The 57671-nt window shown below is 36.3% G+C and carries 40 protein-coding genes and 1 tRNA gene (2 of these 41 cut by a window edge); 19 read left to right on the plus strand and 22 right to left on the minus strand.

Annotated elements, in window-relative coordinates:
- Nucleotides 1–302 carry the 5' portion of a CvpA family protein gene (locus ACFSQS_RS13495; protein WP_388019948.1) on the minus strand. 217 nt of this gene lie to the left of the window's left edge, so 302 of the gene's 519 nt are visible here — the first part of the coding sequence; its start codon is at nucleotides 300–302; its stop codon lies beyond the left edge, outside the window.
- A gap of 227 nt (nucleotides 303–529) precedes the next feature.
- On the opposite strand from ACFSQS_RS13495, the gene ACFSQS_RS13500 reads away from it, so the two are divergent.
- Entirely contained in the window at nucleotides 530–886 is a 357-nt protein-coding gene (locus tag ACFSQS_RS13500; RefSeq protein ID WP_388019951.1) for a hypothetical protein, read from the plus strand.
- Between the two features lie 150 nt (nucleotides 887–1036).
- Here the strand turns inward: ACFSQS_RS13500 and ACFSQS_RS13505 are convergent, their stop codons facing one another.
- Nucleotides 1037–1645: a superoxide dismutase gene (locus tag ACFSQS_RS13505; protein WP_388019954.1), complete on the minus strand. Its 609-nt coding sequence runs from the start codon at nucleotides 1643–1645 to the stop codon at nucleotides 1037–1039.
- A gap of 125 nt (nucleotides 1646–1770) precedes the next feature.
- On the opposite strand from ACFSQS_RS13505, the gene ACFSQS_RS13510 reads away from it, so the two are divergent.
- From ACFSQS_RS13510 to ACFSQS_RS13530, 5 genes are all read left to right on the plus strand, one after another.
- Entirely contained in the window at nucleotides 1771–4905 is a 3135-nt protein-coding gene (locus tag ACFSQS_RS13510; RefSeq protein WP_388019957.1) for a UvrD-helicase domain-containing protein, read from the plus strand.
- A gap of 22 nt (nucleotides 4906–4927) precedes the next feature.
- A complete protein-coding gene (kbl, locus tag ACFSQS_RS13515) occupies nucleotides 4928–6121 on the plus strand; it encodes a glycine C-acetyltransferase (protein WP_388019960.1) in 1194 nt (397 codons plus the stop codon).
- Between the two features lie 123 nt (nucleotides 6122–6244).
- Nucleotides 6245–7633, plus strand: coding sequence for an OmpA family protein (locus tag ACFSQS_RS13520; RefSeq protein ID WP_388019963.1), 1389 nt, complete (start codon nucleotides 6245–6247; stop codon nucleotides 7631–7633).
- 91 nt (nucleotides 7634–7724) lie between these two features.
- Complete coding sequence (locus tag ACFSQS_RS13525; RefSeq protein WP_388019966.1) at nucleotides 7725–10481, plus strand: PD-(D/E)XK nuclease family protein; 2757 nt, start codon at nucleotides 7725–7727, stop codon at nucleotides 10479–10481.
- A complete protein-coding gene (locus ACFSQS_RS13530) occupies nucleotides 10482–11330 on the plus strand; it encodes an alpha/beta hydrolase family protein (RefSeq protein ID WP_388019969.1) in 849 nt (282 codons plus the stop codon).
- A 31-nt stretch (nucleotides 11331–11361) separates the two neighbouring features.
- Here ACFSQS_RS13530 and bglX read toward each other — a convergent pair whose 3' ends face one another.
- The 3 genes from bglX to ACFSQS_RS13545 are packed head-to-tail and all read right to left on the minus strand — an operon-like array spanning nucleotide 11362 to nucleotide 15917.
- Nucleotides 11362–13680 carry a beta-glucosidase BglX gene (bglX, locus tag ACFSQS_RS13535; RefSeq protein WP_388019972.1) on the minus strand — a complete coding sequence of 773 codons (2319 nt, stop codon included), beginning with the start codon at nucleotides 13678–13680 and terminating at the stop codon, nucleotides 11362–11364.
- 14 nt (nucleotides 13681–13694) lie between these two features.
- On the minus strand, nucleotides 13695–14546 hold the full coding sequence (locus ACFSQS_RS13540) for an endonuclease/exonuclease/phosphatase family protein (RefSeq protein WP_388019975.1): 852 nt from the start codon (nucleotides 14544–14546) through the stop codon (nucleotides 13695–13697).
- A gap of 6 nt (nucleotides 14547–14552) precedes the next feature.
- Nucleotides 14553–15917: a family 16 glycosylhydrolase gene (locus tag ACFSQS_RS13545; RefSeq protein ID WP_388020182.1), complete on the minus strand. Its 1365-nt coding sequence runs from the start codon at nucleotides 15915–15917 to the stop codon at nucleotides 14553–14555.
- 100 nt (nucleotides 15918–16017) lie between these two features.
- Between ACFSQS_RS13545 and ACFSQS_RS13550 the strand changes: the two genes are divergently transcribed.
- Nucleotides 16018–16896, plus strand: coding sequence for an IS982 family transposase (locus ACFSQS_RS13550; RefSeq protein WP_388019978.1), 879 nt, complete (start codon nucleotides 16018–16020; stop codon nucleotides 16894–16896).
- A gap of 336 nt (nucleotides 16897–17232) precedes the next feature.
- On the opposite strand, the gene ACFSQS_RS13555 is transcribed toward ACFSQS_RS13550, so the two are convergent.
- Nucleotides 17233–17306: transfer RNA gene (locus ACFSQS_RS13555), tRNA-Ala, on the minus strand.
- 272 nt (nucleotides 17307–17578) lie between these two features.
- Between ACFSQS_RS13555 and ACFSQS_RS13560 the strand changes: the two genes are divergently transcribed.
- The 5 genes from ACFSQS_RS13560 (at nucleotide 17579) to ACFSQS_RS13580 (ending at nucleotide 21382) form a co-directional block, all read left to right on the plus strand.
- Nucleotides 17579–18079 carry a GNAT family N-acetyltransferase gene (locus ACFSQS_RS13560; RefSeq protein WP_388019981.1) on the plus strand — a complete coding sequence of 167 codons (501 nt, stop codon included), beginning with the start codon at nucleotides 17579–17581 and terminating at the stop codon, nucleotides 18077–18079.
- Complete coding sequence (locus ACFSQS_RS13565) at nucleotides 18076–19410, plus strand: MATE family efflux transporter (protein WP_388019984.1); 1335 nt, start codon at nucleotides 18076–18078, stop codon at nucleotides 19408–19410. The genes ACFSQS_RS13560 and ACFSQS_RS13565 overlap by 4 nt, the downstream gene beginning before the upstream one ends.
- A 37-nt stretch (nucleotides 19411–19447) precedes the next feature.
- Nucleotides 19448–19624, plus strand: coding sequence for a hypothetical protein (locus ACFSQS_RS13570; RefSeq protein ID WP_388019987.1), 177 nt, complete (start codon nucleotides 19448–19450; stop codon nucleotides 19622–19624).
- Nucleotides 19625–19751: 127 nt separating this feature from the next.
- The gene (locus ACFSQS_RS13575) at nucleotides 19752–20204 is read left to right on the plus strand and encodes a 6-pyruvoyl trahydropterin synthase family protein (protein WP_388019990.1); all 453 of its coding nucleotides are present in this window, start codon (nucleotides 19752–19754) and stop codon (nucleotides 20202–20204) included.
- Nucleotides 20205–20344: 140 nt separating this feature from the next.
- Nucleotides 20345–21382 (plus strand): aldo/keto reductase, encoded by a 1038-nt coding sequence (locus ACFSQS_RS13580; RefSeq protein ID WP_388019993.1) that lies wholly within the window; start codon nucleotides 20345–20347, stop codon nucleotides 21380–21382.
- Nucleotides 21383–21516: 134 nt separating this feature from the next.
- On the opposite strand, the gene ACFSQS_RS13585 is transcribed toward ACFSQS_RS13580, so the two are convergent.
- Genes ACFSQS_RS13585 through ACFSQS_RS13600 form a run of 4 tightly spaced genes read right to left on the minus strand, consistent with a single transcriptional unit; the run spans nucleotide 21517 to nucleotide 25744 of the window.
- A complete protein-coding gene (locus ACFSQS_RS13585) occupies nucleotides 21517–21753 on the minus strand; it encodes a hypothetical protein (RefSeq protein WP_388019996.1) in 237 nt (78 codons plus the stop codon).
- Between the two features lie 34 nt (nucleotides 21754–21787).
- Nucleotides 21788–23572, minus strand: a complete 1785-nt coding sequence (locus tag ACFSQS_RS13590) for a chloride channel protein (protein WP_388019999.1) — start codon at nucleotides 23570–23572, stop codon at nucleotides 21788–21790.
- 47 nt (nucleotides 23573–23619) lie between these two features.
- Entirely contained in the window at nucleotides 23620–25374 is a 1755-nt protein-coding gene (aspS, locus tag ACFSQS_RS13595) for an aspartate--tRNA ligase (protein WP_388020002.1), read from the minus strand.
- A 34-nt stretch (nucleotides 25375–25408) separates the two neighbouring features.
- Nucleotides 25409–25744, minus strand: coding sequence for a hypothetical protein (locus ACFSQS_RS13600; RefSeq protein WP_388020005.1), 336 nt, complete (start codon nucleotides 25742–25744; stop codon nucleotides 25409–25411).
- Here ACFSQS_RS13600 and ACFSQS_RS13605 point away from each other — a divergent pair.
- Nucleotides 25719–28301 (plus strand): TonB-dependent receptor, encoded by a 2583-nt coding sequence (locus ACFSQS_RS13605; RefSeq protein ID WP_388020008.1) that lies wholly within the window; start codon nucleotides 25719–25721, stop codon nucleotides 28299–28301. The genes ACFSQS_RS13600 and ACFSQS_RS13605 overlap by 26 nt on opposite strands.
- A gap of 234 nt (nucleotides 28302–28535) precedes the next feature.
- On the plus strand, nucleotides 28536–31115 hold the full coding sequence (locus tag ACFSQS_RS13610) for a carboxylesterase family protein (RefSeq protein WP_388020011.1): 2580 nt from the start codon (nucleotides 28536–28538) through the stop codon (nucleotides 31113–31115).
- A gap of 405 nt (nucleotides 31116–31520) precedes the next feature.
- Here the strand turns inward: ACFSQS_RS13610 and ACFSQS_RS13615 are convergent, their stop codons facing one another.
- The 3 genes from ACFSQS_RS13615 to ACFSQS_RS13625 form a co-directional block, all read right to left on the minus strand.
- Complete coding sequence (locus ACFSQS_RS13615; protein ID WP_388020014.1) at nucleotides 31521–31817, minus strand: thioredoxin family protein; 297 nt, start codon at nucleotides 31815–31817, stop codon at nucleotides 31521–31523.
- Nucleotides 31818–32013: 196 nt separating this feature from the next.
- The gene (locus ACFSQS_RS13620) at nucleotides 32014–33249 is read right to left on the minus strand and encodes a metallophosphoesterase (RefSeq protein ID WP_388020017.1); all 1236 of its coding nucleotides are present in this window, start codon (nucleotides 33247–33249) and stop codon (nucleotides 32014–32016) included.
- A gap of 71 nt (nucleotides 33250–33320) precedes the next feature.
- Nucleotides 33321–34046, minus strand: a complete 726-nt coding sequence (locus ACFSQS_RS13625) for a copper homeostasis protein CutC (protein WP_388020020.1) — start codon at nucleotides 34044–34046, stop codon at nucleotides 33321–33323.
- Nucleotides 34047–34176: 130 nt separating this feature from the next.
- On the opposite strand from ACFSQS_RS13625, the gene ACFSQS_RS13630 reads away from it, so the two are divergent.
- Nucleotides 34177–35187, plus strand: a complete 1011-nt coding sequence (locus ACFSQS_RS13630; RefSeq protein WP_388020023.1) for an isoaspartyl peptidase/L-asparaginase family protein — start codon at nucleotides 34177–34179, stop codon at nucleotides 35185–35187.
- 99 nt (nucleotides 35188–35286) lie between these two features.
- Here ACFSQS_RS13630 and dgt read toward each other — a convergent pair whose 3' ends face one another.
- Nucleotides 35287–36627 carry a dGTP triphosphohydrolase gene (gene dgt, locus ACFSQS_RS13635; RefSeq protein ID WP_388020026.1) on the minus strand — a complete coding sequence of 447 codons (1341 nt, stop codon included), beginning with the start codon at nucleotides 36625–36627 and terminating at the stop codon, nucleotides 35287–35289.
- A gap of 161 nt (nucleotides 36628–36788) precedes the next feature.
- Between dgt and ACFSQS_RS13640 the strand changes: the two genes are divergently transcribed.
- Together ACFSQS_RS13640 and ACFSQS_RS13645 are read left to right on the plus strand one after the other, a co-directional pair.
- The gene (locus ACFSQS_RS13640; RefSeq protein WP_388020029.1) at nucleotides 36789–37985 is read left to right on the plus strand and encodes a porin; all 1197 of its coding nucleotides are present in this window, start codon (nucleotides 36789–36791) and stop codon (nucleotides 37983–37985) included.
- Nucleotides 37986–38055: 70 nt separating this feature from the next.
- Nucleotides 38056–40401, plus strand: coding sequence for an inorganic phosphate transporter (locus ACFSQS_RS13645; protein WP_388020032.1), 2346 nt, complete (start codon nucleotides 38056–38058; stop codon nucleotides 40399–40401).
- A 157-nt stretch (nucleotides 40402–40558) separates the two neighbouring features.
- On the opposite strand, the gene ACFSQS_RS13650 is transcribed toward ACFSQS_RS13645, so the two are convergent.
- Nucleotides 40559–42298 carry a Na/Pi cotransporter family protein gene (locus ACFSQS_RS13650; RefSeq protein ID WP_388020035.1) on the minus strand — a complete coding sequence of 580 codons (1740 nt, stop codon included), beginning with the start codon at nucleotides 42296–42298 and terminating at the stop codon, nucleotides 40559–40561.
- Between the two features lie 371 nt (nucleotides 42299–42669).
- Here ACFSQS_RS13650 and polA point away from each other — a divergent pair, with 371 nt between their 5' ends.
- On the plus strand, nucleotides 42670–45516 hold the full coding sequence (polA, locus tag ACFSQS_RS13655; protein WP_388020038.1) for a DNA polymerase I: 2847 nt from the start codon (nucleotides 42670–42672) through the stop codon (nucleotides 45514–45516).
- Between the two features lie 610 nt (nucleotides 45517–46126).
- On the opposite strand, the gene ACFSQS_RS13660 is transcribed toward polA, so the two are convergent.
- Both ACFSQS_RS13660 and mfd read right to left on the minus strand, forming a co-directional pair.
- Nucleotides 46127–47455 carry a TlpA family protein disulfide reductase gene (locus tag ACFSQS_RS13660; protein WP_388020041.1) on the minus strand — a complete coding sequence of 443 codons (1329 nt, stop codon included), beginning with the start codon at nucleotides 47453–47455 and terminating at the stop codon, nucleotides 46127–46129.
- 29 nt (nucleotides 47456–47484) lie between these two features.
- A complete protein-coding gene (gene mfd / locus ACFSQS_RS13665) occupies nucleotides 47485–50823 on the minus strand; it encodes a transcription-repair coupling factor (RefSeq protein ID WP_388020044.1) in 3339 nt (1112 codons plus the stop codon).
- A gap of 523 nt (nucleotides 50824–51346) precedes the next feature.
- Here mfd and ACFSQS_RS13670 point away from each other — a divergent pair.
- Nucleotides 51347–52498, plus strand: a complete 1152-nt coding sequence (locus ACFSQS_RS13670) for a DNA polymerase III subunit (protein ID WP_388020047.1) — start codon at nucleotides 51347–51349, stop codon at nucleotides 52496–52498.
- 110 nt (nucleotides 52499–52608) lie between these two features.
- Here ACFSQS_RS13670 and ACFSQS_RS13675 read toward each other — a convergent pair whose 3' ends face one another.
- The 5 genes from ACFSQS_RS13675 to ACFSQS_RS13695 form a co-directional block, all read right to left on the minus strand.
- Nucleotides 52609–53151, minus strand: a complete 543-nt coding sequence (locus tag ACFSQS_RS13675; protein WP_388020050.1) for an OmpH family outer membrane protein — start codon at nucleotides 53149–53151, stop codon at nucleotides 52609–52611.
- 323 nt (nucleotides 53152–53474) lie between these two features.
- Nucleotides 53475–54323 (minus strand): class I SAM-dependent methyltransferase, encoded by an 849-nt coding sequence (locus ACFSQS_RS13680; RefSeq protein WP_388020053.1) that lies wholly within the window; start codon nucleotides 54321–54323, stop codon nucleotides 53475–53477.
- Nucleotides 54324–54501: 178 nt separating this feature from the next.
- Nucleotides 54502–56373 (minus strand): tRNA uridine-5-carboxymethylaminomethyl(34) synthesis enzyme MnmG, encoded by a 1872-nt coding sequence (gene mnmG / locus ACFSQS_RS13685; RefSeq protein WP_388020056.1) that lies wholly within the window; start codon nucleotides 56371–56373, stop codon nucleotides 54502–54504.
- 133 nt (nucleotides 56374–56506) lie between these two features.
- Entirely contained in the window at nucleotides 56507–56917 is a 411-nt protein-coding gene (gene ybeY / locus ACFSQS_RS13690; protein WP_388020059.1) for an rRNA maturation RNase YbeY, read from the minus strand.
- Nucleotides 56910–57671, minus strand: partial view of a hypothetical protein gene (locus ACFSQS_RS13695; RefSeq protein WP_388020062.1) — the 3' portion only. 2631 nt of this gene lie beyond the right edge of the window; only the last 762 of its 3393 coding nucleotides appear in the window; the start codon falls outside the window, past its right edge; it ends in the stop codon at nucleotides 56910–56912. The genes ybeY and ACFSQS_RS13695 overlap by 8 nt, the downstream gene beginning before the upstream one ends.

The raw sequence follows: 57671 nt of genomic DNA on the forward strand, positions 1-57671 counted from the left end.
AATTTATTTACAATACCAAGGGCTGCAAAATCTGCTAATTTGGTTAGTGCTTTTCCGGCTAAAGCAATGGCCAAAACTATAATAACGAAGGTTATCGCAAAAGCGGTAATGTTAATGGTTTTCTCGTTCCAATCTACTTTGGTTTGCAAAAAATCGGCAGCAAAATTACTAAAATGTATGGCACCATAAACCCCAGCTATTAAGGCAACTAAAGATGCTACTTCAACAAAAAAACCTTTAATAAACCCACGAACAAGTCCAAATAAAATTAAAGCCCCTAAAACTATATCTATAGTGCTCATTTTGTTTTTTTTTGTAAATATATGATTTAAATCCCCAGTTGGCGATAAAAATTGGCTACCGCCAAAGCATAGCACTTAAAATTGTTGAAATAAAACACTCTTTTCCCCTTTTGTATTTCAGAATAAAATAAAATCACGATTTGCATAACAATTAAAACTAGAAATTTCTTGAAAGAACAAAGCCATTTGTTAACTTTGAATTTAAAAAAAATACCATTTTTTCACTTATGTCTAGAGACGAAAAATTAAAACAACGCTGGGATTTGGTAGTAAAAAAACTATCCAACCAATTTGCCCAAGGAGACATTTTAGACCTAGATGCTATTATATACTTAATAGGTGTGCAAGAGCTTGGGCAATTAAACAGAACTTACAAAAAAGAGCAAAAACTAGATTTAATGCATATTGCCATCTGCAAATTGCTAACTCCTTACGGCTATTACGAACTCGATTTTGTAGATAACGATGGATGGCCGCATTACAAAACTTTGGAAATCTTACCCCATTTAAAAGCAGGAGAACAAAGTGTTTTAATGAAAGAAGCTATTGTAAACTATTTTTTAGAAACCGAGTATATTGATTGAGTTTTATTTATATCAAATAAAACACTTTTAAATCGAATTAAGGTATAAGACCAAAATAAGAGGCTGTCCGAAAAGATATTACCCAGTGTTACATTGAGAGTAGAAATTGACTTTTTAGACAGCCTCTTTAAATTATTATATGAAATGTTTCTATTTCGCTTCGGCGTAACGGCGCTCTACTTCGTTCCAATTAATAACTTTAAAAAAAGCATCAATATAATCCGGACGACGGTTTTGGTAGTTTAAATAATAGGCATGCTCCCAAACATCCAACCCTAAAATAGGTGTGCCGCCACAGCTAACGCCTGGCATTAATGGGTTATCTTGGTTTGGCGTAGAACAAATTTCTACTTTTCCGCCTTTGTGTACACATAACCAGGCCCAACCAGAGCCAAACTGTGTTGCGGCTGCTTTACTAAAAGCGGCAATAAACTCGTCTTTAGAGCCGTAAGCAGCTTCAATAGCGTCTTTTAAATCGCCCGATAAATAGCCTCTGTCTTCAGGATTCATAACCGTCCAAAACAACGAGTGGTTGTAATATCCGCCACCGTTATTTCTAACAGCACCGTTATTCATATCTAAATTTGCAAGAATATCTTCAATAGATTTTCCATCTAAATCGGTGTTTGCAATAGCATTATTTAAGTTGTTTGTATATCCTTGGTGATGCTTAGAATGGTGTATTTCCATAGTGCGGGCATCTATGTGGGGCTCTAAAGCATCATAATCGTATCCTAATTTCGGTAATTCGAAAGCCATAATTTTTTATTTTTAAAATATTAATATTTATTTTCATTCAAATTTACGGATAAAACGCTTCAATAAAAAATAATAAATCGTTATGAATGTATTGATTGTTTCTATATTGTATCTAAATTTGTGCTATGCAGCCTAATTCTCCTTTTACTGTTTACAATGCTTCTGCGGGCAGCGGAAAAACCTATACGTTGGTAAAGGCCTATTTAAAAATCCTTTTTAGCTCGAACAACCCCTATCTTTTTAAGCGCATTTTGGCCATTACCTTTACCAATAAAGCGGTTGCAGAAATGAAAGACCGCATTATAGAAGTGCTTAAAACGTTTTCTAACAAGGCCGTTTTAAAAACTACAAATAGTATGTTTAATGATATTTGTGAAGAATTGGAAATAGAACCTAAAAAACTCCACGAAAAAGCAGAAAAACTACTAAATACTATTATACATAATTATGCAGCGTTTGATATTAGCACTATTGATGGTTTTACACATAAATTGATACGCACCTTTGCGCACGATTTAAAATTGCCTTTGAATTTTGAAGTTGAATTGGACCAAGATTCCCTTTTAAATGAAGCGGTTGACAGCTTAATATCGAAAGCAGGAACCGATGGTGCACTAACCAAAATTTTGGTGGATTTTGCCATTGAAAAAGCCGATGACGATAAAAGTTGGGATGTGTCTTTCGATTTTAACAAGATTGCAAAATTGTTGGTTAACGAAAACGACATGCCGTTTATTGAAACCTTAAAACACAAAACTTTAAACGATTTTAAAGCCCTTAAATCGCATTTAAAAAAAGAGATTTTAGCTTTTGAAACCACTATCGTTAAAGATGCACAGGGTGTTTTAGAGTTAATTGAAGAGGCTGGTTTGGAATTTAATGATTTTTCGAGCAGTTATTTGCCTAAGCATTTTAACAAATTAGCTAATAAAAATTTCAATGTGTCTTTTGGAACAAAATGGCAAGAAGATATTGAAACCCAAACATTATATCCTAAAAAAGTTTCTGATGATGTAGCCTCAATAATTAACCAAATTCAACCCCAATTAGCCAAAGCTTTTAACCATACCAAACAAGCGGTTTTTCATCTTAAATTCTTAAAGGCATTTTACAAAAACGTTACGCCACTTTCGGTTTTAAATGCTATAAATAACGAATTAAATACTTTAAAAGTTGAGCAGAATAAAATGCTTATTTCAGAATTCAATGCCATTATCAGCAAAGAAATAAAAAACCAACCTACCCCTTTTATATACGAGCGTATTGGCGAAAAATTCAAGCATTATTTTATCGATGAGTTTCAAGACACCTCGGTTATGCAATGGGAAAATTTAATCCCGCTTTTAGAAAATTCGCTATCTGCCGAAAACGGAAGCACCATGTTGGTGGGCGATGCCAAACAAGCCATTTACCGTTGGCGCGGTGGCAAAGCCGAACAGTTTATAGATTTGTTTAACGAGAAAAAACACCCTTTCCAGATTAAACAAAATGTAAAAACACTCCAGGAGAATTACCGCAGTTTTAAAGAAATAGTTGATTTTAACAACGGTTTTTTTAAGTTTTTATCGCAACAAGTTTTTTCGGCTATTGATTACAAAACGCTTTACGAAAACGCACAGCAAAACATTACCAACAAAGAAGCAGGTTATGTTGCGCTTTCGTTTTTAGAGATTGAAAAAGAGGATGATAGAAACGAGCTGTTTTCAGAACACACCTTAAACACCATTAATAATTGCTTAAAAAACGGTTATGATCTGGAGGATATTTGTGTTTTGGTACGCAAGAAAAAAGAGGGTGTTGCTGTGGCTAATTTTTTGAGCCAGCATAACATTCCTATTGTATCTTCTGAAACGCTTTTGCTAAACAATTCGCCCGAAGTTAACTTTATAAATAATGTGTTGGCGCTTTTAATTCAGCCTAAAAACAACGAAATAAAAATTGCAGTTTTAAATTATTTAACCACAATTTTTAATATTGAAAACAAGCACGAATTTTTTTCAAACCATATTCAACTTTCAATTTCAGAATTATTAAAAAGTTTTGAGCAATTTAATATTCAAATAAATAGTGAAAATGTATTGCAGCTTCCGCTTTACGATTTGGCTGAAACCATTGTGAGAACCTTTAATTTAGTAAAAACATCAAACGCTTACATTCAGTTTTATTTGGATGTGGTTTTAGATTTTTCGCAAAAAAAAGGATCGGATATTTCGGCATTTTTACAGCATTTCGATAAGAAAAAAGAAAGCTTGAGTATTGTATCGCCCAAGGGGCAAAATGCGGTTCAAATCATGACCATCCACAAATCTAAAGGTTTAGAGTTTCCGGTGGTTATTTTCCCGTTTGCCGATTTAGATATTTACCGAGAGCTGGAACCCAAAGAATGGTTTGCAATAGATAAAGAACAATACAAAGGCTTTTCGCATACTTTACTAAATTACAATAAAGATTTCGAGTTTTATAGTAACGAAGGTTTACGTATTTTTAACACCCATAAATCTGAGCAAGAATTAGACAATATCAATCTGCTTTATGTAACCTTAACAAGGGCTGTGGAGCAATTGCATGTTATTTCAAATAAAGATATATCAGCAAAAGGCGAGGTAAAAACCAATCGATATTCGGGTTTGTTTATTGAATATTTAAAACATATAAATGAATGGGAAGATTCTAAATTAAAGTATAGTTTCGGAAATCCTAAAAGAACTATTGAAAAAGAAATAATAAAAAAGGAAACTAAAATCCAGCAGCAATTTATTTCTACAGCAAAAGAAACCCATAACATAAAAGTAGTAACCAAATCTGGTTTACTTTGGGACACCACACAAAAAGAGGCCATTGAAAAAGGGAATCTTATTCACAATATCATGTCTAAAATTAATACCAAAGCCGATATTGATACTGCTGTTAACGATTTTATCGATTCCGCTTCAATAAACCCAGAACAAGCCAATATTTTAAAAACAACTGTAAACCAGATCGTTAGCCATTCAAAACTTCAAGATTATTTTACCTTAAATCATAGCATTTATAATGAACGCGATATTATTACAAAATCGGGCATCATTTTACGTCCGGATCGCGTAGTTTTAAATGCTAATAACGAAGCTGCTATAATAGATTACAAAACAGGTTTTGAAGATAAAAAGCACTTCCAACAATTACAGCTTTATCAAGACGTTTTAGAAGAGATGCACTTAAAAGTAAACAAAAAAATCCTTGTTTATATAAATGAAGATATTCAAATAAAAGAAATATAACTTTATAAAAAATTACAGAACTATGTACGGCAATATAAAACAACATTTACAAAAAGAGATTCAAGACATTAAGGACCAAGGGCTTTACAAAGAAGAGCGTATTATAACCTCGGCCCAGGGTGCCGAAATAACTTTAAATACGGGCGAAACGGTTTTAAATTTTTGCGCCAATAATTACTTGGGATTGTCGTCGCATCCCGAGGTGATTCAAGCTGCAAAAGACGTTATGGACACCCATGGATTTGGGATGAGCTCGGTACGCTTTATTTGTGGCACTCAAGACATTCACAAAACATTGGAACAGAAAATAGCCAATTTCTACAGAACCGAAGACACTATTTTATATGCCGCAGCTTTTGATGCCAACGGTGGGGTTTTCGAGCCTTTATTAGGAAAAGAAGACGCCATCATTTCAGATTCCTTAAATCATGCCTCTATAATTGATGGTGTTCGTTTGTGCAAAGCAGCGCGATATCGATACCAAAATAACAATATGGCCGATTTAGAAAAACAATTAATCGAAGCCAGTAAAAACGGGGCGCGTTTTAAAATTATAGTAACCGATGGCGTGTTTTCTATGGATGGATTGGTCGCACCACTCGATAATATTTGCGATTTGGCCGATAAGTACGATGCTTTGGTTATGATTGATGAGTGCCATGCCACAGGATTTATAGGCAAAACAGGCCGCGGAACACTGGAAGAAAAAAACGTTATGGATCGCATAGATATTATTACAGGAACCTTAGGGAAAGCTCTAGGTGGCGCTATGGGAGGATACACCACTGGGAAAAAAGAAATTATAGATATGTTGCGCCAACGCTCAAGGCCTTATTTGTTTTCAAACTCCTTAGCACCGGCCATTGTTGGTGCATCCATAAAGGTTTTTGATATGCTTGCAAACAATACCCAGCTAAGAGATAAGTTAGAATGGAACACCAATTATTTTAAAAAAGGCATTAAAGCAGCAGGTTTAGATGTTATAGATGGAGATTCTGCTATTGTTCCTGTTATGCTTTACGATGCAAAATTGTCGCAAACCATGGCAAATATGCTTTTAGAAGAAGGTATTTACGTTATCGGGTTCTTTTTTCCCGTTGTACCGAGAGGCAAAGCAAGAATTCGCGTACAGCTATCGGCAGCCCATACTAAAACACATTTAGACATGGCCATAGCAGCGTTTACCAAAGTTGGTAAAACCCTTAATATTATCTAAAACCGCTCCGAACTATCGATGAATAAAAGGGTAATACAATATTTTTATATATTTGTCTTTGTTAATAACAATTAACAACTTACTTTTGCTTACAATTAACACTTAAAAATTAAACTTTTGAATATGAAAAATCTTAGCAGATTATTGTTCGCTATGTTGCTTGTACTTGGTTATAGCAACGTTAATGCGCAAGACGAAAACAACCGATGGCAAATTAACATTGGTGTAAACGCGGTTGACGCCTACCCAAATGGCGATGGCGGTCTTTTTAGTGAAACTATTTTTGACGAATATTTCAACGTTGAAGACCACTGGAACATCTTACCTTCTTTATCATCTATCTCGGTATCTAAGTTTTTAGGCGATGGCTTCTCTTTTGGAGTAACAGGATCTTTAAACAAAATTAGCAAATGGGGAGATAAAAGTAAGGATCCAGATGTTACAAACGATGTGGACGACTTATCTTACTACGGCTTAGACGGTACCATTAAGTACAGCTTAGCTAACTTAGTTAACTCTAAAACACTAGAGCCTTACTTAGGTGTTGGTGGTGGTTACACTTGGATTGACGAAGTTGGTGCTGGTACACTAAACGGCACTTTAGGCCTTAACGTTTGGTTTAACGAAAACGTTGGCTTAACACTTCAAACAGCTTACAAACATGCCTTTGAAGATTATTTAACTACACACTTCCAGCACACTGCCGGAATCTCTATTAAATTTGGCGGAACCGATACCGATGGTGATGGCATTTACGACAAAGACGATGCCTGTCCGGATGTTGCAGGTTTAGAGGCGTTTAACGGTTGCCCTGATACAGATGGCGATGGTATTGAAGATTCTAAAGACGATTGCCCTAACGAAGCTGGTTTAGCAGAACTTAACGGATGCCCTGATACAGATGGCGACGGTGTTGCCGATAAAGATGACAACTGCCCAACAGTAGCTGGTTTAAAAGCCTTAGCGGGTTGTCCTGATGCTGATGGAGACGGTATAGCTGATGGAGACGATAAATGTCCTAACGAAGCTGGTCCTGCTGCAAACAATGGTTGCCCTTGGCCAGATACTGATGGCGATGGTGTTTTAGATAAAGACGATAACTGTCCAGAGGTTAAAGGTACTGTAGCCAACAACGGTTGTCCAGAAGTATCTGAAGAAGTACAAAAGCAACTTAACGAGTATGCTAAAACTATCTTGTTTGATACGGGTAAATCTACCATCAAAAAACAATCTGCAGAAGTTTTAGGTGATATTATTAAAATCTTAAACGAGTATCCTAACTCTAAATTTACTGTAGAAGGACACACTGATAGTGTTGGTAGCGAAAAACTAAACCAAAGACTATCTGATTCTAGAGCCAACTCTGTAAAAGAGTACTTAGTAAATAATGGTATCGATGCATTTAGACTTTCTGCTCTTGGTTACGGAGAATCTAAACCAATCGATTCTAACAAAACCAGAAAAGGTAGAGCTAACAACAGACGTGTAGAAATTAACTTAGCTAAAAACTAATTATACGGTTTTTAAAAAATAATTTTTATAGAAAAACGCTTCGGGTTATCCGAAGCGTTTTTTATTTTTATGTCATACCAACTTAACTTTAATGACGACTTTTATTTTTGATGTTTTAAAAGACTTGCAAAACAAGAACCACGATTTCTCTAAACTAACCTTTGTGCTGCCTAGTAAAAGAGCGGGGTTGTTTTTAAAGCACCAGCTGCATAAAGTAACCAACCAAACCATTTTTTCTCCTCAAATTGTTAGTATTGAAGAATTTACAGAAACGCTGTCGCAACTTAAACCCATTTTAAATACAGAGCTTTTGTTCGAGTTTTACAATAGCTACACAGCATTAACCAAAAAAGAAAATCAAGATGCTTTTGAGGTGTTCTCAAAATGGGCACAACTATTACTACAGGATTTTAACGAAATTGACAGGTACCTCATTCCGCAAGAAAACATATTTAATTATTTAAGCGATATACAAGAGTTAAACCATTGGTATTTAGATGAAAATAAATCCGACTTTGTTAAAAACTACCTATCGTTTTGGAGCAAACTTTACACTTATTACACGCATTTTACTAAACAACTTTTAAATAAAAATGTTGGTTATCAAGGATTAATTTACAGAGAAGCAGTAAAAAATTTAGAATCTTACATTCAAAGCAATAACGATAAACAATATGTATTTCTAGGTTTTAATGCACTAAACACCGCCGAGGAAACCATTATAAAAAAACTGCTTGAACATAATTTGGCAAAAATTTATTGGGACATCGACCAAGTTTTTTTTAACAACCCAAAACACGATGCCGCACTGTTTACAAGGCAGCATCAAACCCGCTGGAAATATTTCGAAAACAATCCGTTTTATTGGATTACCAACAATTATTCAAAAGAAAAGAATATTTCTATTTATGGCGTTCCAAAAAACATCGGACAATCTAAATACATCGGAACCCTTTTAAGCAATTTAAGCCAAAACAACCCGTCGTTACAAAACACAGCCGTTGTTTTAGGCGATGAAAATTTATTGATTCCCGTTTTAAATTCGCTGCCATCAACTATCGAAGCTTTAAATATTACCATGGGTTTTCCGTTAAAATCCATTCCGTTGGCATCACTTTTCGAGAGCTTGTTTAAACTTCATAAAAATCAATCGAAATCATTCTATTTTAAAGATGTTATAAACATTATATCACATCAATTTATAAGACCAATATTCTATTATGATAATACAGATTACGCTTCCAAAATAATTGAAACCATTGAGGCCAATAACATCATTTATTTAACTTCCGATAGGCTAAAACAAATGGCTGATAAAGCCGAAACCATAATTAATATACTGTTTGCCAATTGGGAAACCTCGATTGATTCGGCTTTAAAAAATTGCGAGCAATTAATCTTGACTATTAGAAATTATTTATCTGAAAACAAAGCCTCAAATTTATTATCCTTAGAATATTTATTTCGATTTAATGAACTGTTTAACGAATTGTCTCGATTAAATACCGAGTATAATCACATTAAAGATATTTCAGCTTTATATAGCATTTATAAAGAATTGTTAAGTTCCGAAACGCTAGATTTTCAAGGCGAACCCTTACAGGGCTTACAAATTATGGGTATGCTGGAATCTCGGGTTCTGGATTTTGAAACCGTTATCATTTCCTCGGTAAACGAAGGCCTTTTGCCCTCTGGAAAAAGCAACAATTCCTTTATTCCGTTCGATGTTAAATTAGAAAACAACCTGCCTACTTATAAAGAAAAAGATGCGGTTTACACCTATCACTTTTACAGGCTTTTGCAACGCGCCAAAAACATCTATATTATATACAATACCGAAGCCGATGTGCTTACCGGTGGCGAAAAAAGCAGGTTTATTACGCAGTTGCAGTTAGAAGATATTCATAAAATAAACCACCAAATTATTGCGCCCCATGTGCCAGTAATACAACCGGAATTAAACCAAATAAACAAAACGCCCCAGTTATTAAATCAAATTATTCATGTGGCAAAACAAGGGTTTTCGCCTTCTTCACTAACCAACTACATAAGGAATCCTATTGATTTTTATTATCAGAAAATATTAAAAATTGCAGCACACAACGATGCCGAAGAAACCGTTGCGGCAAACACCTTAGGAACCGTTGTACACAACACGCTTGAAGATTTTTACAAACCATTTATTGGTGAGTTTTTAACGGTTGAAAACATAACAAATTTAAAGCCTAAAATTAATGAAACGGTAAGCCATCATTTTAAAAACGAATATAAAGAAGGTGATATTACCAAAGGTAAAAATCTTATTGTTTTTGAAATAGCAAAACGTTACGTATCCAACTTTTTGGATTTGGAAATACAGGATTTAAAAGCTGGAAACCAAATAAAAATGATTGCCGTTGAAGCCGAAAACAACGTGTTAATCGATATTCCCGAACTTAATTTTCCTATAAATTTAACAGGAAAAGTAGATCGGGTTGATGAGTACAATGGTGTAACCAGAATTATTGATTACAAAACGGGGCAGGTAAGCCAAAACAGCGTAGAAATTGTAGATTGGGAAGCCATTACTACCGATTACGATAAATACAGCAAAAGCTTCCAAGTGCTTACCTATGCACTTATGATGCACCAATCCAATCAAATTAAGCTTCCTGTTGAAGCTGGTATTATTTCATTTAAAAACTTAAATTCTGGGTTTTTAAAATTTGCAAAAAAAGACAGTTCGAGAAGTAGAACCAAAAAATCGTTAATCACTCAAGAAACTATTTCTTCATTTGAAACCGAACTAAAAAAGCTCGTATTAGAAATTTGTAGTTTAGATATACCTTTCACTGAAAAAGAAATATAAATGATTATTGAAAAAAACATAGTTGTTAAAGGCAAACACGAAAAACCCATTTTAACCGATTTGTTTTTTAAAGACGATAGCGCTAAAAAACCTATACTAATATTTTGCCATGGATACAAAGGTTTTAAGGATTGGGGCGCTTGGGATTTAATGGCTAAAGCATTTGCCGAGGCTGGTTTTTACTTTGTGAAATTTAATTTTTCGCACAATGGCGGCACCGTAAAACAACCAATCGATTTTCCTGATTTGGAGGCTTTTGGAAATAATAATTTCACCAAGGAATTAGACGATCTGGAATCTGTTATCGATTGGGTATGCTCGAATTCTGAGCTAAAAAAGAATGCCGATATAAGCAACATAACATTAATGGGGCACAGTAGAGCTGGTGGCATTGTAACTATAAAAGCTGAAGAAGATAGCAGAATAAAAAACGTAATTAGTTTAGCTGGTGTTTGCGATTTTGGGAAAAGAACATCAACAATTGGTAATTTAGAACAATGGAAAAAAGACGGTGTAAAATATGTTATAAACGGACGAACAAAACAACAAATGCCGCATTATTATCAATTCTATGAAGATTTTATTGCCAATGAAAACAGGCTAACCATAAAGCGCGCCGTTTCAAACTTAAAAATACCGTATTTAATTATTCATGGCGATAGCGATACCAGTGTTTTTATGGAAGAAGCAACTCAGCTTCATAGTTGGAACCCGAACAGTCAACTTGAGATTATTAAAGATGCCAACCATGTTTTTGGAGCACAGCATCCTTGGGAAAAACCAACGCTTCCCAAGCATTTAAAAGCCGTTATAACTAAGATTACAGATTTTCTATCGCATCAAAAATAATTGTTGCCTTATTGCCGTTTAAAGTGTTTACTTATTCAACAACACTGAAACTTTTCTTTAAAGTCGTTGTAGAATCGCCTCCAACCCAAACATTAAATTTACCGGGTTCTACTTCCCAGGTATTGTTTGCCGTGTAAAATTGAAGTGTTTTTTCGTTTATAGTAAAACTGACCGTTTTGGTTTCGCCAGGGTTTAGCATTATTTTTTCAAATCCTTTTAACTCTTTTACTGGCCTCACAAAACTACCAACCAAATCCCGAATATAAAGTTGTACGACTTCCTCACCTGCTCTATCACCGGTATTGGTTACATTAACAGATACTTTTATGTCGCCGCTAGCTTTTATTTCATTTTTATCCAATTGCAAATCACCATAACTAAAAGTGGTATAGCTCAAACCAAAACCAAAGGGGTATAAAGCCTTTTTCGGAGCATCTCTGTAACCTGAAAATGTAACATGTTTATTGCTGTATGGCCTTCCGGTATTTTTTTGGTTGTAATACAAAGGCTCCTGACCAACGTTATGCGGAAATGATACCGGTAATTTTCCCGACGGATTATAATCTCCAAAAACAACATCGGCAATGGCATTTCCAGATTCAGAACCCAAATGCCAACACTCTAAAATGGTTGGTGCAATTTCAGAAGCGCGGCTTAAATCCATGGGTCTGCCGTTCATTAAAACAATTACAATGTTTTTATTCACTTTATAAACGGCTTCCAATAATTCATTTTGAAGTCCTAAAAACCCAATATTGGTTTGACTGCGGCCTTCGCCTGTTTGATACGCATTTTCGCCTATTACCAATAAAACAACATCAGATTTTTTGGCAACCTCAACGGCTTTTGCAATTCCGGAGTCGTCTGTGGTATTAAATTTTAAAGGCAGTAAAAACTGATTCGCCCCGGGCTCAATGGTTGGGATCGTTAAATCAACGCCTTTTGCATAATGTATTTTAGTGTTTTTGCCAACGGCATTTTTAACACCTTCCAATAATGAAACTGCCGAATTATATTCGCCTTTAGCGCGCCAGTTTCCCAAAGGCGAATCTTTATCATCGGCCAAGGGACCAATAACCGCGATGCTTTTAAGTTGTTTTGAAAGTGGCAATAAACCCTTTTCATTCTTAAGCAATACAATAGATTTTTTTGCAACATCGCGAGCTACGGCTAAATTTTCTTTAGAGTAAACGTTATCTTTTTCGCGTTGCTCGTTGCAGTATTTATAGGGGTCATCAAAAAGTCCCAATTCAAATTTAAGCCTTAAAACCCGTCTTACCGCATCATCAATTTGATGGATTGAAATCTTTTTTTCGTTAAGCAAGGTTTCCAAATGCGCTTCGTAAGCATACGATTCCATGTCCATATCACTTCCTGCATTCAAAGCTATTTCGGCAGCGTGTTTTTTGTCTTCAGCATAACCGTGTGCCCTCATTTCACCAATAGAACCCCAATCTGAAACCACTAATCCATTCCAGTTCCATTCCCCTTTCAAAATATCGCGTTGTAAAATTTTATGTCCTGTGGCCGGAATACCATCAATATCGTTAAAGGCATTCATAAAAGTTGCCGCACCAGCTTCGGCGGCAGCCTTAAAAGGTGGTAAAATGGTGTTGTGCAGTTCGTTTGTACCAACATTAACGGTGTTATAATCCCGACCGGCCTCACCAAAGCCATAGCCTGCAAAGTGTTTAGCGCAGGCTGCAATGGTATAAATATGGGACAAATCATCGCCTTGAAACCCTTCAATACGCGCCACACCAACAACTGCATTTAAATACGGGTCTTCGCCGGCGCCTTCCATAACGCGCCCCCAACGGGCATCTCTGGACACATCAATCATGGGGGCGAAGGTCCAATTTAAACCTGAAGCTGCGCTTTCTTTGGCTGCAATGGCTGCCGATTGTTTTATAATATTTAAATCCCAACTCGCTGTTTCACCTAACGGAATGGGGAAAATGGTTTTATATCCGTGAATTACATCATAAGCAAAAATCAATGGGATTTTAAGCCTTGAATGCTCCATAACTATTTTTTGGGTTTCCCGAATGCTCGCTACAGAAGTTATATTTAACATCGAGCCCACCTCACCCTTTTTAAGCTTTTCAAGTTTATGCTGATCGCCTTTTGTTGATGAGGGTCCGGTAGCATTCCATTTCCCGCTATATTGCACTAACTGCCCGATTTTTTCATTAATCTGCATGAGTGCCAAAACCGAATCTACCTTTATTTCAATACTTTCATTTAAAGTTGAATGCTTGGGTTTTGTTGTTTCGTTTTTACAGCTAAGCACGGTAAAAATTAGACTTGAAATAATGATAAGCTTAAAAGGAAGGATTGCTATTTTCATGTTTTAATACGGTTCTATTTTAATGTTAATTCTACGAATACGGGAAAATGATCCGATGGGTATTTTAAATCTATGGAACTAGATAAAACACCGTATTTTTCGACTTCAATTTTTGTGGATTTTGACAACATAATGTAATCTATACGTCGTGTAACAGGCTCGTTGAACTTAAATACATTGAATGTTCCTTTTGATCCAAAAACAAGTTTTGCTTTATCTTTTGAATCGTTAAGGGTTTGCTTAAGGTTTGTGATGAGCTCACTATTGGGTTCTACATTAAAATCGCCCATAACAATTACTGGAAAATCATTGGTATTTAAAGTCTTTATTTTTTTAAGAATAAGTTGCATGCCTTGTAACTGTGCTTCTTTTCCAACATGGTCTAAATGCGTATTGAACACCCATATTTTTTGATTGTTTTCGAGTACAGTGAAAAGCCCGTAAGTACAAATTCTAGGATAGGCGGCATCCCAACCCATTGAAATTTCACTTGGAGTTTCGGATAACCAAAAGGTATTTTCTTCTTCAACTTTTAGTTTTTTTGCGTTGTAAAATATAGCTGAAAACTCACCTTTATTATAGCCATCGCGACCAATGCCAATGGTTTTGTAGTCTTTTAGAACTTCTTTTAAATCAGTCATTTGATTGGGTCGTGCCTCTTGCACGCCCAAAATATCGGGGCTGTAAAACTGTACTTGCGAACTTAAAAACCCTTTTCGGTTTGCCCAGGCGTTCTCACCATCGGAAGCGACATCCAAACGGATGTTGTAAGTTATTACATTTAGCTTTTGGCTTCTACTTTGTTTTTCATTTTTACAACTTGAAAAACTCATAAATAAAACTAATATTAGTAGTATGTGCTTCATTGTTTTTTATTCTTTTTGTTGAAAAACCCTAACGTAATCAACTACCATTTGCTGCGGAAAAACGGAATTGTCAATCCCCTTATGTCCACCAAGCATACCACCAACAGACACATTCATTATCAAATAAAATTCTTGATCGAACGGCCATTCTGCTATGGTTTTATGCTCGTTTTTTATATGATTGTAAACGGTATCGTTTAAAATAAAGTCCATTTTTTCGGGTGTCCATTCTAAAGCAAACACATGGAACTTATCGTAAGGTTTTTCAATAAAAATCTTTTTCCCTTTTTCCGTGCCTTTCATGTGGTTAAAGGCTTTGGTGTGAATGGTTCCGAAAATAGAGTCTGGGTTAAAACCAACATGTTCCATAATATCTATCTCACCACATTCTGGCCAGCCCACTTCTTTTCTGTTTTCGCCCAACATCCATAATGCGGGCCACAAACCAACGCCCCTTGGTAACTTTGCTCTAACTTCAATACGTCCATATTTCCATGAAGCCAAGCCATCGGTTTTTAATCTTGCCGAAGTGTATTGCGCGGTATCAATTTCTGCGATATATTGTACCCAACTTTTGTTTTTAAACTCGTTGGTTTTGTATTTTGCGTTTGCTATTTTTTCTTTATGAGCTTCCATTATTAACGCCCCATTTTCGACCCTAACATTTTTCAAACTATCTGTAAAGTATTGCTTTTCTCGGTTACTTATAAAACCGTAATCGTAAGCCCATTTTGTAGAATCTGGTTTTCCTTGGTAGTTAAACTCGTCGCTCCAAACCAATTTATAGCCACTTTTTGTTGGGCTTTTTTCGCTTCTTTGAAAAACAAGTTCTGGTTCATCTGTAGTAATGTAATCAAAATCGTTTGCTAAAAACCAATCGATATCTTCAGTTGTATTGGCTGTCCATGTGTTTAATATTAAACCTTTTTCTTTGGCACTTGTTATCCATTCTGGCTTCACTTTGTATTTATAAACCAAATAGTCTAATCCTGTTATACCATCTTCTTTTAATCGCTTTGGGGGTTTCGAGCCATCTAAATATTGTGTTTTGGCATTGGGGTCCAGCTCTTTTATTCTTTGCAAAATGGCATAACTAAAACTGATGTAAGACAAAATATAATTTTCGGCTTTTAGTTTTTTTACCAATTTCAAGACGTTTTCGGCCATTAAGGTATTTCGGCCTTCGGTTTTTGATGGTTTTATTTCGCATACCAATCCTGTGGAATCGTTGTTTTGCATTCCGGCAATTATATAATCTCTTAAGGTGGGCAAGGTTTCGCCGTTTGAGAGTTTAAATTCTGATAATTGTGCGTAAGTAGATTTTTCTACCTCTAAACCATGATAATTGGCATCGTGTGTTACAATTAATATATTATCTGAACCCGTTGTGCATTATGATTTAAAGATAAAAGTTGTTCATTGACTTACGAATAAGTCGTATATTTATTTGGATATCAAACAATTAAATACGATGAACAACTTTAAAGCAAATTACGACAAAATTTTAAAAGTATTGAAGATAATTACAGATAAAGAACAGTTTTTAAGACAAAATCGACGGCCAAAACTCAAAGACATCGAGCTGATCGCTATAAATTTAACATCTGATTATATGAGCATAGATAGCGAATGCCAGCTGTTTAGAGTGCTTCCCGATGTTTTAAAACTCAAAATAGAACGCTCTGTCTATAATAGAAGAAAGCGAAAATTGTTTTCCGCTATTGAATTTTTAATAAATCAACTCTGTGAAAGACTTATTGAATTTGAAAATTACTTTGTTCTAGACAGCATGCCTTTGGAGGTCGTTAAATTATCGAGAAGCAATGGCAGTAAAATCTGTAGAGAGGATTTTTACAGTTCCCCGGACAGGGGCTTCTGCGCGAGCCAGAACATGCACTATTACGGCTATAAAATTCACGCCGTTTGTTCCGTTGAAGGTGTTTTTAAAAGCTTTGAAATAAGCAAGGCCTCTGTGCATGACATCCACTATTTGAATGATGTAAAAAGCCAATTCAGCGATTGTGTCATTTTGGGCGACAAAGGCTATTTAAGTGCGGATTATCAATTGGATCTGTTCGAGAGCAAAAAAATCAAGCTAGAAGTTCCCATGCGGAAAAACCAGCGCAACTACAGGAAGCAAGCTTACGTTTTTAGAAAGAAAAGAAAACGAATTGAAACTCTATTTTCCCAACTATGCGATCAGTTTATGATTCGCAGGAATTATGCTAAATCCTTTCAGGGTTTTAAAACCAGAATACTGTCAAAATTAACAGCATTGACCGTTATTCAATACATCAATAAATTTATATTTGATAGAAATATCAATAAATTAAAAATTAGCATTGTTTAAATGCACAACGGGTAATATATTATCTTTAAGTATTTAACCAATTTCGTGTCCCTTTTAACGCTATAGCCTTTAACACTTCTTCATTATAGCTTATATTAGGCTATTTCTTAGATTGCTAATTCTAAAATTCACGATTCTTGAGCTATAATTTATTAGTTTATAGATCAAAATTTAATGATTAAAAGTCTGAGAGAATTGAATTTTACTGGCCTTAATTGGAATAAATAAATTTCATATCAAAATGAAAATAAAAAATTAAATTCATTTATACGTGCAAACTGGGCGCAAACAAAAAAGCTCCAAAAGACAAAATCTTCTGAAGCTTGGCATTATTAGTGGAGAAGATCGGATTCGAACCGACGACCTCTTGACTGCCAGTCAAGCGCTCTAGCCAACTGAGCTACATCCCCGAAATTTTCTTTGTATTAAATAAAGGCAGAATGCCTTTTTAACATTTTTCAAAATTACATTTTTTTATCAATTTTTCTAATTTTGTTCCTATTAAATACAATAAAATTTTTTTCGCAGTTTTTTTTTTGAAGTAAGGTTAGCGTATGTGGGGCTCGAAACCCTTGTGAACCGTTAAAGCTAATGGTATTGATTTTTTCTAGCATTTACAATCTTATAATAACAAAGTAAAAGTTTAAATTTGAAAAAAACTTCAAAAACCATAACATGATTAATGATTTGCAAGGCCGAATTTGAAGATATAGATAGAATCTTAGAAGTTACCAAAGCTTGCGCAAGCTACATGATAAACAAGGGCATCTATCAATGGAACGCTAATTATCCCAACAAAACCGTATTAAAAAATGATGTTTTAAAAGGAGAGTTATTTGTTATTAAAAAGAATAAAATAGTAGTTGGCTGCATTGTTGTATCGTATTTTATGGATAAAGAATATAAAGCCGTTTCATGGTTAACCGAAAACAATCGTAATATTTACATCCATCGTTTAGCCATTCACCCTAAATATCAAGGCCAAGGATATGCGCAAAAATTAATGGATTTTGCCGAAAATTTCGCCAAAAATAACAACTGTGCATCAATAAGGCTAGATACTTTTTCTCAAAACCAAAGAAACCAGAAATTTTACGAACTTCGCGGCTATAAAAAATTGGGCAATATTTTTTTTCCAAAACAAAGCCATCACCCTTTTTATTGTTACGAATTAATACTGTGAGCACAAACATAAGCTTAAAACGCATAAACAAATTGGCGGTTCCGGCCTTAATTGCCGGTGTATCAGAGCCTATATTATCGTTAACCGATGCCGCTATTGTTGGAAATGTGGCGTTTAATGCCACCGAGTCTTTGGCAGCGGTAGGTATTGTAACCACTTTTTTATCGATGCTAATTTGGGTTTTGGGGCAGACCCGTAGTGCTATCTCATCAATCGTTTCGCAATACGTTGGCGCCAATAATCTCGATAAAATTAAAAGCCTGCCAGCTCAGGCTATGTTTATTATTACATCACTAAGTGTTTTAATAATAATTGGCACTTACCCTTTTGCTAACCAAATTTTTAAGCTTTATAATGCCTCTGGCTTAATTTTAGAATATAGCGTAGATTATTACAGGATTCGTGTTTTTGGGTTTCCATTTACGCTTTTTACCATAGCTGTTTTTGGTGCTTTTCGAGGTTTACAAAACACCTATTACCCCATGCTTATCGCTATTATTGGCACCTTTACCAATATTGCCCTAGACTTGGTACTGGTTTACGGAATAGATGGCCTTATTGTGCCCATGCACATTAAAGGTGCTGCTTATGCTAGTGTAATTGCACAACTGCTCATGGCTGTTTTTGCCGCCTATTATTTACTTAAAAAAACTCCGATTCCCTTAAAATTAAGCTTTCCTTTTAACAAAGAAATCAATCGTTTTATATTAATGATTGTTAATCTTTTTATCCGTACCATTGCTTTAAATGTTACCCTTTATTATGCTAGTGCATTTGCTACTAGCTACGGCGCAACCTATATTGCGGCATATACTATTGCTATTAATTTATGGTTTCTTGGGGCTTTTATTGTCGATGGTTATTCTAGCGCAGGAAATATTTTATCGGGTAAATTATACGGCGGAAAAGAATACAAATTACTTATTAAACTAAGCAACAAATTAATAAAATACGGCATTGTTATTGGCATATTAGTTGCTTTTGTTGGAGGTGTTTTTTATTATCCATTAGGAAATGTTTTTACAAACGACCCCGAGGTTTTAAATCAGTTTTACAGCATATTTTGGATTGTTTTAGCCATGCAACCCCTATGCACACTTGCTTTTATTTTCGATGGTATTTTTAAAGGCCTGGGTAAAATGAAGGTGTTGCGCAACGTACTTTTAATAGCAACCTTTTTGGTATTTATCCCTATATTGTTCTGGTTAGACAAGCTCGATTATAAACTGTACGCCATATTTACAGCCATAACATTTTGGATTGTTGCCCGGGGTTTTCCCTTAATCATCATTTTCAGAAAAATATTTATCCCATTATCAAAAAACAGCTAACTTTGGCTGCTTGCAAAATAGAGCTAAAACAATTACTATGAGTTTATTAATTGCCATACTAAACCAAATAGATATCAAAGAAAAAATAAATAACGCCCCAAACTCTAATTACGAAATCGGTGTATTTATTGGCTCCATGTTACCTTTTGCAACATTGGTGCTAATTGCCTATGTAATATTTAGGCACAATAAAAAACGAATTGATAAAAAGTAACCCGCTATTACCACAAGTAATTCCCAAGCTTTAATAGCCAATTATTACATGCTAAAGGCCAATAAGGGTTTACTTTGCAACTAACAAAAAGAAGATAGTATCTTTACACAGCAAACAACAACACACCATGAGCAACATTCGCATAACAAAACAATTCACTTTCGAAACCGGTCATGCCCTTTACGGTTACGACGGCAAATGTAAAAACGTACACGGCCACAGCTATAAACTATCGGTAACCGTATTTGGAAAACCCATTACAGATGCCAATAATGTTAAATTTGGAATGGTAATCGATTTTAGCGATTTAAAAAAAATTGTAAAAGAAGAAATTGTAAACGTTTTCGACCATGCCACCGTTTTCAACAAAAACACACCCCATGTCGAGCTAGCCAAAGAGCTCGAAAACCGTGGTCACAACGTGCTTTTGGTAAACTATCAGCCCACTAGCGAGATGATGGTTATAGACTTTGCAAACAAAATAAAAAAACGCCTGCCAAACCACATCGCACTGCACGCCTTAAAACTCCAAGAAACCGACACCTCGTTTGCAGAATGGTATGCCTCAGATAACAATTAGGACGTTCCCTTTTAGCTGGGCTTTTGGGCAGCATAAAAATAGCTTCTATCCTAACGCCTAAAAAACCTTTAAAAACCTTAATAGCTTTTAAAGGTTTTTTATCTTTACATTTAGTTGTAAACCATACTAAGTTGTTATTCATGAAATACACAAAACTACCCAACACCCATATTAAAATCAGTAAAATATGCCTAGGCACCATGACTTGGGGAAACCAAAACACACAAGCAGAAGGCTTTGCACAAATGAGTTATGCGCTGGACCAAGGGGTGAATTTTTGGGATACCGCCGAATTGTACGCCGTTCCAGCAAGCCCAGAAACTTATGGGAGTACCGAAACCATTATTGGCAATTGGTTTGCAAAAACAGGCCAACGCGACAAAGTTGTTTTAGCCTCAAAAATAGCTGGAAATGGCGATTATACGGCACATATTCGTACCAATGGGTTTGCTCCCGAAGCGCTTAAAGAAGCAGTAAATAACAGTTTAAGGCGTTTACAGACAGATTATTTAGATTTGTATCAATTGCATTGGCCCGAACGCGATACCAACTATTTTGGCATCAGAGATTATAAGCATAATACGGAAAATGCATGGAAGGATAATTTTAACCAAGTGCTCCACACCCTAGATGGCCTAATTAAAGCAGGTAAAATTCGTTACATAGGTATTTCAAACGAAAAAGCTTGGGGAACCATGCGTTTTTTAGAAGAATCTAAAATAAATAACTTGCCCCGAATGGCCACCATACAAAACCCGTATTCTTTATTAAACAGAACTTTTGAGGGTGATTTAGCCGAAGTTTCCATACGCGAAAATATTGGGTTATTGGCCTATTCGCCCATGGCATTTGGTGTGCTTTCGGGCAAATACATAAAGGAAACCGCAGCAGACAATGCACGATTAAAACTGTTCCCGAGATTTTCACGCTATTCAAATGCACAAGCTACAGAAGCAACAAAACGCTATTTAAAAATCGCCGAGGCTAATAATTTAACTTTAGCTCAAATGAGTTTAGCCTTTGTTACACAGCAGCCTTTTGTAACCAGCAATATTATTGGAGCAACCAATTTAAAACAACTTAAAGAAAATATTGATAGTATCCATGTTGTTTTAAGCGACGAGGTATTAGCGCAAATTAACGAAGTGCACGAAACGATTCCTAATCCATCACCTTAATTTTCATTAGGTTTTTACTATTATTTATACTGCCTTCTTATGTAAAGGTAAACTAGTAAAATATCTAATAACCCGTTTTGCGTTTTGTAAAAATTCTGTGATTTCTGGAAAGTTTAGGTAATTGGCATCAAATATCAATATTTATTTTGATGTTGGCTGTCGCGCATTTTATCTAAATTTTCTTTGGTAAGCATATAGTCTTTTACGTTTTTATCTTTCCATCGGTAGTAAGAAAACAACGGAAACACTATTAAAAACAAACCCATTACACCAAAACCAATAAGTTTTTGGCTATATTCTTCATCGAGTACAAAGCCTAAAACAATGCTGGTTAACGCTGCTATGGCTAATATTATAATAAGGTATTTCATTTTTTGTCAAATATTTACAGGCCTATTCTATATTTTATGTAAAATTAATTAATTGTTGCCTGTAGGCCGTTAATAGTTTGGATTTTGAGATATAACCATAATATTTCCCTTCTTTAATTACGGGCAAGTTCCATGCGCCACTGCTTTTAAATTTATCCATAATAACGTGCATTGAATCTTTGTTATAATCAATAATACCGGCATCGGCATGCATTAGGCTAGATGCATTTACTTTGTTGTAGAGATTGGTGTCGAACATCATGTGCCTAATATCGTCTAACCTTATAACGCCTAAAAACTCGTGTTGGTCGTTAACCACCGGAAAATGGTTGCGAGAGGATTTTGCAACGGCGGTTTTTAGTATATCGCCTAATTTCATATCGGGTTTTAAAATAATAAAGTTGGTTTCAATTACTTTATCAATATCTAAAACCATTAAAACATTTTGGTCTTTGTTGTGGGTTATAAGCTCGCCGCGTTCTGCAAGTTTTAAGGTGTAAATGGAGTGGGATATATAATATTTTGTAATGGCGAACGATGTGGCAGATACAATCATTAAAGGCACAAAAAGCTCGTAACCTCCAGTAATTTCTGCAATAAGGAAGATAGCGGTTAATGGGGCGTGTAAAACACCGGCCATTAAACCAGTCATGCCAATTAAGGTAAAATTAGATTCGGACACCTGAAAACCAAAGCCAATATTGTTAATTATTTTTGCAAAAGCATTGCCCAAAATACTTCCCATTACCAATGTGGGTATAAACACACCGCCAACTCCACCAGCACCAAAAGTGGTGGTCATGGCTATGGCTTTAAATATGCCAATACCTAAAAGCAAAGCAATAACAACCCAAATGTTAGACAGATCGAAATTAAAAGGGGTTTTGCCAATGGCAGCTATGTGGTCGCCTTTTAAAAGATTATTCATAATACCATAACCTTCACCGTACAGTGGTGGTATAAAATAAAGCATCGTGCCTATGGCTAATCCACCAATCAACAACCGAATTGCACGACTTTCAAACTGCTTAAAAAAGTTGGTTATTGCAAAAAACACTTTTGAAAAATAAACCGAAGCCAATGCGGTTACCAGACCTAAAATGGCGTAAAACGGAATGTCGTTAACCTCGAAAGTATCTGTTAATTCAAAACGAAGCAATACATCTGTTCCCAAAAACAAATACGATGTTACAACGGCAGAAACCGAAGCCAACAACAACGGAACCAATGAAACAAAAGCAATATCTAAGCTAAAAATTTCTATAGCAAAAATAATGGCGGCAATTGGTGCTTTAAACATAGATGCCATGGCACCAGCTGCTGCACAGCCAATTAATAGCATTCTTGTTTTGGTGTTCATGTGAAATAAACGTGCCGCGTTAGAGCCCAGAGCCGAACCAACACTTACTGCAGGCCCTTGCAAACCTACCGAACCTCCAAAGCCTACGGTTAAAGGTGCTGTAATTAAAGCTGCATAAATATTATATCGAGGGATGATACCGTTTAATTTGGAAATGGCATGCAAGGTTGTTGAAATACCATGCCCAATATGTTTTTTAAGCCAAATTTGTTTAATAAGATAAACTAATAACAGCCCGATTATAGGGAAAATAAAATAAAGTGAATTTTGGTAATTATTAAAAAAATCCAATTCGAAAAGCAGTTGGATGTAATGTACCAAGTTTTTTAACAAAACCGTTCCCATTCCTGCTAAAAAACCAACTAAAATACTGAGTATGTAAACAAATTGGCGTTCGGAAACATGCTTGTATTTCCAGATTAAAAATTTGCGTAATATGTTTTTAGAGGTTTTGCGCATGTTATAAAACTACTAAAAAATCCTGCGATTTGCAGGATTTTAATGGCTTATGATTTTATATTGAGTTTTAAGCTCAATTCTTCGAGTTGTTTCTCGTCTAATGGTGCTGGTGCATCAATCATAACATCGCGTCCCGAATTGTTTTTTGGGAAGGCGATAAAATCCCTAATGGTTTCTTGTCCGCCTAAAATAGCAACCAATCTATCTAAACCAAAAGCTATACCGCCGTGTGGTGGTGCACCATACTCGAAAGCATCCATTAAAAAGCCAAATTGCGCTTTGGCCTCTTCTTCTGTAAACCCTAAATGTTTAAGCATAATGGCTTGTGTGGCTTTATCGTGAATTCTTATAGAACCGCCGCCAATTTCATTTCCATTTAATACCAAATCGTAGGCATTGGCTTTTACTTCACCTGGTTTAGAATCTAATAATTCGATTTGCCCGGGTTTTGGTGATGTAAATGGGTGGTGCATGGCGTGGTATCGACCTGTTTCTTCGTCTAATTCTAATAACGGAAAATCGATTACCCATAACGGTGCAAAAACCTTAGGGTCTCTTAAGCCTAAACGTTCTGCCATTTCCATACGTAAAGCACTAAGTTGTGCACGTACTCTGTTGGTTTCGCCTGAAAGCACACAAATTAAATCGCCTGCTTTAGCACCTGTTATTTCTGCCCATTTTGCTAAATCGTCTTGATTGTAAAATTTATCGACAGATGATTTATATGTGCCATCATCATTACAACGGCAATACACCATGCCTAAAGCACCAACTTGCGGGCGTTTTACCCAGTTTATAAGCTTATCGATTTCTTTTCTGCTGTAACTATTTCCTCCGGGAACGGCTATGCCCACAACTAATTCGGCATTATTAAAAACACCAAAATCTTTGTGTTGCGCAACTTTGTTTAACTCGCCAAATTCCATCCCAAAACGAATGTCTGGTTTGTCGTTTCCGTATAAACGCATCGCATCATCGTAACGCATACGCGGAAACTTTTCAACCTCAACATTGTTAACTTCTTTAAGTAAATGACGTGTTAATCCTTCAAAAGCATTTAAAATATCTTCTTGCTCTACAAACGCCATTTCGCAGTCTATTTGTGTGAATTCTGGTTGTCTGTCGGCTCGTAAATCTTCATCCCTAAAACATTTTACAATCTGAAAATATTTATCCATGCCGCCAACCATGAGCAGTTGCTTAAAGGTTTGTGGCGATTGTGGCAATGCGTAAAACTGGCCTTCGTTCATTCTACTTGGCACCACAAAATCGCGGGCACCCTCTGGGGTAGATTTTATTAAATACGGGGTTTCTACCTCGATAAAACCTTCTTCCGATAAGTAATTTCGAACCTCTTGCGCAACTTTCGCCCTAAAAATCAAACTGTTTTTTACAGGGTTACGGCGAATATCCAGATAGCGATATTTCATTCTTATATCTTCACCGCCATCGGTTTTATCTTCAATAGTAAATGGTGGTAATTTGGCCTCGTTTAGCACAGTTAATTCTGAAACCAAAATCTCAATGTCGCCGGTTGGCATATTCGGGTTTTTCGAAGCACGCTCGATTACCGTTCCTTTAACTTGAATTACAAATTCGCGACCTAAATTTTGAGCTTGCTCTATTAAAGCCTTAGAACTGCGCTGCTCATCGAAAACCAATTGGGTAATACCGTAGCGGTCTCTTAAATCTACCCATACAATAAACCCCTTATCTCGAGATTTTTGAACCCAACCAGATAGGGTAACTTCTGTATTTATGTGCGAGGCGTTTAATTCGCCACAATTATAACTTCTGTACATACTTATAAAATTGAAGTGCAAATTTAGTTAAATACTATGGAGTGCAAATATTTTCATGGTTTTTTTCCTTGGTTTCTGCTGCTGCAAAATAATACTTGCCATTTGGCTTTTTAAAAAGTTTTATTCTTGGAATGGCTTTGAAAAAAAAAACAATAGTTGGCAATTTGTTTTGAAAAAATATTGGCAATATGCGCTTTTTCTTATAAATACTGTATCGGATCGCAAAATTTCGTCGATTAGCTGTCGTTTCATTCGGTAATATGTATATATTCGCAGCAATTAAATTGAAAATTATAATAATAATGATGAGCAAATTATTTTCTTTTAAACCTTTGGCTTTACTAATGTTCTTAGGGGTGTCTAATCTCATATTGGGCCAGACGGTTTCAGGTGTTGTAACAGACGACACATCGCAACCCATACCGGGAGTCTCGGTAATTGTTAAAGGTTCTACAACTGGAACAACAACAGATTTTGACGGAAATTATTCATTAAGCGTAAACCAGGGTGAAACTCTTGTTTTTTCTTATATTGGTTACGAAACCAAAGAGGTTGTAGTATCGGGAAGCCTATTAAATATTACCTTAAAATCTGGAGTGGCACTCGATGCAGTTGTATTGGTAGGCAATAGAGCCAAACCAAGAACCATACTAGATTCTCCTGTACCCATTGATAATATTGGGGTAAGTGAATTAAAAAACACAGGACAACCCACTGTAGATAAAATGCTAACTTATAAGGTGCCCTCTTTTAATTCATCAACTCAAACAATCTCAGATGCCACGGCACATTTTGATCCGGCCGATTTAAGAGGCCTGGGCCCAAGCAGAACTTTGGTTTTGGTAAACGGAAAAAGAAAAAACCAAAGTGCCTTAGTGTATATAAACGATACACCGGGCAAAGGTGAAGTAGGTGTCGATTTAAAAAGCATACCTGCAGCAGCTATTGAAAGAATTGAAGTTTTAAGAGATGGGGCTTCTGCACAATACGGATCTGATGCGATAGCGGGTGTAATTAACATGGTCTTAAAAAAAGGCGTAGAATATACCACGGTTAATGCAAAAGCCGGAGTTACCACAGAAGGCGATGGCTTTAATTACGGAATAGATTTAAATACAGCCTTAACAGGAGAAAATGGAGCGTATTTAAACCTAACCTTTGGGTATTATGAACAAGACAAAACAAATAGATCGGGAACTCCTGGGGCAGATGCTCTATTTGGTGTGCCCGCCAACGACCCAACTTTTGGCTCTTGGTTAGCAGAAAATCCGGATTTGGGAATGACTGTTGGCCAGCCAGAATTAAAGAAAACCGATGTGTTTTTTAATGCAGGCTTACCTTTTAAAAGTGGCAACGGCGAGTTTTATACATTTGGAGGCTTGTCTTACCGAAAAGGCAAAAGCTTTGCCTTGTACAGAGCACCATATTGGGTGCAAGATCCTTTTAATTTATTACACGAAGCTGGAACAACTTATCAAGGATTTCAGCCAAATTTTGAAACAGACGTTAGAGACAACAACGTTACGGCAGGAGCCAAATGGGAATTACTTGGCTTTAATGTAGATTTAAGTGGTACTTATGGTAGAAACGCTGTAGATTATAATGTAACCAATAGTTTAAACCCCTCATTAGGTGCCAGTAGCCCAACCTCTTTTGATGTGGGCGCTTATTCCTTTAGCAACACCTTAGCAAATTTCGATGTTTCTAGAAATTTTGGCACATTAAGCGTTGCTTTTGGCGCCGAGGTTAAAGGCGAACGTTTTACTGCCAAAGCAGGCGAATCTGCATCTTATGTAGGTGGTGGCGCTCAATCTTTCCCAGGGTTGCAACCCAGTAACGAGGTAACCGCTACAAGAGATAATTATGGCGTTTATGCCGATCTGGAATGGGAGCCAACAGAGGCACTTTTAATTGGCGGTGCAGTACGTTACGAAGATTTTAGTGATTTTGGAGATAACACATCCTGGAAAGTAAATGCAAGATATTCGCTTGGGAAAAGCGGTGCCTTAAGAGGTTCTTACAGTACAGGGTTTAGAGCACCATCGTTACATCAAATATATTTAAGTAATATACAAACATTGGTTTCTGGAGGAACCATTTCAAATCAAGGTACTTTTAACAATGTAGATCCTGTAATTAGAGCTGGTTTGGGCGTACCACAATTAACGGCTGAAACCTCCAAGAATATTTCTGCGGGTATTACTTATAAGTTTGAAAACAACTTTACAGCTTCGGTAGATTTTTATAACGTAAAAGTAAACGACCGTGTTTTATTTACTGGAGAAATAGGTTTTGATGGCGATAACGCCTCAACAAACCCTGTAGAACAAGTATTAATAGATAATTCTATTACAAGTTTAAAGTTCTTTACCAATGCCGTAAATACCGAAACTTCAGGAGTAGATGTGGTTCTTAATTACGGAAATATAGAATTGGGTAACGGTAAATTAGATGCCACCTTAGCAGCCAATTTTAACGACACCAAAATTAAAGGAAAAATAGGAACGCCTGCCTTGTTAGAAGCCAACGGATACGATATTTTTAACAGAAAAGAGCAATCTAGAATTATATCGGCAAGACCAAAGTCTAAAATCTTGTTAGGTTTGGATTATGAACTTAATAAGTGGAACTTTATAGTTAATAACACCTATTTTGGCGAGGTTACATGGCAACATGCTACCACACCTACAAACGATCAAACCTTTGCTGGTAAAGTAATTACAGATTTAGTAATTAATTATGAATTTAGCGATAAATTCTCGGCAAATGTATCGGCAAGTAACTTGCTTAATGTTTATCCAGACGAGGTTGATACCAAAGGCGATGTGGTAACCGATTTAGGAGGCCGTTTTAGGTACCCATGGGAAGTAAATCAATTTGGGTTTAACGGTACTACGCTAAATGCCGGTGTAACATTTAAATTCTAATAAAATTAACAGCAGTTTTGGTTGTTAAACAAATTTAAAAGCTTAGTGGATTTATTTTACTAAGCTTTTTTGTGTGCATTATAATCGTATTACTTAAAAAAAAAATCAATTTAAGCAATACCAATGCATCTATTTAAAGTCCAGTAATTGTTGTTGTTCCGAGTAATTCGGGAGAAAAATGTTTTTTGATGAAACGAAATACGTAATTTTATAAAAAAATAAAATCTATTTACAATGCATTTATTAAAGCTTAAATTAAAAACAGTTAGTTTGCTCTTAATGCTTCTCTCGTTAAGTGCAACAGCACAAGAGCGAACGGGCAATATTGTAGAATACTTCGGAAAAGAAAAAGTTAACGACATAAAAGAAGGTAAACTATTGCACGTCTTTAAAACAGGATTGGCTTTAAAATTTCAGAATTTCAAGTTTAACTCCTCATCATTTCCAAAAGACCAAGTTTTTGGTCGGTTTTTAATGCAGCCCAATTACGAACCCGAAAACAACGATGTTTTTGATATTGATTTTACAGGAAAACAACTTACCTGGAAAACCATTACAACAGACAGCACAAATAGTTTTAACAACAGGAACTTAAGGTCCAGTTACGTGTATTTAACTTACCGGTCAGATACCGAAAAAACAGTACTATTTGAAGCCTCGGGGCATTCGCTGGTTTTAATAAATGGATTGCCGCACGAAGGCGACCATTACGATTTTGGATGGAATTTAATACCGTTAAAATTAAAAAAAGGATTAAATAAATTCGTGTTGAAAGTAGGGCGTTTTCCAAGGATTAGAGCAAGATTAATTGCTCCGCAAACACCCGTGCAGTTTACCACCCGAGATTTAACCTTGCCCGATCTTTTAATTGAAGAAGACAAAACCTATTTGGGCGCTATCAGAATAATAAATACATCTGAAAATTGGCTTGAAAACCACGCGGTAACTTCAGAAATCAACGGGGTATCGCTAGCGCACCAAATTCCTAATATTCCGCCATTAAGCGTTCAAAAAGTGCCTTTTAAAATAGCTTCAGTTTCAGATGAAAAACAATTAAAAAAAACCAATTTAAAATTAAGTTTGAATGCCAAAAACGGCACATTAATTAATGCAAATACCATTCAAATTGAAATAAAATCTAAGCATACCCACCATAAACGTACTTTTAAAAGTAATGTGGATGGCAGTATTCAATATTACAGCGTAGCCCCTTCAAGTAATAAAAACCTAGAACATGGCGCCTTGTTTTTATCGGTACACGGGGCGTCTGTTGAGGCTGTAAATCAAGCCAATGCTTATACAAAGAAAGATTGGGGCAATTTAATCGCGCCAACCAATCGCCGCCCGTTTGGTTTTGCGTGGGAAGATTGGGGACGTTTAGATGCGCTCGAGGTTTTAGCAGATGCCAAAAGTATTTACAAGCCCAACAGTAAAAAAATATATTTAACAGGGCATTCTATGGGTGGCCACGGCACTTGGTATTTGGGGGCAACCTACCCCGACAAGTTTGCTGCAATTGCGCCATGTGCAGGTTATCCAGATTTGCTTCTGTATAGAAATGGGTTTACAAAAAGAATGTTAAATATGACCCAAGCACAATTAAAACGCGCAGGAATTAGCCCAAAAATACTGGAACGCCTCAGTGCAGAACGCGTGCCAACGGCCATGGAAAACATAATCTACAGGGCAGGTACACCAAGCAGGACCTTGCAGCTTATTCGCAACTACTTGCACCACGGGGTTTATGTATTGCACGGCGAGATTGATAATGTGGTACCAACCGCCATTGCACGAGACATGCGCGAACGTTTGGGGAAATTCCATCCCGATTTTACCTATTACGAGTACCCAGAAGGCACACATTGGTACGGCAACCACAGTGTAGATTGGGATCCTATTTTTAACTTTTTCAAGCAGCGCAGTATTAAAAAGGCTTCCGGTATAAAAAAATATGAATTCTTTACCGGTTCGCCAGGGGTTTCTGCCAGCTCTCATTTTATAACCATTCATCAGCAAGAGCAACCTTTTGTAACCAGTTCTTTTAAGTTTTCAAAAGCAGATGGCTATAAATTACAAACCGATAATGTGGCGGTAATTGAAGTTGATTTTTCAGCATTAAAGGATGATAATTCTAGTATTGAAATTGATGGGAATTCAATAAAAATCCAAAATGATAAAAGCGTATTTTTTAAGAAGGTGAATGAGGCGTGGCAAATTACCAAAGCACCTAGTTTAAAAGAAAAAGGACCACATAGAAACGGTGGTTTTAAAGATGCTTTTAGAAATAACGTGGTGTTTGTGTACGCAACAAATGGCACGCCAACAGAAAACGAATGGTATTACAACAGGGCGCGTTTTGATGCCGAAACCTTTTGGTACCGCGCCAATGGCCATATTGAAATGGTGAAGGATGTCGATTTCTCATTAAAAAAATATGCCGACAGAAATGTTGTGATTTACGGCAATGCCGATAATAACACGGCGTGGAACAAACTTTTGAAGGATTGCCCAATACAAGTGAAGGATTACGGTGTAAATTTTAACGGAAAATTACTTTTTGGAAACCAATGGGGCATGTACTTTATAGTGCCAAGAAAAGATAGCGACATAGCCAGTGTAGGCGTAGTTACCGCAACAGGCAGCAAAGGCATGAAAGCGGCGTATATGAACCACTATTTGGTAAACGGCACCACATTTCCTGATGTGTTGCTTTTTGATGACGAGGTGTTGCAAAATGGTATGCCGGCCGTAAAAAGCGCAGGTTTTTTTGGCAACAATTGGTCTGTTGAAACGGGCGATTTTGAGTGGAGGTAAAACTGAAATAGACCAGTTAGGTTTTAACCCCAAAGAATCGGGAACTTATAGTTCTGGAAAATAAAGAAACTCCAGGGTTTCAATTCAGGAAATCTGAAGTTCTGCTGGGTGCATCCAGAATTAACGCCTTATAAATATTATCGATAAAAAAACCCAAGATTTAATTTATTTTAAAACCTTGGGTTTTATTTTTTAAGATGGTAGTGCTTTTTTTCTTTCCAAAAACAACTCTCTAGCCTATTAACCGGCTCTTTGGTAATTAATGCTTTGTGGTATTTTTTAACAATGGCTTGGGGATATTAGGAACTTTCTGGACAGAACAACAAAATACTTTACATAATAAATAAGTTAAATTAGTACTTGAGCCGCGAAAAGTGCGACATACACGCAATTACAAAAAACTTATTAAACGTATTGCTGGATAATACCAATAAGCGTATTGGCATCTTGCTCTCCGCTTTGGCGCCATTTCATTTCGCCATCTTTATAGATAATTAGTGTTGGCAAGCCTTTTACCCGCAAAGCTTCGGCTAATTCTTGATTTTTTTCCACATCGATTTTAATCACTTTTGCCTTATCGCCCAAGGCCGCGGCAACGTCTCTAAGTACGGGGTGCATGGCAGTAGATTGCTCGTTCCATTCTGTAAAAAAATCTAACAGAACAGGTATGTCCACATCGATAAGTTCTCCAAATTTTGACATATCTTAATGTTTTAAATCAATACAAAGCATTACAAACCTACAATTTTTTATTCAGTTTAAAAATCAACTCTTTAAACCAAGCTTAAAATTCTTCATTATAAATATAATCAATTTTGCTACAATTACAATATGTACTTGATTTTAAAGGTGTTTTCAGCTTCTTTTATAACAGTTACGGCCTCTCAGATCTAAAAAATCAGGCATTTGCCGCCCCTTTTTCAAGTTCTATAACCGTAATTTCTGGCCAAATACCAACACGACCTGGAAATGCGTGATAACCAAAGCCCCTGTTAACATTTATAAACCTACCAAATTCGTTATACAATCCTGCCCATTGTTTATAGACGTACTGCGACGGGCTCCATTTAAAAACCCCAGGGATTTCAATACCCATTTGCAAACCATGGGTGTGCCCACTTAATGTTAAATGGTAATTAAAATTGTCGTTTTTAACTTGATATTCCCAATGCGACGGATCGTGGGTCATTAAAATCTTGAAATCTTCTTTTTCAAGACCTTTGGATGCTTTTTTCAAATCTCCAGATTGGTTAAAGCCTTTCCCCCAATTTTCTACTCCAACAATGGCAATTCGCTGTCCGTCTTTTTCTAAAACCCGATTTTCGTTCAACAATAAATCGAATCCTATTTTTGGGTGTACCTCTTTTATGGCCTGGAAATTGTTTTTCTTTTCTGCTGTAGCTTTCCACTTGGTATAATCGCCATAATCGTGGTTTCCCAAAACCGAAAACTTACCTAACGGTGCTTGCAACTTTTTAAACATTTCTATCCAATCGTCCATTTCGGTAGCTTTATTGTTTACAATATCGCCTGTAAATAAAATAACATCCGATTTTTGTTCGTTAATCATATCTATACCGTACTGCACTTTTTCCTTGCTTGTAAAGCTACCTGCATGAATATCGGAAATCTGTGTAATGGTTAAGCCATTAAAAGCATCTGGCAAATCTTTAAAAGTTAATTTATATTTTAAAACCTTATAATTATAGCGGCCTTTAACAATGCCATACAAAAATGATGCAAAAGGAATGGCTGCCAACCCTAAGGCAAGTTTAGATACAAATTCGCGCCTACCGTTAAGTGGTTTGGTTTCTCCGTTTGAAAAAACCGAAATCATTTTTTGAATAACCCGCACCACATCTTCGCCAAACATAACAGCAAGCATAACCAATTTAGGTATTAAAAACGTGAGCAACAACCCAAATGCAAGCTGAAACGCCTTGGTTTGCCCTGCGCTTCGTGGGGTTGATAAAATGGTGTATAAAAAATTGCCGTAAACAACAACAGCCAAAATTATCCAAACCCATTTAATGTATTTGTTTTTTGTTATTGTTTTTAACGCTTGAAAAGCATAAAACTCAATAAAAACAAATAAAAGAGATGCTATTAAAAGTGTAATGATCCAACGCGACATACCATGAGTTTAAAAGTATTGCAAAGATAGTTGTAAAACAAGCGGAGAACTTTTAACAACATGTTAAATTTCTACTGTTTTATGGCCTTTACGATTTTCGATATTTTTTCAGGGTCTGAAAACGCAACAATGCGCTCATCAAAAAAAGCATGGCTATTCATAGAAATTTTCGGTGCAGCAATAACCTGTTTTAGTGTTGAGGCAGAACAATGTATCTCATTAAAACCCGCATTTTTAAATTCAATAACATTTTCAGCATTAATACCACCACCGGGAAGTATTGTTAGTTTGTTTTTAGCTTTTTCGTTCAGCTGTTTTAGTAATTCTATGCCTTTTAGCGCGCTGGTTTGCTGTCCGGAAGTTAGCACTCTATCTGCTCCCAAATCAGTAAGTTCATCAATCGCTTTTAAAGGGTTTTTAACCCAATCGAATGCGCGGTGAAATGTAAATGGTAAAGGTTTAGCGAGTTGAATTAAAGCTTGTGTTCGCTCCATATCTATGGTATTGTCTTCATTTAAAACCCCTGAAACAATACCGCTACAACCCATAGCTTTGCATTGTAAAATATCGTTTTTCATAATATCAAATTCGTCCTCGGAATAGGTAAAATTTCCGCTTCGCGGACGAATTAAGACAAATACGGGTATTTTAAGCGTATCGGTTGCTTTTTTTAATAGTCCAAAACTTGGTGTTATTCCTCCAATGGCAAGTTCAGAACATAACTCAATACGGTTGGCTCCAGCATTTTCGGCATGAATTGCAGAGCGATACGAATTGGCACAAATTTCCAGTAACATTTTTAGTATATTAGAAGCCAAAATTAAGCAAAAAATCTAAGTAATATTTTCGCTTTATGCATTGTTTACTATTTTAATGATAAAGAATTCATGAATCTAAAGATTTCGCGGAAATAAAAAAATCATTTTAATGAAAAGAAGAAACTTTATTAAAAATGCCTCATTAACGGGCGTAGGTGTTGCCGTAGGAAGCTCGTTATTAAGCTGTAACGAAAACAAAAAAGAAAAACCTAAAGCGCTTACGGCAAACACAAAAGCTTCGCTACCCCTGGTAATTGCCACTTGGAATGTACCTAACGCTACAGCAAAAGCTTGGGAGGTCTTGCAAAAAGGAGGCTCGGTTTTAGATGCTGTTGAACAAGGCGTAAGGGTTGAAGAAGCCGATGTAAAAAACCAATCTGTTGGCAAAGGTGGCAGACCCGATAGAGATGGCAACGTTACGCTTGATGCTTGCATAATGAATAAAGAAGGTGATTGCGGTGCCGTAGTTTATATGCAAAACATTACACACGCTATTACTGTGGCCAGACAAGTAATGGAAAATACGCCGCACGTTATGCTAGCCGGAAAGGGTGCCGAACAATTTGCTGTAGAAAATGGCATGAAACGCGAAAACCTACTTACCGAGAAATCTAAAAAAGAATGGGAAGCGTGGCTTGTTGAGAAAGAATATAAACCCATTATAAATATAGAAAACCACGACACCATTGGCATGCTTGCCATTGATAAAAACGGCGATATTTCCGGAGCTTGTACAACCAGTGGGCTGGCTTATAAAATGGCTGGTCGTGTAGGCGATTCGCCAATAATCGGTTCGGGTTTGTTTGTAGATAACCAAGTTGGTGCTGCTGTTGCTACTGGCTTGGGCGAAGAGGTTGTGAAAACAGTAGGCAGCTTTTTGGTGGTAGAATTAATGCGCCAAGGGAAATCGCCTCAACAAGCCTGCGAAGAAGCTATTAACAGAATTGTAAGCAAACCAAATAGCAATTATAAAAATTTTCAGGTGGGCTATATTGCTGTTAATAAACAAGGTAAAACGGGGTCGTATTCTATACATGAATGGTTTAGCATGACGAAGTATCAAGATGGAAAAAACGAGAATTATCAATCGGATTTTTACTTGAAGAAAGACAAAGGCTAAAAGTTAATTGCCATATTAATAAAAACAAATAAACACTTAGTTTAAGAGTTTAATTAATCTTTTTTTAAAGTTATTGGTGCTAAACCACTATGCAATAAGCTAGAATTCTATACCTTTTATTTTTTTATATTCAAGAATGGCTTTGCTGTCTGATAGTAACGATACGTGGCAACACACCCGCATTAAACGCTGGTACAAAGTTGGCTTGTTGGTTTCAATGACTTTTGGTAAACTTTTTAAGATAAGTTTGTTGTAATTAGAAGCCGTGTTGTTAAACATGTTGTTTACAGCACTTGTGTAGGTGCTTAACAAGGTGCTTATAACGCCGTAACCTGCAATTTCCTTATCGATAACTTCGGTAGATTGGTATATGTTTTCTACGCTTATTTTGATAATGTCTTTTATTTGGGCGCTGTATTGGCTTTTATCTAACAGGGCGCAGCTAAAACTACCATTTAAAATAGCGTTTTCGTTTGCCATAAACACATCGACGGCCTCGTTAATTAACGACCCAATGGCGAGTGCACGAAGATAACCCACACGGTCTTCTTTGGTTGAAAGCGCATAATAGTTTTCTGGTTTAATGGTGTTTCTTATAATTTTCGACAGGTATTCCAGCGCAAACTCTTCTTGTATCAATCCAAGGTTAATGCCATCTTCAAAATCGATAATGGTGTAACAAATATCATCGGCTGCTTCAACCAAAAACGCTAACGGATGCCGCGAAAAGCTCATGTGCTTTTCGCTTCTTTTTAATAATCCCAGTTCTTTTGCAACATCTGTAAACGCTTCTTTTTCACTTTGAAAAAATCCGTATTTTTTATCGGCAATATAGTTTGTTGGTTTTGTGGGCAACGACTCTTTTGGGTATTTTGTAAAGGCGCCAAGTGTGGCATAACTTAAGCGCAAACCACCTGGTCGTCCTGCTCTGTTTTGGGTTAAAATTTTAAATCCGTTGGCATTGCCTTCAAAGTCGCATAAATCTTGGTACTCTTTATCGGTTAATTGATTTTTGAATTTTTGCCCTTCTCCAGTTTTAAAAAACTCACCAATGGCTTTTTCGCCCGAGTGCCCAAACGGTGGGTTGCCAATATCGTGGGCCAATGCTGCCGCTGCAACTATGGCTCCAAAATCGTTTGCTTGATGTCCATAAACGTTTTGTAAATGCGGATGCTTTTCCAATAGTTTTTGCCCTACGCGCCTACCCAAAGTACGGCCAACAACACTAACCTCTAAACTATGGGTTAATCGGGTGTGCACAAAATCGGTTTTAGACAACGGAATAACTTGGGTTTTGTCTTGAAGACTTCTAAACTCTGATGAAAATATGATGCGATCGTAGTCAACTTCAAAGCCCAAACGTGTTTCGTCCTGCTCTTTCCTGATGCGTTTATTGGTATCGCCTGCGCGTTTTAAAGATAGTAGTTGTTCCCAGTTCATTTTAAAAATTATGAGCAAGCAAGATAAGTAAAATCGATAAAAACAGACTTAAAAACGCCGCATCATTATAATTGGCTTTTTAATTGTTTATTTAATCATTAGGAAACATTAAGTTAACATTGGTTTTGGTTATTTGCACCGACAAAAACCAATAGACAATAATGAAACTTAAATTTATAGGGCTTGCAATAGTTTTTTTTGCAATACTGTCTTCTCATTCTCAAGAAATAAAATCTCCTAAATTCGGGAAAGGTCTTTTTAACTTAGTAGGTCAAGATAGCTCTTGGACCATGAAAATTGGGGCACGAATGCAGTTTCTGGCTACTTCTAATTGGGAAGATGGCGAAAGTAACGCATCTAATTTTTTAATACGCCGTGCACGTTTAAAATTTGACGGTTATGCCCTAAGCCCAAAACTTAAGTACAAATTAGAGTTGGGTTTATCTAACCGCGATATTTCGGGTGCTTCTCCATTTACAAGCAATGCGCCTCGGTATATTTTACATGCTGTAGTTAAATGGAATTTTGCTCCGGGTTTCGAGCTTTGGTTTGGGCAAACCAAACTCCCTGGAAATAGAGAGCGTATTATCTCTTCGGGGAATCTTCAACAAGTTGGCAGGTCGCTTTTAAACAGCCGCTTTACCATCGATAGGGATTTGGGCTTTCAATTAATACATTCATTTAACTTATCAGACAAATTTGTTGTAAAAGAAATATTTTCTCTTGCACAGGGCGAAGGCCGAAATATTACTACCGGAAACCTTGGCGGGCATCAATACACCGGCCGTATTGAGTTACTACCCTTTGGAAATTTTACAGGTAAAGGCGATTACTCGGGAGCCGATTTAATAAAAGAGCAAACACCAAAATTGGCTTTGGGACTAAGTTACGACCACAACAATAATGCAGTAAAAAACAGAAGCAATCAGGGGGCTTATATGGCTATTGATGATGGCGATGGTTTTTTTGAAACCAATATAAATACCCTATTTATAGATGCCATGTTTAAGTACAAAGGCTTCTCTTTTATGGCCGAATATGCCAACAGGGACGCCAAAGACCCGTTTGCCAAAAACTCCGATGGCACATTAACCGGCGATAAGGTACAGGTTGGCAAAGGCATAAATCTTCAAACCGGGGTTTTGTGCAAAAACAATTGGGAGGTTTCTGGACGTTACACCCATGTAGAATTAAACCAAAGTATTACGGGTAAAAATCCGGAAAGCCAATATACCTTTGGCGTTTCAAAATATATAGTTGGCCATAAATTAAAAGTACAGACCGATATAAGCCATTTAGAAGTTAAAGGCGGAAATAACGAATTAATGTGGCGATTACAATTCGATATTCATTTTTAAAAAGATAACAATTAGGTAACATTACAAAACCAAAGACTAAAGATATTTGCAAACTAATTTAAACTAAATTATGGAAAACATATACTTGTACATGATTATAGCCTTGGCGCTTTTGGCCATTGCCGATTTGGTGGTAGGCGTGAGCAACGATGCTGTAAACTTTTTAAATTCTGCCATAGGATCGAAGGCTATTTCGTTTAGAACCATTATGATTGTTGCCAGCGTTGGTGTTGCTGTTGGCGCCGTTTTTTCTAGCGGTATGATGGAAGTGGCAAGAAAAGGCATATTTAATCCTGGAGAATTTATGTTTAGTGAAATCATGATTATTTTCATGGCCGTCATGATAACAGATATTCTTTTATTGGATTTTTTCAATTCTGTTGGAATGCCAACCTCAACAACCGTATCCATAGTATTTGAGCTATTGGGAGCTGCGGTTGCCATGGCTTTAATAAAAATTGGCGCCGATGGGGGCAGTTTTATCGATCTTATTAATTACATTAACACATCAAAAGCTTCCCAGATTATATTTGGCATTCTGCTCTCGGTAGTCGTCGCATTTAGTATTGGGGCTTTTGTGCAATGGGTTGCCAGACTATTGTTATCTTATAATTTTGAAAAGAAAGCTGCTTGGGTTGGCGCCTTGTTTGGTGGCATTGCTTTAACGGCAATTACCTACTTTATTTTCATGAAAGGCCTTAAAGGTACATCGTACGCTAAAGAATCGTTTGAGATTCTTAATGGCGAAACCCTAACTACTTTTTTAGAGCACCAGGTTTTAGCTATAGTAGCCTCAAGTTTGGTTTTTTGGTTCTTGCTATCTTATGGGGTTATTGTTTTTTTAAAAACCAATATTTACAAACTTATCATTATAGTGGGCACATTTGCCCTGGCTTTGGCTTTTGCAGGTAACGATTTGGTAAATTTTATTGGAGTTCCGGTAGCAGCTTACAATGCCTTTACCGTGTGGACAACCTCTGGAATTGCTGCCGGTAATTTTCCAATGGATATATTGGCCGAAAAAGTACCAACAAACAACTGGTTGCTCTTTGGTGCGGGAATGGTTATGGTATTAACTTTATGGTTTTCCACTAAAGCCAAAAAAGTGGTACAAACCTCGTTAGACCTATCGAGCCAAGGCGAAACCCAAGAACGTTTTCAACCCAATTTTTTATCGCGCGGATTTGTACGGTTTGCCATGTTAATGTCTCAAATGTCATCGTACATGCTTCCCAAATCATGGCAAGATAAAATAGATGTGCAATTTAAAGTCCCAACGGTAAAAGTATCCAAGGACAAGGCAAAAGACCTTCCTGCATTCGATTTGGTAAGGGCCGCCGTTAACCTAATGGTTGCTGCCGTATTAATTTCAATTGCAACGTCTTACAAATTACCGCTTTCTACAACTTATGTAACCTTTATGGTTGCCATGGGCACCTCTTTAGCAGATCGGGCATGGGGCGCAGAAAGTGCCGTATATCGTGTTGCAGGTGTGCTAAACGTAATTGGTGGTTGGTTTTTTACCGCTTTTAGTGCCTTTAGTGCTGCGGCTTTAGTGGCTTACCTTTTAAATTTAAACGTAAAAGTGATGTTCCCTATTTTATTGTTAATAGCCATTGCCCTGTTAATAAGAAGTACCATAGCACATAACAATAAAAATAAAGAAGTAGCTGCCGAGGACAGCCTAAAAGGAACGGGTAGCAGATCTGTTCAAGGTGTTATACTTGAAAGCGCAGACAACATAGCCAATGTTGTAAAACGCGGTAATAGAATTTACAGTAACGCCATAAAAGGATTGAGCAAACAAGATTTAACCTTGCTTAAAAAGAACAAAAAACAGGTGGCAAAACTATCTGATGAAGTAGATAACCTACGCGATAACATTTTCTATTTCATTAAAAACCTAGACGAAACCAGCTTAAGAGCCAGCAGTTTTTATATTAATATTTTAGGCTATTTAGAAGATATTGTTCAGTCTTTAGGCTACATCTCTAAAGTAAGCCATAAACACATTAACAACAACCATAAAAAGCTTAAGTTTAGCCAGATTAGGGAACTCAAGGAAATTGACGATTCTTTAGAAAGCTTATTTACCGAGACCAAAGAAGCCTTTAACTCGCATTCTTTCGAGCAAATAGAGAACATTATAGCACGTAAAAAAGAAGTGTTCGATTTGGTAACCGATAAAATTGTTAAGCAAGTAGCTAGAACGCGAACAGAAGAATCGAGCCCGAAAAACACAAGCCTATATTTTAGCTTGTTAATAGAAACCAAAGATTTATTAACAGCTACCATGAACCTTTTAGAGGAATACCACAACTCGCACGATGCCTCTGTAGAACCTGCAACCATTAATATTATAGAAGACCCTGTAAAAGAAGCCTTAAACATAGTAGATAAAAAAGATAATATTTAACGCCTACAAGGTTTTAAAAGCTATTAAAAGGATTACAATCAAAGTTGTTTGGCTACAAAATAAACCACTTCGATTTGAGGTGGTTTTTTTATCGCAGCACTAGTTGTTTTAAATAAGACATGTTGGGCTAATCTTCGTTTTCTGCAATAGTACCGTTTCAGCCATAAAGAAGTTGGGCAACGTAAATAAGTTTTTTTATCATATCGTTTACATTGCCGTAATCATTAAACAAAGACGAAGCCATTTCTGGAGTAATTAAGTTTTTCCTTATTAATTTATCAATAGATTCATTGCTTTGCCTTACGTTAGCCGTGGCTTGTTTTTTTAAGTGTTTTAGTTTTTGGGCATGCTTGTGGGTCGAGCCGTTTTCTGTTCTAAACAAATAAATAAGCCTTAAAACCTTGGTTAGCTTTTTTCTGTAGCTGTTGTATTCTTCTTGCAAATAAATATTATCTAAATTTAATGCCTGTCTCAAGTTTTTGTTTAACTCTTTGGCTTCTTTAATTATCTCTACCATTTTTCTGTTGGCAATTCTAATATCGGTAATGGTTTTGGTTTGCTTGTTGTTAAGTTTTAAACTCCCTTGTGCCGTTGAGGCGTATTTAATAATTTGGCCATAAATGGATTTTACCTTAGAATAGTATAAATCGTCAATATCGGTTTTAAAATCTGTTTGAGATTTTTCTACTATGGCTTTTACTTTTTCATTGGATTTTATGTCTTCTCTATGAATATTCAAAGCATGGGCAACAATTTCAAAAACACTGTTTTTAAAAAGGTATTTAGATTCGTTTATCAATGCCGAAATAGCAGTTCCAGGAAATTCAAGCACTGCGGGATTAAGATATTTTGGCTCATCTACATCTTTGTCCTTATCCAGTTTTCCTTTAACTATTTTTAATAGAAACCGTTCTAGTTTTTTTATAAACGGAAGCATTATAATAACCCCAAGAACATTGAATATGGTATGGAACAGGGCTAACTTTAAAGTGAAATCTGTTTTACCAATATGTATAATTTCTGATAATTTATCTACAAAATTAGCTAAAGGATGAATTAAAACCAAGGCAACAATACCCGTTACAAGGTTAAAAATTAAATGCGCCCCTGCCAGTCGTTTACCAGCAATATTAGAGCCCAAGGAGCCCAAAACAGCAGTAATGGTTGTACCTACATTAGAGCCTATGGCAAGCGCCAGCGCATTTTGGTATTCTATTTGTCCAGCCGCCAAAGCCGTTAAAACCAATACCAACGTAGCTGCACTAGATTGCAATATAATAGTTATTAAAATGCCAATGCCGGTGTACAGGATTACGCCATAAAATCCAGGTACGGCGTATTGAGTTAAATCTATATGTTGGCTAAAAACATCGAAACCCTCTTTCATAAAATAAATGCCCAAAAAGAAAAAGCCCAAGCCAGCAAGAATATTGCCAATGCCCTTAAGTGTTTCTTTTTTTTGAAAGGTAAAGATTACCCCAAAAACAAGCATGGGCATTGCCAAGGCAGAAATTTTTATTTTTAGTCCGAAACCTGCCACCAACCACGCTGTGGCCGTACTACCAATATTAGCGCCAAAAATTAGCCCAAGGCCTTGAGCCAAAGTAATTAAACCTGCACTAATAAAAGAAATGGTAACTACCGAAACCAAAGAGCTGGATTGTATTAAAGCCGTTACAAAAGCTCCTACAGAAATACTTTTGTACAATTTATTGGTTGCTTTTTTTAAGAGGTTTTGCAGAGGGCCTTTGGTAAAAACCTTAAAACCTTCCTCCAACATAATCATACCAAACAGCAAAATGGCAACACCGGCAGATATGGTCTCGAAATTAGGGTTTAAATAAAGTAAAATCCCTAAAATGATTAAAAGCACAACAAAAATCGTTTTTTTAATCATGGCAATACATATTATAAAATTCGGTTTTCATGAGCTAGCCTAACTACAGTCGGTTTTTTTTAAGATTTTGTTAAATTAACAGTTTATAAATTTAAAAGCAAAAAAAGGTGGTTTAGTAACCAAGCATCAGCTAATATCAAAATGGCTCCAAAAAGGCACACAAACATTATGTCTTGGGCTTAAACAGCTTTATGGCTTCTAATACTTACCAATGGTTTTACCAGTAAAGTTTTTAAATCTAAAACACACATAATAAACTTTAAGCAACATTTTATTATCGTAATATTGCAATATTACGATTACTCAAAACCCAAATTCGTAAATCAAAAATAGTTTCGTAGTTTTATCATCTTCAAAAAAAAACAATCAAAATGTCAGACCAAAAACGTCTTTTTCTTGTCGATGCCTATGCCTTGATTTTTCGCGGGTATTATGCTTTTATAAAAAATCCGCGAATCAATTCCAAAGGCGAAGACACTTCGGCCATTATGGGTTTTATGAACTCCCTTTTGGATGTAATTAAACGCGAACGCCCCGACCATTTGGCCGTTTGTTTTGACAAAGGCGGTAGCGCAGACCGTGTAGAAATGTTTGAAGCCTACAAAGCCAACAGGGATGAAACGCCCGAAGGTATAAAAACAGCAGTTCCGTACATTTACGAGATTTTAAAAGCCATGCACATTCCCATTATGGTTAAAGAAGGTTACGAGGCAGATGATGTTATTGGAACCCTGTCCCGCCAAGCGGAAAAAGAAGGCTACCAAACCTTTATGGTAACGCCCGATAAGGATTTTGCACAATTGGTGACCGAAAATATTTTTATGTACCGCCCTGTATTTGGTGGTGGTTACGAAACTTGGGGCATCCCCGAAGTGCAGAAAAAATTTGAAGTAACAAACCCTATGCAAGTCATTGATTTTTTGGGAATGATGGGCGATTCCAGCGACAATATTCCCGGGTTGCCAGGCGTTGGCGAAAAAACGGCCAAAAAATTTATTAAAGAATTTGGCAGTATGGAAGGTTTATTGGCCAATACCGATAAGCTTAAGGGCAAGATGAAAGAAAAAGTGGAGGCCAATGGCGAACTGGGATTGCTCTCTAAACAATTGGCAACCATTATGTTAGATGTTCCGGTAACGTTTAATGCCAAAGATTTTGAGCTGGATCACCCCGATGTTGAGAAGGTTAAAGAAATATTTCAGGAATTGGAGTTTAGGAGATTGACCGATAATTTTTTAAAAACGTTTTCATCTGAAACGGAAACTGCTCAGTCTTCACCCGAAAAAGCTTCAGAAAAAACGGAAACAAAAGGCACACCAAAACAAGTTAAATCTGCTGGAGCTGGTCAATTTTCTCTATTTGGAGCAGAAGACAATTCCGCGGAAGCACCAACAAACAACACCCGAAAAACCTCGGAAACATCGTCGCATTTTTACCAAAGTGTCGCCTCGGGAATGGCAATAAAACTGTTTATTAAAAATTTAATGAACCAAACTTCGGTGTGTTTTGATACCGAAACCACAGGCTTAAACCCGTTGACGGCAGAATTGGTGGGCATTGCATTTTCCTGGGAAGTGGGCAAAGGTTTTTACATGCCGTTCCCGGAAAACAAGGATGAAGCGCAAGAACTTATTGAACAACTTCGGCCATTTTTTGAAAGTGAATCGATTGAAAAAATCGGTCAGAATTTAAAATACGACATTAAGGTTTTGGCAAAATACAATGTAAGTGTAAATGGCAAATTGTTTGATACCATGTTGGCGCATTACCTGATTAACCCGGATATGCGGCACAATATGGACGTGCTGGCCGAAACCTATTTGAATTACACGCCCATTTCGATAACCGAACTGATTGGTAAAAAAGGCAAAAACCAACTGTCGATGCGCGAGGTGCCGCTGGAAAAACAAACCGAATACGCCGTTGAAGATGCCGATATTACCCTGCAATTAAAAGAGCATTTTGAAAAAGAATTGGGCGAAGCCAACACACAAAGGCTATTTAACGAGATTGAAATTCGGCTACTACGCGTTTTGGCTGCCATGGAATTAGAGGGCATTAATTTGGATAAAGACTTTTTACATTCGCTATCGGAGCAATTAAATACGGATATAAAAGATTTAGAAACAAAAATTTATACCGAAGCTGGCGAGGAATTTAACATTGCATCGCCCAAACAATTGGGTGTTATTTTATTTGAAAAACTAAAGTTGGTTGATAAACCCAAAAAAACCAAAACGGGGCAATATGCTACGGGCGAAGATATTTTATCCTATCTCGCCAAAGACCACGACATTATTCGGAATATTTTAGAGTATCGTGGATTGGCAAAATTAAAAAGCACTTATGTGGATGCCTTACCGCTTCAAATAGAACCAACAACGGGAAGGGTGCACACCGATTATATGCAAACCGTTGCAGCAACGGGGCGTTTAAGTAGTAATAACCCTAATTTACAGAACATTCCTATTCGTACCGAACGCGGGCGACAGGTACGAAAAGCGTTTATTCCCCGTGATGAAAATTACACCTTGTTGGCTGCCGATTATTCTCAAATAGAACTGCGCATTATTGCGGCTTTGAGCAAAGAAGAAAACATGATTGAGGCCTTTAAAAACGGTGAGGATATTCATGCTTCAACAGCTTCAAAAGTGTTTAATGTGCCTTTGGGCGAAGTTACCCGTGAGCAACGAAGCAACGCCAAAACTGTAAACTTTGGTATTATTTATGGCGTTTCAGCTTTTGGACTGAGCAATCAAACCGATTTATCACGAAGCGAATCCAAAGCATTGATTGACACCTATTATGCCACCTATCCGAAACTGCGAAGTTATGTTCACGAGCAAATCGATTTTGCCCGCGATAACGGTTATGTGCAAACCGTTTTGGGGCGTCGCCGTTATTTAAAAGATATTAATTCCAGAAATGCGGTGGTTCGTGGCGCTGCCGAACGAAATGCCGTAAATGCGCCCATTCAAGGTAGTGCCGCCGACATTATTAAAATTGCCATGATTAATATTTATAACAAACTACAAGAAGGCGATTACAAAACCAAAATGTTACTGCAAGTCCATGACGAATTGGTTTTTGATGTTTATAAACCCGAACTTGAAACCATGAAAACCTTGATTAAAACCGAAATGGAAAACGCTTATAAATTGGAAATTCCGTTGGTAGTAGATTTAGATATAGGCAACAATTGGTTGGAGGCGCATTAATTAATAGCGTTCAACGTATTAAAAATATATTTTTATTGTGAAAAAAACAGGACAATTAGTGTGTTTGGTTTTGGTTTTAAACATTCTAACTCGTTATTCTGCTTATGATTTCTAATGATAAAATTACTCGATTTTTTTATACCGTAGATTATTTTTGTAAGTATAAAACTAAATTCTCAACCAAAACACAATGCCCAATAATTCTATAAAATGAAGAACAGAAAATATAAAATAAACGATAGCGAAGTTATCACTACTTTGGTCTTGGTTTGCCGCTGTTTAAAGCATTTTTACATCAACCAGAAACCCTGAGTGCCGTTCTAGTTTATTGATACTTTATCTTATAACTTGTTAGTGAAATTACAAAGTAAGTTTGTACTGCAAGGGTTATCTCTATATTTATCTGTTGTTTAGGGATATGTTCTGGTATTTCCTTTTTGTATTTTACCGCAATAAGTGCGTACCATTACAAAAGAAAAAAAACAATTCAAGGTTAAACTTTATTACCAAACTAATTTTTGGTTTAGTGGCTAATGCCTTCTACCCAACCAAACCAAATATTAATAGATTAAAAAAATTGGATAAGTTTTATCGAACTCAGGTTAATTAATTATTCCGTTTCAAACAAACCTTTTAAAACCTCAAGATCTTCTGGCTTTGCAATAATGTTTTTGGCTTTGTTTAATACAAAATAGGTTGGTGTTGCTGTTACAGCATAACTGTTGCCAATGGGGTTGTCCCATTTGTCTTGGCCGTAAATATGTATAAAATCGGGGAAATCGTAAGTGAGGTCTTTCCATCTATAAGGCTCTTCTTCTAGTCCTATGGCAATAACTTGTAATGCTCCTGTTTCTTGGGTTTTTAAAAAGTTTTGCAATTGTGGTATTTCGTCTAAACAGTGCGAGCAGGTACTGCTCCAAAACAGGATAATGTAATTTTGGGCTGTATCTAATTCGCTCAATTTTTTTGTGGTAACAGTGTTGTTTTCTGTAATTTCAAAAGAAAAATCTGGTGCTTTACTTCCTATGGATAGGCTTTTAAAAAGTAACAATCCATCAATCAATTCTTGGTCATTTAGTGTTTTTGCTATCTCTATCAAATAGCTTTCTGCGATATAGTTGGCTACATTCTCGAATCCTAAATCTGCCATTTGTTGCCACAAATCTACTAACAAGACGCGTTTTATTTTATCTGGGGCCTGCTTCATGGCGTTGCAAAATACATCGATGTTGTTTTTGTAATTGGTAACTTCATCTGTATTATCAGATGACATCCCAAAGACGTAATTTAGCATCCGTTCGTCAAAAAAATTAGAGCTTTGCAAAATTTTGTTGTTAAAATCCAGATTATCGAAATAATGGGCTTTTAAATTGCTTACATAGGTTTTTACGTCCTGAAAAGTATCGGGAATATAGGGACGGTTTGCTTTAATAAATTCTAGTGCTATGGTTGCTTTGGCTAAGGTCTCAAAACTAGATTGTGCTTCGCGCTGGGTATTAAAAATAGACTTTAAAGCCAGTGTATCTTTACTTTCTTCTCTGTAAAATTTACCGATGCTATGGGTTATCATAGACATGCTATTGGTGTAAGATTCAAGTAATTTGTTTTCAGTCGAAGATTTAAAATCGATACCGGTTTCAGAATTAAACGTAAACTCTATATCTTCCTTTCCGTTGTAAATAAGATCGAAATTATAATCTTCTTGCGGAATGGCATACACAATTCTGTACATGCCTTTGCTTACTGTAGAATCTAATTTAAATTCTAGGATGCCTTCTTTAATTTCTGCGTTTGTAATATATTCTGAAACCGTGGGAGTTACTTTGTATAACAAGGCTATATTATAATCTTGAGCTGGTGTAAAGGTGCCTTTAATAGTGTGTTGCCCAAAAAAGATGGTTGGCAGTAAAACCGCTAAGGCAACAAGTTCTTTTAACATGATTTTAATTTATTTTAATAAAACAATAATCAAGCCATAATAGGTTTTAAAAGTGCCAAGGCTTGTTTTACGGTTTTAACGGCATTAAAAGTAAGCAATAACCTAAGACCATTTCGGGTTTGCTTTTCTTTAATCTTGCAAATGCCCGGGTTTGCTTGCACAAATTTAAGCACTTTTGTAAAACTTTCGCTTTGGTAAAACTTACTTTGCTGATCGGTTATAAAATACCCCACAAATTTACCTTGTTTCATGATAACTTTTTCGAATCCTAATGTTGTGGCCATCCACTTTATTTGGACACTACTCAATAAATCAGTTACTTGTGTTGGCAATTCCCCAAATCGGTCTATGAGGTCTAACTCAAATTTTTGTAATTCTGCTTCGGTTTTTAAGTTGTTTAATTGGGTGTACAGGTTTAGTCGTTCTGCAATATTATTTACGTAATCGTCTGGAAAAAGCAATTCGAAATCGGTATCAATGGTTACCTCTTTTACATAAGCTTTATCGGTTTCATCTTCATCATACAAATCTTTAAACTCGTTTTCTTTAAGTTCTTCAATGGCTTCATTTAGTATTTTTTGATAGGTATCGAAACCTATTTCGTTTATAAAACCGCTTTGTTCGCCACCCAATAAATCTCCGGCTCCACGAATTTCTAAATCTTTCATGGCGATATTAAAACCACTGCCCAACTCTGTAAATTGCTCTAAAGCGGTGATACGTTTTCTGGCATCATCGGTCATTGCAGAATATTCAGGGGTTATAAAATAGCAAAAGGCTTTTTTGTTGCTTCTACCCACGCGACCACGCATTTGGTGCAAATCGCTCAACCCGAAATTATTGGCGTTATTTATAAAAATGGTGTTGGCATTTGGCACATCCAATCCACTTTCAACAATGGTGGTACTTACCAAAACATCGAAAGCACCATCCATAAATTGAAGCATGAGTTCTTCAAGTTTTTTACCTTCCATTTGCCCATGGCCAATGCCAATTTTTGCATCGGGTACTAAACGCTGTAACATGCCGGCAACTTCTTTTATGTTTTCTATGCGATTATGAATGAAAAATATTTGCCCGCCACGTTGAATCTCGTAACTTACTGCATCGCGAATGGTTTCTTCGTTAAAACGGATAACATGGCTTTCAATGGGGTAACGGTTTGGCGGTGGTGTAGTAATTACCGATAAATCGCGTGCCGCCATTAAACTGAATTGTAAGGTACGCGGAATTGGTGTTGCGGTTAGCGTTAGCACATCTACATTGTCTTTTAAAGTCTTTAGTTTTTCTTTTACTGAAACTCCAAATTTTTGCTCTTCATCGACAATCAACAATCCTAAATCTTTAAACTTTACGTTTTTGTTGACTAATTGATGTGTACCAATAATAATATCGACATTTCCTTTTTCTAAGCCCTCTAAAGTTTCGCGCTTTTCTTTAGCGGTTCTAAATCGATTTACATAATCTACCGTTACAGGAAAATTCTTTAAACGCTGCTTAAAGGTTCTGGAATGTTGGTAAGCCAAAATGGTAGTTGGCACCAAAACGGCCACTTGTTTGCCATTATCTACGGCTTTAAAGGCTGCACGAATGGCCACTTCGGTTTTACCAAAACCCACATCGCCACAAACCAGTCGGTCCATGGGGCGTTCGCTTTCCATATCCGCTTTAATATCTGCGGTTGCCGTACTTTGGTCTGGTGTGTCTTCATAAATAAAAGAGGCTTCCAACTCGTGTTGCATGTAACTGTCTGGATTGTACCGGTAACCTTTTTGGGTTTTACGCTTTGCGTACAATTTTATTAAGTTGAAAGCCACATGTTTTACCCGAGCTTTTGTTTTTTGTTTAAGGGTTTTCCAAGCTTTACTACCAAGTTTGTAAATTTTGGGAGGTTTGCCGTCTTTACCGTTAAACTTGGTAATTTTATGTAACGAATGGATACTTAAATACAGCACATCGCGCTCGCCGTAAACCAATTTTATGGCTTCTTGTTTTTTGCCTTCAACATCAATTTTTTGGAGTCCGCCAAAACGCCCAATACCGTGGTCTATATGGGTTACATAATCGCCAATATCTAAATTTGTAAGTTCCTTTAAAGTAATGGCCTGCTTTTTGGCGTAACCACTTTTTAGATGAAACTTATGGTAACGCTCAAAAATTTGATGATCGGTATAACACACCATTTTGTTATCATGATCTACAAAACCTTGATGCAACGATAAAATGATGGTTTGATATTGCTTGACATCGAGATTGGAATCGTCGAAAATATCATGGAACCGTTTTGCTTGCTGCTCGCTAATGCAAGCAATATAATTGGTGTAACCCTTTTCGTGATTGGTATTTAAGTCTTCTATTAAAAGGTTGAATTGTTTATTAAACGCGGGTTGCGGTGTGGTGTTGAAAACGATTTGGTTTACGCCATTACGAGAATCATGCGACGTTTCACTAACAACGACATTATTTTTAAAAACAGACGTTGTTCCAAACTCAATAATCGAAAAATCGAGTAATTGCTTTTTTAACAATTCAGAATTACTAAATAACTCATCTGGTTGGGCATGTTTTAATTCGGAGTCGAGTAATTTGAAAGCCTCTTCGGCTTTTTCATAAAAATCGTCTATTCGAGCAAAGAACAGATTTGCATTTTTAAAACAAACCACTGTTTTTTGAGCGATATATTTTAAGAAACTTTGGCGGTTTTCGTTTAATAATTTCTTGGCAACATTGGGGATGATATTAATTTTTTTTATCTGCTCTAAAGAAAGCTGGGTTTCTACATCGAAGGTTCTGATGCTATCTACCTCATCGCCAAAAAATTCGATACGATAAGGTTCATCGTGCGAAAACGAAAACACATCCACAATACCGCCGCGTACCGAAAACTCTCCGGGTTCGGTTACAAAATCAACACGCTTAAATTGGTACTCGAACAGTACTTCGTTTACAAAATCGATGCTTATTTTATCGTTTACCGATACTTTTAAGGTGTTGCGTTCCAACTCTTTTCGGGTAACCACTTTCTCGAAAAGCGCATCGGGATAGGTAACAATTATGGCTGGTTTTTTTTGCGAATTTATACGGTTTAAAACCTCGGCACGAAGCAGTACGTTAGCATTATCGGTTTCATCAATTTGGTAAGGCCTGCGGTAGCTGCCCGGGTAAAACAGCACATCTTTTGGGTTGCACAATTGCTCTAAATCGTTAAGGTAGTGTGCGGCTTCTTCTTTATCGTTAAAAACAATTAGAAAAGGTTTTTCGGCATGTTTAAAAAGACTTGAAATGACAAATGAAAAAGACGACCCAACGAGTCCTTTTAAATGTGTTTTGTTTTGAGTTTGGGCAATAGCGTTTTGCAGATTTTGCATTTGCAAAGTCTGTAGATAGGTTTGCGAGAGATTGGATGGACTCACCTAATTATTAAATTTTAAGATTGCAAATATACGGTTTACAATTATTTCAATTACGATTTTGTAATAAATCGTTACTGTTTGCTTTTTTATGTTTTTTTGAATTTAGAGCATCACTTGGCTTTGTTAGAAAAAATGTCGAACTTCGTTTAACGATTGAATATCGATAATTTATAACAATCGATATTCAAATTCAATTAAACGAATCGCTCCATAAATAAAAAAACATCAAATTTAAAACCATAATATTGCAAGTAAGTTCGTTAGGGATTGCAGCGGCTTCCTTTTTAAAGACAAAAAAGAATTGGTTTTGGCCAAACTGAAATTTAACAGATTGCCACGTCCTTCGTCCTCGCAATGACGCTTTAAAAAGATATAGCGGAAAGCCCGACCCGATAGGGTAACGCCCAAATACAATGAGATGGGATTTTACATTCTTTTTGGTGCTTAACTTCTAATAAAATTCAGTTACTTTTGTTTTATGCTTTTTAAGGATATTTTAGGACAAGAACATATTAAAAAACATTTAACGCAAAGTGTGGATAATGGCCGGATACCCCATGCCCAACTATTTGTTGGCAACGAAGGTTCTGGCACTTTGCCCATGGCCATTGCTTATGCGCGTTACATTTTATGTGCTAATTCTGGTGGCGATAATACTTCGGGAAACGCTGCTTGTAACTTAAAATTCAATCATTTTTCGCATCCCGATTTACACTTTGCTTTTCCGGTAACCACCAGCGATAAGGTAAAAAGCAAACCGGTATCTAGTTTTTATTTGGATGAGTGGCGCCAATTGCTAAAGGAACAGCCTTACGGCAATTTGTTTGATTGGTACAAACTGCTTGGTGTTGATAATAAACAGGGGCAAATTGGGGTTGATGAAGCGCATGATATTGTAAAATCGCTTACGCTGAAATCTTATGAAGGCGGTTACAAAGTAATGCTGATTTGGATGGCCGAAAAAATGCATACCGCATGTGCCAACAAACTTTTAAAGCTTATTGAAGAGCCGCCAAATAAAACGGTATTTATTTTAATTGCCGAAGATGAAGAGCAGCTAATAAGCACCATTAAATCGCGTTGCCAAGTTTTGCATTTTCCGCCATTGGCCGAAGACGTAATAAAAAACGCCTTGGTAAAGCAGTACAACATTGATGCTAATGAAGCTACAAAAATTGCCCACCAATCTAACGGGAATTATAATAAGGCTTGCGATTTGGTATATCAGGATTCTGAGGACATACAATTTGAAACCTGGTTTATTTTCTGGATTCGCAGTGCTTTTAAAGCCAAAGGCAACAAAGCGGCCATACACGATTTAATTTCTTGGAGTGCCGATATTGCCAAAACAGGGCGCGAAACCCAAAAGCAATTCCTTAATTTTTGTTTGGATTTTTTTAGACAAGCATTATTGCTAAACTACAACGCTACCAATCTTGTTTTTTTAGAGCCTAAGACCGAAAAATTCAAACTCGAGAATTTTGCCCCTTTTGTACACGGTAATAATATTATGGAAATAAGCAACGAGCTGCAAGATGCCATTTACCATATTGAGCGCAACGGTAATGCTAAAATTATTTTAACCGATTTATCGATTAAATTAACGCGTTTGCTTCATAAAAAAGAATAATAAACTGCTCATTAGGATAAAAAGACAAATCCAAAAATACTTGAAACAAAAAACGCTTTCAGAAATTATCCTAAAAGCGTTTAACTATTTGTTTATTAGTGTTTTATGGCTTATTCTTTTTTGTCGGTTTCTTTAGCCGCTTCTTTATCGGTGCCGTTTAAAGCTTCTAAAATGGTTTGTGTTAAATCGTTATCGTCGGTGCTGTACATAACGGTTGATGCGGCATCTGTAGTTCCTAAAATGTAGGTATATCCGTTTTTCTTGCCGTAATCTTTTACAAAATCTTTTACTTTAACAATTACAGAATCTATTTCGGTTTGAAAAGATTGGCTTAACAATTGTTGCTCAAATTGCATTTGCTGTTGTAATTGTTGTTGCTTTTGCTGCAAACCGCTCATTAATTCATGTTGTTTTTTTTGAGATGCCCGTTGCGCTTTCTTTTGGGTTTCTTGTACTTCTAACTGAAATGCCTTACCTATACTATCGGCTCTTTTCTTAAAAGCTTCTTCTTGAATTTGGAATTTTGCTTCAAGATCTATTTTCTCCTGGAAATCGTTTATAAGCGTTCCGTTATTTACATATCCTATTTTTGCTTGTTTTTCACAAGAGGATAAAACAATCATTGCCAATACTACGTAAACTATATTTTTCATCTGTTTTTTTGTTTAATGTTTTTTTGTTTGATGTTACATTCATATAATCATTTCAAGTGCATGGAAAATTAAATTAAGAATGTTTTATCTGTTTGGTTATTCTGTTTTTAGGTTTCGCACAAATGTAATAAAGTATGTGATAATTTAAAGCGGAATTATTTTGAATTTAACTTATAACAAAATATTATTGATAATTTTTTTGAAATAATTTTTATCTATTAAAAACAAAAGCGTATTAAGCGAATTAAGGCGCTTTTATAAATTAGCCTATCATAGAGTTGTTTGGTTAACTAAAAGCTTAAATGCAATAGCGAAAACAAATTTTAATTGTTTTTTATGATATAAATTAATGAAGATGCTTCTTTTGTACCAAGAGATTTTAAATTTGAAAGCAAACCTATCCAAAAGCCATTAATAAAATTCATTTTTCCGGATTTGTATTTTTCTGAAAGCAGACTTACATAAAACGCATCAAACCACATGGGTTTAATTTTAACAACTTTGAAGGCTTGCTTTAAAACTAATTTTGAAACAGATGCTTTGTTAAAATGCCAAAGATGCCTGGGCACATCGTAAGCGGCCCAAAATTGTTTGTAATGTGTGGCATCGTAACTTTTATAATTGGGTACAGCAATAATTAAATTGCCATTTGGTTTTAATAATTTTTTTAATATCGAAATCTGTTCTTCTAAATTTGGAAGGTGTTCTAAAACGTGCCAAAGTGTAATAACATCAAAGCTGTTTGGTTGAAACTTTAAAAGTTGATCTGTTTTAAAAACAGCGTTATTGTTTTTTTTATTGGCAATATCTCGGGCCTGTTCGTTAGGTTCAATTCCAAAAATCTTCCAATTGTTTTGCTTTGCGGTTTGTAAAAAATCGCCAGTTCCGCATCCAACATCTAAAAGGTTTTTTTCTTTTGAAGCGAACGAGTTAATTAATTTTAATTTCTTTTTAAGTGAAAATTGCCGAACTAAATGGTATGCTTTTTCAAATAGGTTGCGTTGCGAATCTGTATGCGAAATATAATCTTCACTTTTGTAATAATCGGGTAATTTACCTAAAGATGGTTGTGGTGAAGTTTCTAAGAATCCGTATTCTGAATTTTGTATTAATTCGAATTCCTCTCCTGAAACAGAATGATCTTTTACTTTTAAATAGGTAGTTTTTGCCACTAATTCACGAATGTTTTAGCAAGTTGTTTTCTAAAAATAAATCGCACAATAACGATTTTGTTTTGTTTTCAAAAGCGTATTCCTGCCTCCGCAGGAATGACAAAAAAACGAATGTTCCACGTGGAACGTTTCTATTTTTTATAAATACAATAAATAGGCTTTTTAATTTAATATGAGCCTAACGCCCCATGTAAACCAATAGAACCGAAATATCATTTGGTGACACACCGCTAATTCTAGAGGCTTGCGACACCGTTGTGGGCTGTATTTTTTTAAGCTTTTCGCGCGCTTCGAAACTCATGGATTTAATTTGCGAATAATCGAAATTTTCAGGGATTTTTACATATTCCAACCTGCTCAATTTGTCGGCATTATTTTTTTCTTTAGCAATATATCCTGAATATTTTACCTGTATTTCTGTTTGCTCAATCACTTCTCTGTCCAAATTGTTTTCTTTAATATAAGCCTCGACACTTTCAATTTTTCTAACATCATCCATATCAATATTAGGGCGGGCAAACACTTTAAAAAGTTTTCCTGATTGTTTAACAGGTGACGATTTTTTTGATTCCAATATCGGATTTATTTCCTCTGGCTTGACGCTTTGTGTTTCAAAAAAGCTAACAAATTTTTCTGCCGCTTCATGTTTTTGCTCCATGCGCTTTAGGCGTTTTTCAGAAGCTAAGCCTAGGCGAAAACCTTTAGGTGTTAATCTTTTATCTGCATTATCTTGACGCAACAAGGTTCTGTATTCGGCCCTCGATGTAAACATACGATACGGTTCTTCGGTACCTTTTGTTATCAAATCGTCTATTAAAACACCAATGTAGGCTTCATCTCTTTTTAGGGTAAAAGGATCTTTTTCCTTAACTTTTAAGCTGGCATTTATACCCGCCATCAATCCTTGTGAGGCCGCTTCTTCATACCCGGTTGTACCGTTAATCTGTCCTGCAAAATACAAGCCCTGTACAAGCTTAGTTTCTAAAGTATGTTTTAATTGTGTGGGTGGAAAATAATCGTATTCTATAGCATAACCTGGTCTGAAAAACTTAACATTTTCAAAACCGACAACAGAGCGTAATGCTTTAAATTGCACGTCTTCTGGCAGCGAAGTTGAGAAGCCATTCACATATACCTCACAGGTATTCCAACCTTCTGGCTCAATAAATAATTGATGCCTGTCTTTATCTGCAAAACGATTGATTTTATCTTCGATAGACGGACAATAACGCGGCCCCAAGCTTTTTATTCTACCATTAAACATGGGCGATCTATCAAAACCTTCACGAAGCATATCATGTACCAACTCACTTGTATAAGTCATGTGGCAAGAGCGCTGTTTTTCCAAGGGTTTTGTAATGTCTAAATACGAAAATTTTTCTGGATTGACGTCCCCGGGCTGTTCTGTCATTTTAGAAAAATCTAAAGAACGACCATCCACTCTTGGTGGTGTACCGGTTTTCATTCTGCCAGATTCAAAACCTAAATCAACCAATTGTTCCGTGATTCCGGTTGCGGCTTTCTCGCCTGCTCTTCCTCCTCCAAAATTCTTGTCGCCAATATGAATTAATCCGTTTAAAAAAGTACCGTTTGTAAGCACAACGGTTTTGCCTTTTATCTCTAATCCAAGCGACGTTTTTATTCCAACAATTTTATGATTCTTAACCAACAAGCCAGAAACCATTTCTTGATAAAAATCAAGATTTGGTGTGCCTTCTAAAAGTAATCTCCAATCTTCGGCAAAACGCATTCTATCGCTCTGCACTCTAGGGCTCCACATAGCAGGCCCTTTGGACTTGTTAAGCATTTTAAACTGAATGGCCGAAGTATCGGAAACGATACCGCTATAGCCCCCAAGCGCATCAATCTCACGAACAATTTGGCCTTTTGCAATACCGCCCATAGCAGGGTTGCAAGACATTTGCGCAATGTTTTGTAAGTTCATGGTAACAAGCAGTGTTTTGCTTCCCATATTGGCGGCGGCGGCGGCGGCTTCACTCCCTGCGTGGCCAGCACCAACTACTATAACATCATAAAGGTCGTTAAACATCCTATTGTTTTTTTGCTTTGAATGATACACATTTCAGCAAGCTCAATGTGTTATTTGTTTTGTAAATTTAAAACGTTCCACGTGGAACACCTTAATAATTTTGGTTTGCAAATATACGCTGAATTCTTAAATATTAAACCATTTGCATTAAGTAGTGGTTTTCTTTGTTGCGCATTTCATTGGCGTCCTCATCGGTTTTATCTTTGTAGCCACAGTAATGTAAAATACCGTGGATTATTACGCGATGTAATTCTTCTTCAAAAGGAGTATTAAAATCTTTAGCATTATCAGCTACCCGTTCAACGGAAATAAAAATATCGCCTTGTATAATTTTTCCGACTGAATAATCAAAGCTAATTATATCGGTTAAAGTATCGTGATTGAGGAATTCTACGTTAAGTTTATGAAGATAGGCATCATCGCAAAACACATAATTTATATCATCTTCTTTAAACCCTTCTGCGGAAATGGTTTGTGAAATCCATGAGGAAACGGCCTCTTCGTTTTCCAATAAAAAATCGGTTTCGTAATTAAAACTAATCATTTGTTTTTTTAAAGTACTCTTGAACTTTCTTTCTGTAAATTTGACGCAAAGGTAAGCTTTGTCTGTTCAATATTTCGGTAGTATTAAAATATTGTTTAGCCGATGGGATTTGATTGTTTGTATTATTGTCGAAATTATTTTTATTGGTTTCAGATTCTCGTTTATTGTCTTCGCCTTGCTGAAATGTAGCGTTCTCCATTTTTAATAATTGGTGTTTTAGTTCCATCATTTTTTGGAGGGTTTGATTTGTAAATCCTTTGTTTAATAAATCCAATTCCACTTCTTCCATTTTTTTTAATAAGGCCGCTCCATTTCCTTTATTACCTTTTCCTTCTTTTGCTAAACGCTCCTCTAAAGCTTTTCGTAATTGTTGTTGTTGCTGATAAATTTCATATAACTTGCCATTTAAATCTTCGTTTTCTCCTTGGCCTTCTCCACCGTTTTGATTGCCTTCATTTCCTTTTCCTTTATTGTTCCCGTCTTTCCCGTCTTTTCCTTTTTCTCCTTTTTTATCACCTTCGCCTTCTTTATCGCCCTTACCTTTTTCGGGTTTTTGCCCCTCTCCTTTTTTCATGCCCTCTTCCATCATTTTGTTGAGTTCTTCTTGGCTCATAATAATATCAGGCAATTGCATATCGCCCTGCCCGCCTTTGCCGGGAGACATGCTCATATTCTCTTGCATGTTATCTAAAACATCACTCAAAAAATCAGCCAAATTATTAGCTGCTGTAATAGTAAATTGTTGATTTGAAAC

This window comes from Gelatiniphilus marinus (assembly GCF_042684345.1).
GTDB classification, from domain to species: Bacteria; Bacteroidota; Bacteroidia; order Flavobacteriales; family Flavobacteriaceae; genus Gelatiniphilus; species Gelatiniphilus marinus.

What these genes read in the sequence shown, in the direction of transcription:
- ACFSQS_RS13590 (WP_388019999.1), bottom strand. Translation starts at nt 23,572, where the DNA reads ATGCGCAAAACCTCTAAAAACATATTACGCAAATTTTTAATCTGGAAA.
- ACFSQS_RS13660 (WP_388020041.1), bottom strand. Translation starts at nt 47,455, where the DNA reads ATGTTAAAAGAACTTGTTGCCTTAGCGGTTTTACTGCCAACCATCTTT.
- ACFSQS_RS13560 (WP_388019981.1), top strand. Translation starts at nt 17,579, where the DNA reads ATGATTTGCAAGGCCGAATTTGAAGATATAGATAGAATCTTAGAAGTT.
- ACFSQS_RS13500 (WP_388019951.1), top strand. Translation starts at nt 530, where the DNA reads ATGTCTAGAGACGAAAAATTAAAACAACGCTGGGATTTGGTAGTAAAA.
- ACFSQS_RS13630 (WP_388020023.1), top strand. Translation starts at nt 34,177, where the DNA reads ATGAAAAGAAGAAACTTTATTAAAAATGCCTCATTAACGGGCGTAGGT.
- ACFSQS_RS13600 (WP_388020005.1), bottom strand. Translation starts at nt 25,744, where the DNA reads ATGAGATTAGACACCCCTAAGAACATTAGTAAAGCCAAAGGTTTAAAA.
- ACFSQS_RS13670 (WP_388020047.1), top strand. Translation starts at nt 51,347, where the DNA reads ATGCTTTTTAAGGATATTTTAGGACAAGAACATATTAAAAAACATTTA.
- ACFSQS_RS13540 (WP_388019975.1), bottom strand. Translation starts at nt 14,546, where the DNA reads ATGAAGCACATACTACTAATATTAGTTTTATTTATGAGTTTTTCAAGT.
- ACFSQS_RS13570 (WP_388019987.1), top strand. Translation starts at nt 19,448, where the DNA reads ATGAGTTTATTAATTGCCATACTAAACCAAATAGATATCAAAGAAAAA.
- kbl (WP_388019960.1), top strand. Translation starts at nt 4,928, where the DNA reads ATGTACGGCAATATAAAACAACATTTACAAAAAGAGATTCAAGACATT.
- ACFSQS_RS13585 (WP_388019996.1), bottom strand. Translation starts at nt 21,753, where the DNA reads ATGAAATACCTTATTATAATATTAGCCATAGCAGCGTTAACCAGCATT.
- ACFSQS_RS13640 (WP_388020029.1), top strand. Translation starts at nt 36,789, where the DNA reads ATGAAACTTAAATTTATAGGGCTTGCAATAGTTTTTTTTGCAATACTG.
- aspS (WP_388020002.1), bottom strand. Translation starts at nt 25,374, where the DNA reads ATGTACAGAAGTTATAATTGTGGCGAATTAAACGCCTCGCACATAAAT.
- mfd (WP_388020044.1), bottom strand. Translation starts at nt 50,823, where the DNA reads ATGCAAAATCTGCAAAACGCTATTGCCCAAACTCAAAACAAAACACAT.
- ACFSQS_RS13620 (WP_388020017.1), bottom strand. Translation starts at nt 33,249, where the DNA reads ATGTCGCGTTGGATCATTACACTTTTAATAGCATCTCTTTTATTTGTT.
- ACFSQS_RS13530 (WP_388019969.1), top strand. Translation starts at nt 10,482, where the DNA reads ATGATTATTGAAAAAAACATAGTTGTTAAAGGCAAACACGAAAAACCC.
- ACFSQS_RS13575 (WP_388019990.1), top strand. Translation starts at nt 19,752, where the DNA reads ATGAGCAACATTCGCATAACAAAACAATTCACTTTCGAAACCGGTCAT.
- ACFSQS_RS13510 (WP_388019957.1), top strand. Translation starts at nt 1,771, where the DNA reads ATGCAGCCTAATTCTCCTTTTACTGTTTACAATGCTTCTGCGGGCAGC.
- bglX (WP_388019972.1), bottom strand. Translation starts at nt 13,680, where the DNA reads ATGAAAATAGCAATCCTTCCTTTTAAGCTTATCATTATTTCAAGTCTA.
- ACFSQS_RS13550 (WP_388019978.1), top strand. Translation starts at nt 16,018, where the DNA reads ATGAACAACTTTAAAGCAAATTACGACAAAATTTTAAAAGTATTGAAG.
- mnmG (WP_388020056.1), bottom strand. Translation starts at nt 56,373, where the DNA reads ATGTTTAACGACCTTTATGATGTTATAGTAGTTGGTGCTGGCCACGCA.
- polA (WP_388020038.1), top strand. Translation starts at nt 42,670, where the DNA reads ATGTCAGACCAAAAACGTCTTTTTCTTGTCGATGCCTATGCCTTGATT.
- ACFSQS_RS13675 (WP_388020050.1), bottom strand. Translation starts at nt 53,151, where the DNA reads ATGAAAAATATAGTTTACGTAGTATTGGCAATGATTGTTTTATCCTCT.
- ACFSQS_RS13505 (WP_388019954.1), bottom strand. Translation starts at nt 1,645, where the DNA reads ATGGCTTTCGAATTACCGAAATTAGGATACGATTATGATGCTTTAGAG.
- ACFSQS_RS13605 (WP_388020008.1), top strand. Translation starts at nt 25,719, where the DNA reads ATGTTCTTAGGGGTGTCTAATCTCATATTGGGCCAGACGGTTTCAGGT.
- ACFSQS_RS13610 (WP_388020011.1), top strand. Translation starts at nt 28,536, where the DNA reads ATGCATTTATTAAAGCTTAAATTAAAAACAGTTAGTTTGCTCTTAATG.
- ACFSQS_RS13580 (WP_388019993.1), top strand. Translation starts at nt 20,345, where the DNA reads ATGAAATACACAAAACTACCCAACACCCATATTAAAATCAGTAAAATA.
- ACFSQS_RS13645 (WP_388020032.1), top strand. Translation starts at nt 38,056, where the DNA reads ATGGAAAACATATACTTGTACATGATTATAGCCTTGGCGCTTTTGGCC.
- ybeY (WP_388020059.1), bottom strand. Translation starts at nt 56,917, where the DNA reads ATGATTAGTTTTAATTACGAAACCGATTTTTTATTGGAAAACGAAGAG.
- ACFSQS_RS13625 (WP_388020020.1), bottom strand. Translation starts at nt 34,046, where the DNA reads ATGTTACTGGAAATTTGTGCCAATTCGTATCGCTCTGCAATTCATGCC.
- ACFSQS_RS13525 (WP_388019966.1), top strand. Translation starts at nt 7,725, where the DNA reads ATGACGACTTTTATTTTTGATGTTTTAAAAGACTTGCAAAACAAGAAC.
- ACFSQS_RS13520 (WP_388019963.1), top strand. Translation starts at nt 6,245, where the DNA reads ATGAAAAATCTTAGCAGATTATTGTTCGCTATGTTGCTTGTACTTGGT.
- ACFSQS_RS13615 (WP_388020014.1), bottom strand. Translation starts at nt 31,817, where the DNA reads ATGTCAAAATTTGGAGAACTTATCGATGTGGACATACCTGTTCTGTTA.
- ACFSQS_RS13650 (WP_388020035.1), bottom strand. Translation starts at nt 42,298, where the DNA reads ATGATTAAAAAAACGATTTTTGTTGTGCTTTTAATCATTTTAGGGATT.
- dgt (WP_388020026.1), bottom strand. Translation starts at nt 36,627, where the DNA reads ATGAACTGGGAACAACTACTATCTTTAAAACGCGCAGGCGATACCAAT.